The sequence below is a fragment of the Xenorhabdus khoisanae genome (genome assembly GCF_001037465.1).
Taxonomy (GTDB): domain Bacteria; phylum Pseudomonadota; class Gammaproteobacteria; order Enterobacterales; family Enterobacteriaceae; genus Xenorhabdus; species Xenorhabdus khoisanae.
On record NZ_LFCV01000101.1, the window covers coordinates 1 to 51,335 of the forward strand.

Annotated in this window: 50 protein-coding genes and 1 pseudogene; 29 read left to right on the forward strand and 22 right to left on the reverse strand. The window is 43.5% G+C overall.

The window, feature by feature from the left end; genetic code table 11:
- The first annotated feature begins 613 nt into the window (after positions 1-613).
- From blsG to AB204_RS14670, 10 genes are all read left to right on the forward strand, one after another.
- Entirely contained in the window at positions 614-1,792 is a 1,179-nt protein-coding gene (blsG, locus tag AB204_RS14625) for an arginine 2,3-aminomutase (protein WP_053067919.1), read from the forward strand.
- Between the two features lie 34 nt (positions 1,793-1,826).
- Positions 1,827-2,999 carry a pyridoxal phosphate-dependent aminotransferase gene (locus AB204_RS14630; protein ID WP_235428096.1) on the forward strand — a complete coding sequence of 391 codons (1,173 nt, stop codon included), beginning with the start codon at positions 1,827-1,829 and terminating at the stop codon, positions 2,997-2,999.
- A 25-nt stretch (positions 3,000-3,024) separates the two neighbouring features.
- Positions 3,025-3,987, forward strand: coding sequence for a TauD/TfdA family dioxygenase (locus tag AB204_RS14635; protein WP_047964111.1), 963 nt, complete (start codon positions 3,025-3,027; stop codon positions 3,985-3,987).
- A gap of 184 nt (positions 3,988-4,171) precedes the next feature.
- The gene (locus tag AB204_RS14640; RefSeq protein ID WP_047964155.1) at positions 4,172-9,076 is read left to right on the forward strand and encodes a type I polyketide synthase; all 4,905 of its coding nucleotides are present in this window, start codon (positions 4,172-4,174) and stop codon (positions 9,074-9,076) included.
- Positions 9,077-9,080: 4 nt separating this feature from the next.
- On the forward strand, positions 9,081-14,690 hold the full coding sequence (locus tag AB204_RS14645) for an aminotransferase class III-fold pyridoxal phosphate-dependent enzyme (protein ID WP_047964112.1): 5,610 nt from the start codon (positions 9,081-9,083) through the stop codon (positions 14,688-14,690).
- Entirely contained in the window at positions 14,687-15,937 is a 1,251-nt protein-coding gene (locus AB204_RS14650) for an MFS transporter (RefSeq protein ID WP_047964113.1), read from the forward strand. The genes AB204_RS14645 and AB204_RS14650 overlap by 4 nt, the downstream gene beginning before the upstream one ends.
- A 1-nt stretch (position 15,938) precedes the next feature.
- A complete protein-coding gene (locus AB204_RS14655) occupies positions 15,939-16,943 on the forward strand; it encodes a ketopantoate reductase family protein (protein WP_047964114.1) in 1,005 nt (334 codons plus the stop codon).
- Complete coding sequence (locus AB204_RS14660) at positions 16,943-18,148, forward strand: aromatic ring-hydroxylating oxygenase subunit alpha (protein ID WP_047964115.1); 1,206 nt, start codon at positions 16,943-16,945, stop codon at positions 18,146-18,148. Before AB204_RS14655 ends, AB204_RS14660 begins: the two co-directional genes overlap by 1 nt.
- Positions 18,145-21,450, forward strand: a complete 3,306-nt coding sequence (locus tag AB204_RS14665) for a non-ribosomal peptide synthetase (protein ID WP_047964116.1) — start codon at positions 18,145-18,147, stop codon at positions 21,448-21,450. Before AB204_RS14660 ends, AB204_RS14665 begins: the two co-directional genes overlap by 4 nt.
- A 23-nt stretch (positions 21,451-21,473) precedes the next feature.
- On the forward strand, positions 21,474-22,223 hold the full coding sequence (locus tag AB204_RS14670) for a thioesterase II family protein (RefSeq protein WP_053067920.1): 750 nt from the start codon (positions 21,474-21,476) through the stop codon (positions 22,221-22,223).
- 122 nt (positions 22,224-22,345) lie between these two features.
- Here AB204_RS14670 and znuB read toward each other — a convergent pair whose 3' ends face one another.
- Together znuB and znuC are read right to left on the reverse strand one after the other, a co-directional pair.
- On the reverse strand, positions 22,346-23,131 hold the full coding sequence (znuB, locus tag AB204_RS14675) for a zinc ABC transporter permease subunit ZnuB (protein WP_047964117.1): 786 nt from the start codon (positions 23,129-23,131) through the stop codon (positions 22,346-22,348).
- A complete protein-coding gene (gene znuC / locus AB204_RS14680; protein ID WP_411354721.1) occupies positions 23,128-23,877 on the reverse strand; it encodes a zinc ABC transporter ATP-binding protein ZnuC in 750 nt (249 codons plus the stop codon). The genes znuB and znuC overlap by 4 nt, the downstream gene beginning before the upstream one ends.
- A 98-nt stretch (positions 23,878-23,975) precedes the next feature.
- On the opposite strand from znuC, the gene znuA reads away from it, so the two are divergent.
- The 4 genes and pseudogenes from znuA (at position 23,976) to tnpA (ending at position 28,039) form a co-directional block, all read left to right on the forward strand.
- Positions 23,976-24,932, forward strand: coding sequence for a zinc ABC transporter substrate-binding protein ZnuA (gene znuA, locus AB204_RS14685; protein ID WP_047964119.1), 957 nt, complete (start codon positions 23,976-23,978; stop codon positions 24,930-24,932).
- Between the two features lie 20 nt (positions 24,933-24,952).
- The gene (gene mepM / locus AB204_RS14690) at positions 24,953-26,266 is read left to right on the forward strand and encodes a murein DD-endopeptidase MepM (protein WP_047964120.1); all 1,314 of its coding nucleotides are present in this window, start codon (positions 24,953-24,955) and stop codon (positions 26,264-26,266) included.
- A 124-nt stretch (positions 26,267-26,390) separates the two neighbouring features.
- Positions 26,391-27,359: a lauroyl-Kdo(2)-lipid IV(A) myristoyltransferase gene (gene lpxM / locus AB204_RS14695; protein WP_047964121.1), complete on the forward strand. Its 969-nt coding sequence runs from the start codon at positions 26,391-26,393 to the stop codon at positions 27,357-27,359.
- 219 nt (positions 27,360-27,578) lie between these two features.
- Positions 27,579-28,039 (forward strand): annotated as a pseudogene (gene tnpA / locus AB204_RS14705) (IS200/IS605 family transposase).
- A gap of 125 nt (positions 28,040-28,164) precedes the next feature.
- On the opposite strand, the gene pyk reads toward tnpA, so the two are convergent.
- Complete coding sequence (gene pyk / locus AB204_RS14710) at positions 28,165-29,607, reverse strand: pyruvate kinase (protein WP_047964122.1); 1,443 nt, start codon at positions 29,605-29,607, stop codon at positions 28,165-28,167.
- A gap of 172 nt (positions 29,608-29,779) precedes the next feature.
- Complete coding sequence (locus tag AB204_RS14715; protein ID WP_047964123.1) at positions 29,780-30,628, reverse strand: MurR/RpiR family transcriptional regulator; 849 nt, start codon at positions 30,626-30,628, stop codon at positions 29,780-29,782.
- Between the two features lie 466 nt (positions 30,629-31,094).
- Here AB204_RS14715 and zwf point away from each other — a divergent pair, with 466 nt between their 5' ends.
- From zwf to mdtI, 4 genes are all read left to right on the forward strand, one after another.
- Complete coding sequence (zwf, locus tag AB204_RS14720; protein WP_047964124.1) at positions 31,095-32,570, forward strand: glucose-6-phosphate dehydrogenase; 1,476 nt, start codon at positions 31,095-31,097, stop codon at positions 32,568-32,570.
- A 182-nt stretch (positions 32,571-32,752) separates the two neighbouring features.
- A complete protein-coding gene (locus tag AB204_RS14725; protein ID WP_047964125.1) occupies positions 32,753-33,559 on the forward strand; it encodes a hypothetical protein in 807 nt (268 codons plus the stop codon).
- 437 nt (positions 33,560-33,996) lie between these two features.
- On the forward strand, positions 33,997-34,383 hold the full coding sequence (mdtJ, locus tag AB204_RS14730; RefSeq protein WP_047964126.1) for a multidrug/spermidine efflux SMR transporter subunit MdtJ: 387 nt from the start codon (positions 33,997-33,999) through the stop codon (positions 34,381-34,383).
- A 1-nt stretch (position 34,384) separates the two neighbouring features.
- The gene (gene mdtI, locus AB204_RS14735; RefSeq protein WP_047964127.1) at positions 34,385-34,717 is read left to right on the forward strand and encodes a multidrug/spermidine efflux SMR transporter subunit MdtI; all 333 of its coding nucleotides are present in this window, start codon (positions 34,385-34,387) and stop codon (positions 34,715-34,717) included.
- 71 nt (positions 34,718-34,788) lie between these two features.
- Here the strand turns inward: mdtI and AB204_RS14740 are convergent, their stop codons facing one another.
- The gene (locus AB204_RS14740) at positions 34,789-35,133 is read right to left on the reverse strand and encodes a RidA family protein (protein ID WP_047964128.1); all 345 of its coding nucleotides are present in this window, start codon (positions 35,131-35,133) and stop codon (positions 34,789-34,791) included.
- A 301-nt stretch (positions 35,134-35,434) separates the two neighbouring features.
- Between AB204_RS14740 and AB204_RS14745 the strand changes: the two genes are divergently transcribed.
- The gene (locus tag AB204_RS14745; protein WP_047964129.1) at positions 35,435-36,697 is read left to right on the forward strand and encodes a tyrosine-type recombinase/integrase; all 1,263 of its coding nucleotides are present in this window, start codon (positions 35,435-35,437) and stop codon (positions 36,695-36,697) included.
- Between the two features lie 135 nt (positions 36,698-36,832).
- On the opposite strand, the gene AB204_RS14750 is transcribed toward AB204_RS14745, so the two are convergent.
- From AB204_RS14750 to csrA, 14 genes are all read right to left on the reverse strand, one after another.
- Positions 36,833-37,153 (reverse strand): hypothetical protein, encoded by a 321-nt coding sequence (locus AB204_RS14750; RefSeq protein ID WP_047964130.1) that lies wholly within the window; start codon positions 37,151-37,153, stop codon positions 36,833-36,835.
- A complete protein-coding gene (locus tag AB204_RS14755; RefSeq protein WP_047964131.1) occupies positions 37,143-37,415 on the reverse strand; it encodes a hypothetical protein in 273 nt (90 codons plus the stop codon). The genes AB204_RS14750 and AB204_RS14755 overlap by 11 nt, the downstream gene beginning before the upstream one ends.
- A gap of 2 nt (positions 37,416-37,417) precedes the next feature.
- Positions 37,418-38,005 (reverse strand): KilA-N domain-containing protein, encoded by a 588-nt coding sequence (locus tag AB204_RS14760; protein ID WP_047964132.1) that lies wholly within the window; start codon positions 38,003-38,005, stop codon positions 37,418-37,420.
- Between the two features lie 213 nt (positions 38,006-38,218).
- Positions 38,219-38,443, reverse strand: coding sequence for a hypothetical protein (locus AB204_RS14770; protein WP_047964134.1), 225 nt, complete (start codon positions 38,441-38,443; stop codon positions 38,219-38,221).
- A complete protein-coding gene (locus tag AB204_RS14775) occupies positions 38,440-38,784 on the reverse strand; it encodes a hypothetical protein (RefSeq protein ID WP_047964135.1) in 345 nt (114 codons plus the stop codon). Before AB204_RS14775 ends, AB204_RS14770 begins: the two co-directional genes overlap by 4 nt.
- 12 nt (positions 38,785-38,796) lie before the next feature.
- Entirely contained in the window at positions 38,797-39,396 is a 600-nt protein-coding gene (locus AB204_RS14780; protein WP_053067921.1) for a hypothetical protein, read from the reverse strand.
- Positions 39,396-40,256 (reverse strand): ORF6N domain-containing protein, encoded by an 861-nt coding sequence (locus AB204_RS14785; protein ID WP_047964136.1) that lies wholly within the window; start codon positions 40,254-40,256, stop codon positions 39,396-39,398. The genes AB204_RS14780 and AB204_RS14785 overlap by 1 nt, the downstream gene beginning before the upstream one ends.
- Positions 40,256-40,474, reverse strand: a complete 219-nt coding sequence (locus AB204_RS14790) for a hypothetical protein (RefSeq protein ID WP_047964137.1) — start codon at positions 40,472-40,474, stop codon at positions 40,256-40,258. Before AB204_RS14790 ends, AB204_RS14785 begins: the two co-directional genes overlap by 1 nt.
- The gene (locus tag AB204_RS14795; RefSeq protein ID WP_047964138.1) at positions 40,467-40,760 is read right to left on the reverse strand and encodes an ANR family transcriptional regulator; all 294 of its coding nucleotides are present in this window, start codon (positions 40,758-40,760) and stop codon (positions 40,467-40,469) included. Before AB204_RS14795 ends, AB204_RS14790 begins: the two co-directional genes overlap by 8 nt.
- Entirely contained in the window at positions 40,757-41,092 is a 336-nt protein-coding gene (locus AB204_RS14800; RefSeq protein WP_047964139.1) for a hypothetical protein, read from the reverse strand. The genes AB204_RS14795 and AB204_RS14800 overlap by 4 nt, the downstream gene beginning before the upstream one ends.
- A 74-nt stretch (positions 41,093-41,166) precedes the next feature.
- On the reverse strand, positions 41,167-41,577 hold the full coding sequence (locus AB204_RS14805) for a hypothetical protein (protein WP_047964140.1): 411 nt from the start codon (positions 41,575-41,577) through the stop codon (positions 41,167-41,169).
- Positions 41,578-41,579: 2 nt separating this feature from the next.
- A complete protein-coding gene (locus AB204_RS23080) occupies positions 41,580-42,008 on the reverse strand; it encodes a hypothetical protein (protein ID WP_167336748.1) in 429 nt (142 codons plus the stop codon).
- Entirely contained in the window at positions 41,986-42,189 is a 204-nt protein-coding gene (locus AB204_RS14815; protein ID WP_047964141.1) for a hypothetical protein, read from the reverse strand. The genes AB204_RS23080 and AB204_RS14815 overlap by 23 nt, the downstream gene beginning before the upstream one ends.
- The gene (gene csrA / locus AB204_RS14820; RefSeq protein WP_047964142.1) at positions 42,182-42,358 is read right to left on the reverse strand and encodes a carbon storage regulator CsrA; all 177 of its coding nucleotides are present in this window, start codon (positions 42,356-42,358) and stop codon (positions 42,182-42,184) included. The genes AB204_RS14815 and csrA overlap by 8 nt, the downstream gene beginning before the upstream one ends.
- A 99-nt stretch (positions 42,359-42,457) precedes the next feature.
- Here csrA and AB204_RS14825 point away from each other — a divergent pair, with 99 nt between their 5' ends.
- Positions 42,458-42,691, forward strand: a complete 234-nt coding sequence (locus AB204_RS14825; RefSeq protein ID WP_047964143.1) for a hypothetical protein — start codon at positions 42,458-42,460, stop codon at positions 42,689-42,691.
- Here the strand turns inward: AB204_RS14825 and AB204_RS23085 are convergent.
- The 3 genes from AB204_RS23085 to AB204_RS14840 all read right to left on the reverse strand — a co-directional run bounded on the left by AB204_RS23085 (position 42,669) and on the right by AB204_RS14840 (position 44,447).
- Entirely contained in the window at positions 42,669-42,926 is a 258-nt protein-coding gene (locus tag AB204_RS23085) for a hypothetical protein (protein WP_047964144.1), read from the reverse strand. The two genes, AB204_RS14825 and AB204_RS23085, sit on opposite strands and share 23 nt — an antisense overlap.
- Positions 42,927-43,026: 100 nt before the next feature.
- Complete coding sequence (locus AB204_RS14835) at positions 43,027-43,221, reverse strand: hypothetical protein (RefSeq protein ID WP_047964145.1); 195 nt, start codon at positions 43,219-43,221, stop codon at positions 43,027-43,029.
- Positions 43,222-43,472: 251 nt separating this feature from the next.
- Positions 43,473-44,447, reverse strand: coding sequence for a helix-turn-helix domain-containing protein (locus AB204_RS14840; RefSeq protein WP_161796573.1), 975 nt, complete (start codon positions 44,445-44,447; stop codon positions 43,473-43,475).
- Between the two features lie 100 nt (positions 44,448-44,547).
- On the opposite strand from AB204_RS14840, the gene AB204_RS14845 reads away from it, so the two are divergent.
- The 9 genes from AB204_RS14845 (at position 44,548) to AB204_RS14885 (ending at position 51,211) form a co-directional block, all read left to right on the forward strand.
- Entirely contained in the window at positions 44,548-44,787 is a 240-nt protein-coding gene (locus tag AB204_RS14845) for a helix-turn-helix domain-containing protein (protein WP_047964146.1), read from the forward strand.
- A gap of 81 nt (positions 44,788-44,868) precedes the next feature.
- Positions 44,869-45,165 carry a hypothetical protein gene (locus tag AB204_RS14850; RefSeq protein ID WP_411354720.1) on the forward strand — a complete coding sequence of 99 codons (297 nt, stop codon included), beginning with the start codon at positions 44,869-44,871 and terminating at the stop codon, positions 45,163-45,165.
- 422 nt (positions 45,166-45,587) lie between these two features.
- The gene (locus AB204_RS14855; protein ID WP_047964147.1) at positions 45,588-47,213 is read left to right on the forward strand and encodes a DEAD/DEAH box helicase; all 1,626 of its coding nucleotides are present in this window, start codon (positions 45,588-45,590) and stop codon (positions 47,211-47,213) included.
- A complete protein-coding gene (locus AB204_RS14860; protein ID WP_084728582.1) occupies positions 47,210-48,187 on the forward strand; it encodes a DUF7146 domain-containing protein in 978 nt (325 codons plus the stop codon). The genes AB204_RS14855 and AB204_RS14860 overlap by 4 nt, the downstream gene beginning before the upstream one ends.
- Before the next feature lie 2 nt (positions 48,188-48,189).
- Positions 48,190-48,972, forward strand: a complete 783-nt coding sequence (locus AB204_RS14865; RefSeq protein ID WP_047964148.1) for an antitermination protein Q — start codon at positions 48,190-48,192, stop codon at positions 48,970-48,972.
- A 231-nt stretch (positions 48,973-49,203) separates the two neighbouring features.
- Positions 49,204-49,380: a hypothetical protein gene (locus tag AB204_RS22830; protein WP_161796574.1), complete on the forward strand. Its 177-nt coding sequence runs from the start codon at positions 49,204-49,206 to the stop codon at positions 49,378-49,380.
- A 96-nt stretch (positions 49,381-49,476) separates the two neighbouring features.
- A complete protein-coding gene (locus AB204_RS14870) occupies positions 49,477-50,184 on the forward strand; it encodes a DNA adenine methylase (RefSeq protein WP_053067922.1) in 708 nt (235 codons plus the stop codon).
- A 90-nt stretch (positions 50,185-50,274) separates the two neighbouring features.
- A complete protein-coding gene (locus tag AB204_RS14875) occupies positions 50,275-50,577 on the forward strand; it encodes a phage holin family protein (protein WP_235428098.1) in 303 nt (100 codons plus the stop codon).
- A 232-nt stretch (positions 50,578-50,809) separates the two neighbouring features.
- Positions 50,810-51,211, forward strand: coding sequence for a structural protein (locus AB204_RS14885; RefSeq protein ID WP_047964152.1), 402 nt, complete (start codon positions 50,810-50,812; stop codon positions 51,209-51,211).
- The last annotated feature ends 124 nt before the right edge of the window (positions 51,212-51,335 follow it).

Below are 51,335 nucleotides of genomic sequence, written 5' to 3' on the forward strand. Positions count from 1 at the left end.
CCGTCGATGTCAACATGATTTTTGTCTTGCAAACGGGATGCGTTCATATAGTGACCATAGATTCTTATGTGCCAGCTCAAGTTATTCCCCAAGAGCTGGTGATACCCTGTAAATTGTGAGAGATTTAGGACCTAATAAAATAGGTTCTTAGTGTGTTTTTTTTAAAAAAAGAGTGCGATTTTTAATGGTTACGTTTTATATTTTAAAATAGCCCAATTTTTATTTTGGACACTTATTTTTTAGTTTGTTGATTGTTTTTAAAGAAAAATCTTTCCTTTAAAACCTCTGTTTATTTTTAATAGTGTTAATTATTTATTTTAAATGACACTCATTTTTAATGGGGGTATCTATTTTAAAATCCACAAAGCCAAAAAATTTATTTATATTTCATTGCTAATATAAATCTTATCAAGAAATTAATTAAGAGGTTACTAAAACACACAGTATCATGCCTTCCTGTAAATAAATGCGCATGTTTGTGATTCTAAACTCCTAAATATAACCCACTGGTTGTCGGTACGGTAGCCATATTATTATGCTTGCTGCAAATTTTTTGTGGCTTGACCATTGCCCACGCCTAAGAGAGTATTAAAAAGCTCATGAGGAAGATGATATGTTCTTAAGTAAAGAGTCTTTTAGTGATGAGGAATGGAATGATCCCAAGTTTCAATTACGTAACTTAATTAAAACGACTGAGGATCTGGAAAAGTGGGTTGCGTTAACTGATGGAGAGAAGAAAGCCATTGAAGCCGTTAAAGGAAAATATCTGTGGCAGAGCACTCCTTATTATGCATCGCTTATGGATAAGCATGATGAAAATTGTCCAATTCGATTGCAGACAATTCCACATTTAAAAGAAATGAAAGTTGAAACAAACTCTGACAATGATCCTGTGGGAGATGTTTCAAATCTTAAAACAGCCAGAGTGATTCATAAATATCCAAATCGGATTGTGTTACTTGTTTCTGATACTTGCCCGGTTTATTGCCGTCATTGTACACGTAAATTTCACACAACCGATGTTAATGGAACCTATTTTGGTTCAGATCTCGTTGCATCATATGAAGAAGACTTTGCTTATATTGAGAGTCATCCCGAAATTGACGATGTTCTCCTGACGGGGGGTGATCCCTTAATACATTATGATAAGTTTCTTGAGGCTATTATCAAAAGGCTGAGAAGTATCAAGCATATTAATATCATTCGTATTGGAACCCGTTATCCCGTATTTGCTCCTCAGCGAGTGACAGAAAAGTTTTGTCAGATGTTGGAAAAATACCATCCAATCTGGGTTAATACCCATTTCAATCATCCCAAAGAAGTGACTGAAGAAGCGGCTGCTGCCTGTGATCGGCTACTGCGGCACGGTATCCCAGTGCAAAATCAGTCTGTTTTGTTAAAGGGCGTCAATGATGATGTGGAAACGATGCGCGCATTGCTTAAGGCGCTTTTGAGAATCAGGGTTCGTCCTTATTATTTATATCATTGCGACAACGTATCTGGTGTTTCTCACTTCATGACAACACTGGAGAAAGGGCAAGAAATTATGGATGCGATGATAGGGTTCGAAACAGGTTTTAGTGTACCTCAATATGTTGTCACAACCACATTAGGTAAGTTAGCTATTAACCAGACATATATCAACACTCATGAAGATGGTCGCGTTATTGCTAAGAATTATAAGCAACAACATTTAGATATTACAGAATACATCAAGCCGCCAACTGTATTGAATTATGATGTTAATCAACACGTAAATAATGAAATTATTCCTTCTAAAACTGTCGATTAATTATTTAAATATACATAAATAGATAGAGATATTCATGATAATACAAGAAAGTGATCTATTATCTCGCATTGCAGGTAGATCAAAAAATATTAATGCCTCAGTAACATCCGGCTTGTCAGATATCGTTTCTCAATTGGAAAGTGAAGGCCATGACATCATTGGGTTAAATGAAGGGGAACTGGATTTCAATACCAGCCACATTATTATCAATGAAACTATCCGCGCATTGATAGATGGCAAAACCCGTTATAGTTGGCTTAATGGTGAACCTAAATTAAAAGAGAGGGTTTGCCAAAAAGTATTTGAAGACAATAAAATAAAAGCAACGTCTGAAAACATCCTTGTAGCAAATGGAGCTAAACAGATAATTTATGAAATACTACAAACAATAATTGAACCCGATGATGAGGTTATTATTCCTGTTCCTTGCTGGGAAACCTATGTTGAAGCAGTAAAATTAGCCGGAGGGAAAGCGGTTTTAATTGAAAACATTGGTGCAGATTTGGATGTTGAAAAAATCAAACAGGCTGTTACTGAAAACACCAAACTTATTATTATTAATACACCGAATAATCCGACAGGAGCTGTTTATTCAAAATCAGCATTACAGTCACTGTGTCAATTTATTAAAGGAAAACAGATTTTCGTATTGTCTGATGAAACCTATGAACAAATTGTATTTGATGCTGAACATCATAGCTTAGCCGCAATTGACGACAACGAATACATTATAACGGTACAAACATTTTCCAAAAGCTTCGCCATGACGGGATACCGTATTGGCTATATGATCGCCCATTCTGAATTAATCAATAGGATATCAAATCTGCACGGTCACATGACTGATAATGTTTGTACATTTGCACAATACGGTGCCATTGCAGCACTTGAAATGCCAAAAGATTTATATCAGGAAAGGCTGGAAATACTTAAACAACGACGAGATCTGTCATATCGATATGTCCGTGAACTTTTCGAGTGTGAGCTTCCTTCTGGTGCATTTTATTTGTTCCCAAATGTCGAAAAATACCTCAATGACCGTTGTCGCAATGCAACCCAATTATGCGAATACCTGCTTACGCATGCAGGCGTTGCCCTGATCCCGGCTGAAGCTTGTCTTTATCATGGACATGTACGTATTTCTTTTGCCACATCGATGGATGCTATCGAGCAAGGGTTAGAAAGGCTTGCAACCGCATTACGGTAATTTATGACAATAAGGGTTAATAACAATGAACCAATCTATATATTCAATTGAATTGTCAAATTCAGAAGTTGATGAGATTCAGGCTCTCATTGAACAATTACAAAAACGTTATCACTCTACCGATGATCAAGATTTTGTGAGTACGTTACCGGAATGGGTTGAGTCCTTACCAACCCGATTGCGTATTGAATTAAAAAAGTTCCGCAATCAAGGATATCCACTGGTTGTGATAAAGGGATTTCCTGATATGTCCGAGAAAATGGGACCAACTCCAAACCATTGGAAGGATGTCTACAATACGAACAGCGACTATGACTATTACTGTTGTCTGATGTCGAATTTATGTGGCGATGTGGTTGGCTTTTCTGATTTACAAGAAGGAAAGTTGGTTCAGGAAATATTTCCAATCAAAAAGGACGCGGGTAAGCAATTAGGTACAGGGGCTGTGGATCTATTACTGCATACTGAGGATACCTCACTGGATTACCGTGCGGATTACATCGGTTTTATGTGTATTCGTAACAATTACCGAGTCCCGACCAGCGTATCAGTACCGGATTTTTCAAAGCTCAGCGAAAAAGCAGTTTCTATCTTAAAGAAAAACAAATTCCGTATTTTCAACGATCGTCCTTGCTTGTCGAAAGAAGAACGTGATGAGAACTATACCATTTGTCCGCTTCTTACTGGCGGGGGAAATAATACTTATATGCGCTATGACCCTTTGTATTTGGACAAAGCGGCTTTGAATACCGAAGAGCATGAAGCTGTTGCCGAATTGGAGGCATTAACTGAGGCGGGGGTATTCGACTTGGTTTTAAGCCCAGGTGAAATTGCCTTTATTGATAATTATCGTTGTGCTCATGGCCGTAAAGCGTATCAACCCAGATATGACGGCACAGATCGCTGGTTGAAACGTACACAGATATCAACAAGATTACGTGACTTCAAGCACTTGATGTTATCCGAACGTATTAACATCTTACCTTAAATCTGAGATAGAAATTGGGCCTTTGCTTCTTTTATTCGTAGCTTGTGAATAAAAGTCAGGCAGCAAAGGCCTGTGCGGATTTAACGGCATATCTGATGTTATGTGTTTGAATCAGGTTACGTATCTGCGTTTAGCCTGAAACCGTGATGTATTTATGTCATTTTTATTTGGCTTAAGTAAGAATATGCGTATACAAAACAAAAATATGGGTAATGATCGTTTTGTCGAGCAATGGCAGGCCTGCCTTCAGGGGCTTGATACTGAAAATATACTTATTCTGGCATTGCTGAAAAATGCACTTATCGACGTAGACGCAATACGGTTTAACGATATGCAATTTGAGCGTCAGTTAAATTGGCGCCAATTACTGTGCAGCATTGCGCGCGTTTACCGTTATTTGTGTGAATTAAAGATTACTCGTGGTCAGCGGGTAGTGACAATTTCACATAATCGCTGGGAATTATTGGCCATTGAATTTGCATGCCAGATTAAAGGCGCTATTTATACTCCACTGTATGCAAATTATTCTGTGGAAATGATTGCTCACTGCCTGTCATTAGCAGAACCAGTATTAGTCATCACTGAAACGGCATCGCACGCGCAAGCTTTGCCACAAAATCCTTCATGGCATGTAATGACAGTAGAACCCTCCGGTGCTTTCACTGACTTTGCCAGCATTGATAACGATACTCTCTTACTTACTCCAGACGAAGCGATCAGCCATAAGGGAATGGGGGAAGAACTGCTCAGGTTACTGGCAACAGATTTGCAAACAACGCAGGCAGAACAAGCATTTTGTTTAATGTTCACTTCCGGTTCCAGTGGAAAGCCTAAGGGCGTATTACTTAGTCAAGCCAATATTCTTTCACAGCAACAAGCGCTGAAAACATTGTGGCATTTAGATGGGCAGCAGTCTTTTCTTAGTTACTTGCCGTGGCACCATAGTTTTGGGGGGTTGTTCGAAAAATATACGGCTATTTTCAGTCAGGCCATATTACATATTGATAACAGCCGGGGCATGGATATTGAACGGTTGTGCGCCAATTTGAGTCAATTAAAACCCACTCGTTTTTTCAGTGTGCCGAAAATATTGACTGTGGTTGCCAATAAAATGAAACAGTCAGCGGATTTTCATTGCGCGGTGGCTCCTTCATTACAAATGATCTTTTCTGCTGCTTCTAAACTTCCCGCTGAAATAGAGGATTATTTTCACCTCTGTGATATTCAGGTTGCTGAAGGGTGGGGGCTGACCGAGACAAGCCCATGTCTGACCCTTAAGGGATTAGACTGTAAAGAACATAACAGCGTCGGTCGGCCTATACCTAATGTGAATCTCCATATTGATGAAGATACGGGAGAGATATTGGCGAAAGGGCCGAATGTGATGCTGGGCTATTATGCTGATGAGGCCGCTAACCAGCGCTGTTTCAAACAGCAATGGTTCAGAACCGGTGATCTCGGCAAAATGGTCAATGGAGAGCTGATACTTTTAGGGAGGTTGGATGCGGTTAAAAAGTTATCCAATGGTGAAAAGGTATCCACTGATGTTATCGAACAGAGTTTGTTTGAGAAAACCGATATTATCAGCCATGCCATCATCGAGGTTGAACAAAGACCCTACGCTACAGCGTTATTGTTTATCAATCCCGATCTTTGCCGCCAAAGATTTGGTGAGGATTGTACACTCCGGCACTCATCACCCCTACGGGAACATATTTTACAGGTATTGCAACAGCATAATCGCCGGGTAACGGAAGATTCCCAGAAGTTGATTGCGGTTGCACTGACTGAAACATCGCTGTCCGTGGCTAAAGGTGAGGTCACGCCATCATTTAAAGTGTCACAGCGTACTGTGCGTGAAAATTATCATGCTGTGCTTAATGCATTATATGATGCAGATGAGTCTTTCAAATCAAATCCGGCATGTCATTCATTCCTGAAAATTGCGATAAATCATGTTGCTTCGCCGGTTTTCTCTCAGGCGGCTTCATCCGCAAGGGACATTAATTGGGAAACACTTGTTCACATCATCGGTCAAGTAAGGGGGCAAGCACTGTCAGATGATGATGCCCAACGTTCTTTGCTGGATCTTGGTTACAATTCATTAACGATTGTTCAATTGGCCGGAAGCCTAAGCCAAACTATCGGGCAACCTGTCACAGAAGTAGAATTGTTCTCCTGTTCGTCAATCCATCAGCTTTGGCAAAGATTGGTACAAGAGACGGATAATCGTTCTCACTATGCCAATAGCACAGCACTCTTGTCGCCAGAACAAAATCATGTGGATGTGGCTATTATCGGCTACGCCGGGCGTTTTCCCGGTGCAGAGGATTGCGAGCAACTCTGGGAAAACTTGCTTGTCGGCAAAAGTATGTTTAGCCGTTGTCCTGAAGATCGGCCCTTTATGGCTCCATTGTTGGCGGAGTTTGAGGCTGAGGGCATCCCATTGAGCGGGGCATTTTGTAACGATATCCGCCAATTCAATTACCGCTTCTTTCAAATTAACCCCAAAGATGCCCGTTTGATGGACCCCCAACACAGATTATTGCTAACGGTGACTTGGGAAGCTATCGAGCACGCTAATCTGAGTCTGAATGATTTGAAAGAAAGCCGGACAGGTGTATTTATCGGCATCAGCCAAAATGGCTATCGGCAATTGTTGCATGATTATCAGACTGAGACGGGAGAACCCGGTTATCCGACGAGTGCCATCAATAATCAAAACAGTGTATGTGCCAATCGCTTGTCGTATTTTCTGGATTTAAAAGGGCCTTCGTTAATTGTTGATACTTTGTGTTCATCATCGCTGGTGGCATTGCATCAAGCACGTTTAAGTATTGAAAGAGGCGAATGTGATACTGCTATTGTGGGGGGAGTGCACCTGCAATTGGATATGGCCCATTTCAGGGAAATGCGCCAATTGAACGTATTATCCCATGATGGAATCTGCCGTCCTTTTGATGCTGAGGCGAATGGAACTGTTCTGGGTGAGGGGGCAGGCGTCGTCATTCTTAAACGTCACGATCTTGCTGTTCGGGATAAAAATGATGTCAAGGCAAGTTTGCTGGCTTCCGAGGTTTATCATGGTGGCCGCAGCAATGGCATTACTGCACCCGATCCGATAGCACAGCAACAATTGCTGGAGCGGTGTTGGGCCAGTGCAGGCGTGAAAGCAAGGGATATTGCTTATTTTGAAACGCATGGCACTGGCACTCATCTGGGCGACCCTATTGAATTAGCCGGGATTAACGCCTGTTTTTGTGACCAGAAAACCCAAACTCCCTGTTATCTCGGTGCTATCAAAGCCAATATCGGGCATCTTGAAGCCGCGGCAGGTATTGCCGGGCTGATCAAATTACTGTTGATTGATAAGCACAGAATCGCACCACCAGTAGCGTCATTTAATCAATTGAATCCCCGTATCTCATTGGTCGAAGGCCAACTGGCGATACCGACTACGGTGCAACCGCTGGCTGTCGGGAAAAACTGTCTGGCTGTCAGTGCGTTTGGAATGGGAGGAACCGGTGCGCATGTCATTATCAAGGGCCAGGACAGAAAAGCCCTTCCCGATGCAAAACAAATAATTGAGGTATTACCTTGTGTGTTGAGTGGGTGCGATCAAGCTCACTTACAGGCTATTGCCACCGGTTTATTGGCTTATGTGCAACAACAAGTGATGCAACAGCAGTTTGTATTGATGAACTTTTGTCAGGCGTTGGCTCAACGCACTGTATTACCGGTTGTCTGCACATTAGCGGTAAATAGCACTGAACAACTGATCGAGCAACTTTCTGCTGTAGCCAGAGGAGAACCTGTTGGTTATCGCGCCAGTGAAAATAGTACGGCAATCGTGGCATTGGTTTTTGCCGGGCAAGGTACTCAATCGGTAGCAATGGCTGCACAGTTGTATCGCCACAATAGGCAATTTGCACAGTGGCTTGATCATATCGATCAACTCTGTTCTGAAATTGCGCATGAAAACGGGCAGCCAAAAGTAGAGGTAAAACGCCTTCTGATTGAACAGATGGATGAGCAAACCATCAATCGTACCGAATTTGCACAGGTGATCTTGTTTGCTTTTGAGTATGCCCTGTACCAATGTTTGCGTCCCGCTATTGGGCAGGTCGATATCTTACTTGGTCATAGCCTTGGTGAGTATGTTGCGGCTTGCATTGCCAATGTATTTTCACTGAAAGAGGGGTTGAAGATAATCATCAAACGCGCCCAACTGATGGAAGCGAGTGATCCCAATGGTGCCATGATGAGGGTGAACTGTTCGGCGCAGCAACTCGGAACATTAATTGAAACAGAGATGAGTACAGAGTGGCACGCTGATCTGACTATTGCTGTCGAAAATAGCGAGACAAATACCATCATCAGTGGATCACTCAGTGCCCTTGAATATTTTCAGCAGCAATTGGAACCACATGGTTTCCATGCTCGTGTTATCAATACCAGCCGGGCCTTCCATTCTCCGATGATGTCCGATGCGGCCAGAGAATTTGGCAAGTTTCTCGCTGACATACCTCTTAAGGCAGCAGATGTGCCTATTCTGTCTAATCTGACGGGTCAACCGGAAACAGACTGTTTCTCCACTGTGGAATATTGGCAACAGCATATGCTGGGTCGTGTTTTGTTCCGCAGTAATCTGGACAAATTAACCGCTATGACCGGGCTTAAGATCATCGAGATTGGCCCTAAAAGTATGCTTGGGACGTTGCTCAACGAATCCTCTCAGCAGCATCTTGCTTCAGCCTATTGTTGTTCTCAGCAAAGTCCACAGCTCAATTATTGCGATTTAGTGGCGGTATTAGCCAGTGAACGTCTGTCAGGTTCACCAAGAGATTGGCTGACGATGTATGCACCGTTCACATTCAAGCCCACCTTATTACCTGCCAGAAAATTACTGACAGAAGAGTGTTGGTTTACGGAATCAACTTCTATGCCACTGAATGGAATAAGGCCGCAGGCAAGTCCTGTTGAACATTTCAACCTGACTGATCGTGAACCCTTCGCCATCATGCAGCAACAAATTGATTGTATGAATGCGATCTTCCAAGCCCAATCAGAATTTATGAAGGGAATGTAACGTAATGACGCAATTGCCAAATGAAATTAAACACGCTCTGCAAAGCTGGTTACAGGCAGAATTAACGAGTGAACATGTACCTGCTGATACTGATTTTCTGGCGCTGGGTATAGAATCTCTCACATTGATTAAATTAAAAAATAATATTAAATCCCAATATGGCGTAGATATCGGTATTGGAAAGTTTTTTAAGGGGTTGTCGAATATTGATAAGGTCGCCAGTTTCATCAGTAAGCAGGCACAGTCTGTTGTTGATAAGGTTAACGAGCAACCACAAGCAGCAACAATCGTATCCGTATCGCCAACGATAGCGCCGGAGCCGAAGAAAACTGTTACTGTTCAGCCGGATCTAGCGCCTCCCTCCATCCCGTTATCTTCTTTTGTTGCCCCTACAGAGATGGCACTTAACGAGCCGATTGTCACCAACTTTGAAACCAGACAAAGCACTGAAACGGGACAGGGGATTGAAATCAAACAAAGTATTATGGCGGCTCAGTTAAACGCCATGCAGCAATTGTTCCAACAGCAGTTGACGGTGTTACAGCATCTTGGAGGAAGGGCTGTTAATAGTTCACTTCCAACAGCCAGCATTCCAACAAATCGCAGTCCAATAAACAGTACACCAATAAACAGTACTCAATCGGTAAAGCAGCCTGTTGAAGAATCATTTCAGCTTCCTGAAAAGAATCAGCCCGCTGTTACTGCGCCATTAACAGCGTCTGGTGAAAAAGCCAAGTTTACCTACAAACCGACTGAGCTTTCTCCGTCTGTAAAATGTGATGCTGAAACAACGGCATTTATTCAGCAGTACAATGCACGAACCAGTTCGTCAAAAGCGACCATTCAGAAATATCGTAAGGTTCTCTGCGATAACCGAAACGCGATTCAATTCAACAGCAAACTCAAAGAGTTGTGCTATCCGATTGTAGGCAAAACGGCGAAGGGAGCGCACTTTACCGATCTGGACGGTAATGTCTTTACTGATATTGCGATGGGTTTTGGTGTCAACTTATTTGGGCATAATCCTGATTTTATCCAACAAGCTATGCAAAAACGGCTGCAACGTGGTTTTCATCTTGGACCGGTTGATGAGTCTGGTATGGTTGTTGCGGACTTAATATCCGAAATGACGGGAGTTGAGCGGGTCGCTTTCACTAATTCAGGTACAGAGGCAATTATGCTCGCTTGCCGTGTGGCGAGGGCTGCCAGCGGAAAAAGCAAGATTGTTATCTTCAATAATGCTTATCATGGACACTATACGGAAATTCTCTTTATGGGAGGAGGAAAACAGGGAGAGAGATTTCCACTGTCCAGCGGTATTCCTGAAAACGTGGGTCAGGATATTGTGGTGCTCAATTATGGCGAACAACAAAGCCTGGACTACATTACTGCTCACGGGCATGAAATTGCCATGGTTATGGTTGAACCGGTTCAATCGCGTAATATCAATCTACGGCCTAAATCCTTTATTCAGTCGTTACGAAAAATCACCGCACAACAGAATGTTGTATTGCTATTTGATGAAATCATTACAGGTTTCCGTTATCACGCCCAAGGGGCCCAACATTACTATCAGGTCAAAGCTGATTTAGTGACATATGGCAAAGTTATCGGTGGAGGGATGCCCATTGGTGTTCTGGCCGGGGATGCGGCTGTAATGGATTATCTTGATGGGGGTTTCTGGCAATTTGGTGATACATCTTACCCGCCGAATGAAACGACCTTTTTTGCCGGCACGTTTTGTAAACACCCTCTGACGATGGCAGCAGCAGAAGCAACACTGTTGCATATGAAAGCAATCGGGCCAACGTTACAAACTGATTTGAATAACAGAACCACGGGCTTTATTGAACGGCTTAATGGTTTGTTCACAGCGGCCGATTGCGGTATAGAAGTTATAAATTTTGGCTCATTATTTAAATTCAGCTTAAAGAAAACCCATGAACTGTTCTTCCATAATTTATTGATGAACGGGGTTTATACCTGGGAAGGCCGTACCTGTTTTCTCTCCACAGCTCATGATGATAACGTGTTGAATGAGTGCTTCGATGCTTTTGAGAAAACTGTCGAGAGTATTTCTGCCAAGCCTCGTTTGCCGAAGGTGCCTACAGCACCAAAAGCGCAGGTGAATGTTGCTTTGGCTGAACCAACACTGCAAAAGAATCTGGCAATGTCCAGTTGGTACGATCCTGTTGCATCAAAATCCTACAATGAATTTGTCCAATGTGTCATTACAGACGGGTTGCAGCAGTACCGGTTGAATAGCACTATTGAATACCTGTTTAATCGTCACCAACAACTGCGACAGGTTTTTTGCCCTGAAACCTTTAAAACGTTAGCGGGCCAATTTGATTATCATGCAGCAATACATACTGAGCAGGCGATCATTGATTCACCAGAACAGTTTTTCCAATGGCGGCAGACTTGTCTGGATAAAGAGTTTGTACTCGATCGTGGGCCGATGTTCAGGGTGCATGTAGCCCAGATTGATTTATCACAGCCACTATGGAATGAGACACTTTTGGCGCAACACGCACTTAACCATACCTGCGTGGATGTGATTTTTCTGGTTGCTCACCATTCTATTGTTGATGGTGTCTCTCTGGATGTATTAGTTGATGAGTTGACGGCTGTTTATCATGGTGCCAGCAATTTACCTCCTGCTTTGCAATATCATGATTATCTGAGTCGTCTGGCGGCATTTAAAAAGACGTCAAGTTTTATTCATCAGAAATCATTCTGGCATAAATATCTGTCTGGCTGGCAGACAGATTTGGCAAATTTGCCAGAGTCGGCTCCTGCTGTATTGACAGAGGAAGGGGATATTATTCCCACGGGGGGCTTCCACCTTGAGAAATTGCCGATTGAATTGACATCCAAGATTTTGAATTATGCCACCGAGCGCCGTGTGACGCCTTACATGTTGATGTATACCGTCTATTCTATTTTTTTAGGTACGGTACTCAAACAATCTCAGTTTGTTATGGCTACCTCGGTATCCGGGCGTAACTTTGATAATTTCGACAATTTGGTGGGTTTGACAACGGCAATGTTGCCCGTTCGGGTGAATACGCAAAATGATAAGCAACGTTTCAGCGAATACCTTGATCTTATCTGTGAGCAATTGTTGGACATTTTTTCCCATCAGGATGTAACAATTGAAGATCTGACGGTACAGAATTGCAGTCTGGGACATCGTTCAGAAATATTCAACCGCTATCTCAATTACGATTTTAATTTCAGTCCCCGTAAACTTAAGCTTAATGACAGTGGCAGTTGGTCTATATCGCTGGATAATGCCAAGCGTTACATTGTTGGTCAATTGTCTTTGGATGTGTTTCAGAGCGAGCATGATCTGTATCTACATTGGGAATATGCATCACAAATTTACAGCAAAGAAAAAATCAAAACACTGTCAGGCAAGTTGAGTCAGTTATTGGACTATCTTATTAACTCTCCAGAGCGGGATACACTGACGTTGACTGATATTGTTTCTTATCTGAATGCACTGGATGCCCCCTCCATTGCTATCGGGCCATTGCGAAAAGAGTTGCTGTATAAAGCACCTATTCATGCTTTGTTCGAACTCAGTGCTGCCGCTCATCCACAAGCATGCGCATTAGTTGATGTCAGTCTGAAAGAAGGTATGCGTCAACTTTCATTTTCCGAATTGAACAGACAGGCAAATGCGTTAGCACATCACCTGCTGCATCAAGGATTACAGCCGGAAGAACCGATTTTTGTCAGTGTACGTCGTGGGCTCCCATTAGCAATTTCCGTGTTGGCTATATTTAAAGCGGGAGGCGTGTATGTTCCTATTGATAAGAAATTACCTTCCTCTCAGATTGAATTCTTACTTTCGGTGATCACTCCGCGATTCGCTCTTATTGATGGGGATTATGGGATCTTTAATGGCGGCAATGAGGTAAGAAACGGTATACATACTTCGTTGCTGAAAACGCTCTCTCATGCCCAACATTTCAATTTTTACGATGAAAAAACGCTGTTGCGCCAATGCGGAGTGACTGAGGAAAATTCTGCATTACTACATTCTGCATTACTACAAAACCCCGAAAAAGACATACCGGCAGGGCAAACCGCCTACATTACCTGCACGTCAGGCAGTACCCAAAAAGTCAATTGCGTGATGAATTCTCATGGCGCGATTGCCCATCACTGTTTAATGATGAAGGAATATCTGGAGATTCACCCGGAAGACCGGATGCTTCAATTTACCGATTTATGCTGGGATATCGTTCTTGAGGAGCTTTTCCCTGTTTGGGCGGCGGGAGGTCAGGTGGTGTTTTTAGGTGATTCACCGCCAAATACCTTTGATGACTTCAATAAGTTGTTGATTGAACAACAGATTACGCTGGCTGATTTGCCATCAACCTATTGGCAGGGATGGATAGAGAGTTTGGATGATCCCGCGATGAGCTATCCATCCCATCTTCGACGTATCTTGGTAGGGACTGAGAAAGTTGATCCACAGACACTTAAAAAGTGGCAACAACATGTTCCTGAAGGAGGCATTTTTTCCAATGCTTATGCTCAGACTGAAACCACCATTACTGCAACAGATTCAGTCATTACCTCTGATACACAGGTGGGAGAAACAGTACCGCTTGGCAAGCCACTGGCCAATACCGGATTTTATGTTCTGGATGAATCGGGGCAACCTGTGCCGCGTGGTGAACCGGGAGAGTTGTATATTGGTGGCCCGCTGGTATCTAAAGGGTATTACGGCAATGATGCTCTGACTGCCATCAAATATGTAGCTGATCCTTATATTCCGGCTGAGGCATGCAATCATGCTGCGCCACTTATGTATAAAACCGGTGATTTGGTCAGTATGGATGAACAGGGATGTTTGTCATTCCTTGGTCGTACAGATTTCCAGATCAAGGTACGTGGTTATCGAATTGAACCCACCCAGTTAGAAAGCGCGATTGGTCAATGGGAAGAGATCGAACAGGTTGTGTTTACTACAAACAGTGTGATTGATCCAAGCATTCCGGCAGCGGAAACAAAATTACTCTGTTATGTGAAAACGCAGGCGGGCAAGGCTGAACAAAAAGAGTTAAGTGAACGAATCCGTCAGTTTATCAGCCTCAACTTTGCCCATTATATGCAACCAAATGCCATTGTATATCTGCGAGAATTTCCTAAAACCGCCAACGGTAAGGTGTCGATAAAGCAGTTCCCTTTACAACAGAATCGACAGGAAAATGCGGAACAGCAGTTATCTCAGATAGACCTTAACGGCCCAGTGAGTCGTTTGTTGACCGCTCATCTTGGACAACGTGGCCTGAACGTGAACGAAAGTTTCGTGGCATTGGGAGGGGATTCGTTAATTGCGATCAAGATCTTGTCGGCCTTGCAAAAAGAATACGGAGTGACGCTCAGATTGCCGGAATTCATGGTTTATAAGACATTGGCTGAACTTATCGAGTGGATAGAATCAGCACTGCCTCTCAGCAAGGAACGCGTTGCGAACAAGGCGATCAGTGTGTCACAGGCAGTTGTACCAGATAGCCATACGCAGGTGACAGGACGAAAAGAAAAACCAGTACTACAGGCTCGCCATCGCAAAAAAAAGGGACTTGTTGAATGAAGGGCATACATGGATTTTACCCACTTTGGATTGGCATAGCTGTGTCGATTTTCGGCAGCGAATTAACGGAATTTGCTTTCGGGTTGTGGTTGCTTGAGAAACAAATGTCAGTCATGGCTTACACGAATATGTATTTAGTATTAGTGCTTCCGGCCTTTTTACTGATGCCGTTAGTAGGCTATGTAATTGATCATTATGATAAACGCAAGGTGCTATTGCTGACAGAAGGGATAGCCGGTCTGGCCTTGGCGGTTGTACTTTTGTTCAATCACTTTGGCTACATTAATGCGATGGTGGTCTATCTCTATATTGCGTTGACCAGCGTACTGACAGCGTTGCAGATTGATTGTTACAGCACACTGGTTTTCCGGCTCGTTCCGCAATCTTCACTAAATCGGGCGAACGCATTGGGTAGTCTCAGCGATTCATTGCCACAAATGCTGGCTCCCATCATTGGTGCGTTTTTGTTTTCTCATTATGGCTTAGGTGTGGTACTGACGGTCGATCTTCTGACCTTTATGGTGAGTGCATTCGCTGCCGCGTTATTGTTCAGGGTCAGTGCTGTGCAATTTCTTCCGCACGATGATGGCACATTATCTAAATTGAATTGGAAAGCCATTTTTCCTGATATGGGCTGCATCCGGTTGGTTAAGGCATCGCCGGAAATGACTTATATGATCGCGTACACTTTCTTCAAAGCAATTTTGGTCGGGGGAACACTAATCACTATTGTTCCTTATTTCACAACCTATTTTTCCATAGCAGATGCAGGCTACATGATGTCCATCGGTGGAGTATCCATGGTGATAGTCAGCATCATGTCTGCATGGAAACCCAATATACTGAAACACATACCGCTATTGTTGTTGGAATTCCTGTTTGCGACTGGTTTCGTGGTGTTAACGCAGATAAAAAATATTTATGTCTCTGGGATCTGTATTGCGATCAGCTTTATCACGATGCGGATAAGCATTATCAAAATGCAAACGTTGTGGCAGACCCTCGTGCCGAAAGTCTATCACGGCCGTGTTTTTGCTTTGCGTAATCTGGTTAAGACATTCAGCAGTTTCATTATTTATCTCATCACCGGGATTGTATTGGAAATGTTACTAGCTCAAGAGGGAGGATGGGCAATTTGGGGACAGGGTAACCCGATGGATCTTTACTTTATTGGTATTACTCTGCTGATACTACCTCCCTTGCTTATCTCGACACAAAGATTGTTATTCGCTATGGGGGGGAAATAGTATGCTCAGGATAGGCATTATCGGCACAGGTGCTGTTGCGTGTTATTTAGCGCATCAATGTAAGAAACAGGGGCACCAGGTTTTCTTACTCTCTTCGCGAGAAATAAGAAACCAGACATTACCTATCAGCCAAATACAGTTAAATGATGATACAAAACATAGACAAGCTGTAAGCGAGGATCTGGGCAGTATCATTATTGACGGACATTTCACTGATTATGCCGCTTTTCTGTCTAAAGATTTCGATCAATTGTATGTGTGCAGCAAAACGGTCTCCAATCAGTATATTTGCCGGCAATTGTCGCGCAATAAACATCGACTCCATAGTCCTGTTGTCATATTCCAAAATGGCTTTGCTACAGAACAGACTTTCATTGACGAGGAATTAGGTGTCACGATTATTCGTGGTGTTCTTAATTTTTCAGTGACTCAGCATGGTAAACAAAACCTGAGATTGATGTTCTTTAAAACCAGCTATCTTGGCGTCCTTGAACTCACTGAACAGGCCGAAGCGGATATTTTGGCGGTTTTGGATTTACTCAATCGAATCGGTATTCCTTTCGAAGGCTGTGAGGATATAACGCATAAAGCCTTTGCGAAAAATACGCTCAATGCGGCGGCCGCTGTTTGTGGGTTAGTCCGTACAGGCGTACAGACAGCGATGCGTAATAATGGTTCCCGATCAGTGATTCAATCAATTATTGATGAGTGCACTGCTATTGGTGAAAAAGCCGGATATGTCAAAGATGGGGAAGGTTTCCGACGCCAGTCTGTGGGGTATTTGATGTCAATTCCCGATTTTAATTCTTCTTTGGTGCTGGATATTCTTAATGGCAGGGAAACAGAGGCAGATACCTTGCTTGCTTCTTTTATCAAACTTGGTCAACGAGTCAATATTGCCACGCCGAATCTGAATTTTGTTTATCGCTATTTCGATTTTTACAACACGTATATAACCCAATCCCAGACGGTTACGAATACTATTCTGGTCGAAGGAGATGCTTAATGAGTGATACTACAGTCATGTTACCCGAAGGTGGTGAAGGTGTTCTGAATAACGTATTTTCACCTTATGCTGATTATTTCATCGACATGATCGGCCAGCGTAACACTCATATTGCGACTGAACCGGTTGGAATATATGAGAGCCAAGTCAAACACTATATCTGTCAGGATTATTTTGATCATGAACAGAAAGAACTGTGGAAAAAAATTCCTCAATTTATAGCGCCCATCCAAACACTGGAAAAAATCGGTGACTTTATCACGGTCGATTACCAAGGGCGTGTTCCCATGATTGTGAGCAAAGTCGATGATAATCATTGTGCCGTATTTGAAAACGTATGCCCACATCGGGGAGCCAGACTTGAACATAACAAAGAAGGGTGCAAAAAAGCTTTTGTTTGCCCTTATCACAGTTGGTCATTCAGCCATCAGGGCCATTTGATCGCAGCTCGTTGGCGAGAAGCTTTCCCTGAAATACCCGATCAATACCGTTCGCTTAATTCTATTAATGTCCAACAAAGGTTCAGTATGTTGTGGCAAATGCCGGGTGAACCTAATCCTGACTTTTCGTTGGAACATTGGTTTTCTGCCATTGATGAGCAAATTTCCGATATTGGTTTTGAACAGCATCAATTGCTGAATTCCCGTGAAAGGATGATTAATGCCAACTGGAAGTTACTGATTGAAAATTTCATTGAGTATTATCATGTTCAGTCTTTACACCGAAACAGTCTGGCACCCACATTGAATGGTCAGCTTTACTCACTGGATTCTTTTGCTCAGCACGGCCGAATCTTAACCCCACTAAAAAATCTGGCTCAGGTTCGTCAACAAACGCCACATAAGACGCGTCGGGAAATGGTTGCGACTTATTTATTGTTCCCGAACGTGATTATCGGAGTTCAGCCTTATCATGTTTTTGTCTCTTTTTATCATCCTGTATCGGTAAACCAAACCTGGTCAAAAACGTTCAACTTTATTCATAAAGCAGATGAAGGGATAAGCGAGGTTTGTCAGTTGGATGTGGAATACTTGGCTGAGGCGTTGGAAGAGGATTATGAAGCTATTGAGCAAGTCCAACGAAATTTGGAGACATGTACCGCACCGAGCCTGCTGTATGGTGAAGCGGAATCCCTGATTGGTCAGTTGCATCGCAATTTAGCGGCTATTCTGCATCAGAGTGGCAAGGAGGCGAACAGAGCATGAATGAGATAAACGATCAGAAGGGCATGTTTTTTGAGATTGATGAAGTATTGGCATCTGCCGGTCAGCAAGATCTGTGGCTGGCAGAGCAATTGACCGAAAAACAACTCTATATTGTGCCGGTAACTTACGAGCTGATCGGGCCGTTGGATCAAGCCAGATTGTTGGAGGCAATTGCACAAACGGTACAAAACAGTGAGGCTTTCCGTACAGCATTTGTTGAAGATGAACAGGGACTCGTCCAGCATATTTACCCTGAAACTGAAGTACCCGTTACTGTGCTGGATTTGTCTGATCAGGGCGTTGCATTAGATGAGCAAAAACGTCTGCAACTGGCCTTAACGCATTGCCAGCAGAATCTGGAAACACCGTTTACGTTGAGTCAACCCGGATTAGCACGTTTCTTACTGATCAAATTAGGTGAACAGAGCCATATTCTGCATTTTTGTCTTCACCATCTGATTTGCGATAATGATTCCGTGGCATTGATTCTCAATAATATTTCCGCCGCTTACACGGGAGAAAGCCTATCCAATGACGATGATGGAATTGAGGTTCTCGAATATGCTGAATTTGCGGCGTGGCAGGATGAATTACTTCGCGGTGGTTATTTAGCCGATGATGAAGCCTATTGGTTGAAAGAATTGGCAGAGATAGAGGGTCGCCTGGAACTGAATATCGGTAATCCCACCCCCACAAAAAGTGAACGGGGTGGTATGATTCAGCATCAACTGGATCCCGCTTTAGTGACCTCCTTTAATCATTGCGCGGCGACTTTGGGCGTTTCTCCGGCACTGGCTTATTTCACTGTATTTGCTTCGCTGTTGTACCGACTGACGGGCCAGCAAACAATTGTGTTTGGTGTCCCCACTTCATTACGAGATGATCAGCGTTTGGATAAAACGATAGGTTACTTTATTAATGTGTTGCCGATTAAAGTGATATTTCATCCGCAAATCAGTTTTGCCGACATTGCAAGCCAACTCAGCAGTCAGCTTTATAGTGGTATTGAACACCAGCAATTTCCCTATAGCCATATCGTGCGTAGCGTCAGAAATGCCCAACAGATGCCACAGGCTCCTCTATTCAATGTGATGTACAACTATTTTGTTGGTCAGGGAGATTGGGCATTATCTGGCACTCATTCACGTCAACATGAGCTTGATCCGGTTGGGGGGAAATTTCCTTTAACTCTGTTTGTGATTAATCATGTAGATACTGTAGAGATATGCTTTGAATACCAATACAACCATGTTGCAGAAGATTATGCCGGGGTCTTAAACGACAGTTATCAGCAATTGTGTACAGCGATGCTCCTTGATGTCACGCAGGCGGTTTTAGCCCAACCTTTGCTGGATGAGGCCGATTACCAACGTCAGGTTCTGGCATTTAACCAAACCGATACCGTCTTTCAAGAAGATTTTTGTCAGCGTTTTTTCCGTCAATTGCATGCTGAACCGGAATTGATGGCGGTTGAATATTTGGTTGAATCACATACTGAACAATTTAGCTATAAAAAACTGTTCGATCTCAGCCTGCGGGTAGCTGACGAATTGCATCGTCATATCATTACTGGCACGGCAAGACAGGCTAAGGTGGTGATTTTTTCCAGTGCCAGCCCCGCAGCTTTAGCCACTATCGTTGCCTGTTTGACTGAGGGCATTATATGGATACCCGTAGACGGCAATTTGCCGCTTAACCGTCTGTTGTTGATTGTCGAGGACGCTTGCCCTGATGCCGTTGTGGTAGAAAGTAAAAATGCATCGTTGATGGCAGCAATGTCTGGTTTTAACGTACCTATTATTGAGCTGAATGGCGAATGGGAAGCAGACAGTGGAGACAACCAGACGAATCTCAGTTCTTTGACCTCTGAATGGAAACCGTTCACAAACTATGAGGACCTTTGTTACATGATTTATACCTCTGGTACGACGGGGAAACCAAAAGGTGTTGAAGTTTATCGCAAGGGTCTGAACAATTATCTTAATTGGGCGTCACAAATCTATATGCCGACCGGTGAGCAGGATTTGGGAGGGCTGGGTGTACCCGTGACAACGTCCTTCGGATTTGATGCCACCATTACCAGCCTGCTCTTACCCTTGATGACACGGGGGCACGTCGTACTTTTCTCCAGACAGAACAGTCAGGATGAGGCATTGTTGCATTTACTGGAACTGGATAAGCCTTTGGGGTTCATGAAGACTACACCTTCACAATTGGAACATCTGGCGTTAAACATGGGGCAAAAACAGAAGCCGCTGGATATCAAAGTCATTGTGGTAGGAGGTGAGCAGATGAGCCGTGCCCATCTGGATTATCTCAAAATAATCGCCGCCGGAAGTGTGAGTTTTAATGAATACGGCCCGACAGAAACTGTAGTGGGTTGCTGTGTAGAACGATTGAATATCTCCATGGAAGGCACTCAAAATTGTCAGGGAGTATTACCGATCGGTTCCCCCATCGCCAATACACAGATGTATGTGCTCAATGAACGGGGCTGTCATCAACCCCCCGGTGTGATAGGTGAATTGTTCATTGGTGGTGAGGGGGTAGCCAAAGGATATTGGCAGCGTCCTGATTTAACAGCCTCTGCATTTATTGAAGATACGATTTCGAATGTGAACGGGAGACGGCTTTACAAAACGGGTGATTTGGCTTGCTTTACAATGGATAACAAACTCTTGTGTCTGGGACGGAAAGACAAACAAATCAAGCTCCGAGGCTATCGAATTGAACCAGAGGAAATTGAATCGTGGATTAAGCAGGTACCGGATGTTGATAAAGCGGTCGTCGTAATTGAAAAACAGGCGCATGAACGGCTCTGTGGCTATCTGGTTGCGGCGTCAATGTTCACAGGTACGACGCAACAACTTATTGATAAGGTAAAACAACATTTACAAGATCAACTACCAAGCTACATGATCCCGGCGCAATGGCGGGTAATTGAAGCAATTCCTTACACCATTAACAATAAGATTGATACCGCCGCATTACTGGCGTTAGGACAGAATCAATTCTCTCCTGTAACAGAGAAACATGTGGAATGTGAATTGAACTCCGATATTGCCAGACAAGTTTTGTCCCACTTTAGTGAGGCATTGAGTCGTCACGGTGTTTCGCCAGAAGATAATTTCTTTGAACTAGGTGGAGATTCTCTGATGGCAGTACGCTTATTGGCGAAGATTAATGCGCATTTTGCCATTGAAATTAAGCTAAAAACCTTTTACCAGCAGGCGGCTCTAACGAATTTAATTGCGTTGGTGGAAGAGCAACTTCGTTCTGGCAATACGAATATTGATAAGTGATTTTGGAAATACAGGAGGGTAGTTTGACAAATAACAAATTGTTCATGATTTCCAAATCGGTCAGTGACCAGAAACTGAGAGTATTTTGTTTTCCCTATGCAGGAGGATCTGCGAAGACTTATCTTAATTGGTCGGAATATTTTAATGATGACATTGAGATTGTTGCTGTCCAACCGCCGGGACGGGCCACCCGAATTGATGAAACGCCGTATGAAAATTTGTATTCGCTGGTGGATGAGTTAATGACTCATGCTGAGTTCATCACACAGCTCCCTTATGTTTTTATTGGACACAGCTTGGGATGTCGGATTGCATTTGAACTAGCCTGTAAATTGCAATCCCGTGGGTATCCTGTTCCTGAGCATTTCTTTGCCGCAGGGTGTCCAGCACCGCATTTGAAAGATGACAGACCCAACACCTACGATTTACCAGATGATGAATTTATCCGTGAGTTGCAGAAAATGAATGGTGCTACAGATGAGGTGCTCTTGAATAAAGAACTGATGGAGTTACTTCTGCCAGTTTTAAGAGCAGACTTTAAAATGGCTGAAACCTATCAGGCAAACCGCGTTCTTCTGAAAAGCCCGATAACGGTTTTATGGGGTGAATCTGATCCGGGGGTTAAACCCATTGAACTTTATGCATGGTCAGAATTATCCAGCGAAAATTTAACCATACAATATATTTCAGGGGATCATTTCTTTATTGATCAAAACAAAAATGGGGTGATAGAGGCTATGGCATCTTTATTGGCATCATTGGCATCAAAGTGAAAGCCAATAAACGAGTTGGCGCATTTAAGTAGCGGATTAAACTGAAAGCAGAGTTTAAGGATGGATTATAACAATGCTTTCAGTTGGTATTAAGAAAAGTCAAAGAAAGGCGGAGGTAAATATCAACTTCTCGCCTTAGACGTTAAGCTCAACGCAAATAACATCGCGGCACAAAGTACAACCGAAGGCCCTGCGGGTGTGTTATAAAATGCTGACAGAGTTAATCCTCCTGTGACAGCAAGCATGCCGACGATAATTGCAAAAACAGCCATTTGCTCTGGTGTGCGGGAGAAGCGACGGGCAGTCGCGGCAGGAATAATCAGCAGAGAAGTGATAATTAACGCCCCGACAAATTTCATCGCCAATCCGATGGTCAATGCTGTTACTAACATCAACAGAACACGCAGACGCTGAATTTTAATGCCGTCAACAAAGGCCAGATCCTGGCTGACTGTCATTGATAGCAGGGCACGCCATTGCCATGCCAGTAATCCGGCAACAATCACGACACCAGTCGCAATCAACCAGAGATCTTCATAAGTCACAGACAGAAGATCGCCAAATAAATAGGCCATCATATCGACTCGCACACTGGTCATAAAACTGACGACGACTAAACCTAGCGAGAGCGAACTGTGAGCCAGAATGCCCAGTAATGTATCAACTGCCAATTGAGGCCGTTTTTCCAACCAAACTAAAATAATGGCTAATAGGAGTGTAACCGCAATAACGGCATAAAACGGGTTTACATTCAGTAAGAAGCCAAATGCGACACCAAGCAGTGATGCGTGGGCCAGTGTGTCACCAAAATAGGACATTCTGCGCCAAACGACAAAAGAGCCGAGAGGGCCTGCGGCAATTGCCAATAACATTCCGGCCAGCCAGCCAGGAAGTAATAATTCAATCATCGACGTGATTCTCCACCATTTTTAACAATCGCTTTTCCTTTCAAGTCATGATGATGATTATGGTGATGACGGTAAACCGCCAGTTGTTCCGCACCATGGCGACCAAACATTGCGATAAATTCTGGATGCATTGATACAACTTCCGGTGTGCCAGAACAGCAAATATGTTGATTAAGGCATAAAACTTCGTCTGTTTTCGCCATTACCAAATGCAGGTCATGGGATACCATAAGTACAGCGCAATTCAGTTCAGTTCTGATTTGATTGATTAAATCGTAAAGTGCCAATTGACCATTGACATCAACGCCCTGTGTCGGTTCATCAAGAACCAAAAGTTGGGGGTGATTGAGTAAGGCTCTGGCAAGTAATACTCGCTGGGTTTCTCCACCTGACAACTTTTGCATGGGTTGCTCCAATAAATGGGCAGCGTTGACCCGATTTAATATTGGCATGATATCTGCTGATTTCACGTTGGGCCTTAGCATCATGAAGCGCTTAACAGTCAGAGGCAATGTAGGGTCAAGGTTAAGCTTCTGTGGAACATAACCAATTTTTAACGCTGGACTCTGTTCAATCGTGCCTGAAGAGGGTTGAACTAAACCAAGGACAACACGAACCAGAGTTGATTTTCCCGCACCGTTCGGGCCAATGAGCGTCAGAATTTTTCCTTGTTTGAGATTGAAGGAAATATTATTCAGCACCTTGCGGTGACCAAATTCAACCGTAATATTTTTTAGGGTGATCATATTCAGAGTGATCATAGTTGGCATGTTAAAAGTCTTGCAGAATCATTGAAATGTTATAATATAACATTATTCAATTTGCTGCATGGAATATTCATATTATGTTACACAAATCACAGAAATACGCGCATAAATATTTTCGTAAAATTGCGTTAGCCACTGCGTTAGTGGCTGGGGTGAATTGCTCTGCGCAGGCAGATGTTGTCACTTCCATTCGTCCATTGGCTTTTATCGCTGCGTCTATTGCTGATGGTGTAACAAATACTCAGGTGCTTTTGCCTGACGGCGCTTCTCCACATGATTATGCTTTACGGCCTTTGGATGTTCGAAAAATCAATCAAGCTGATTTGGTTGTCTGGATTGGCCCGGATATGGAAACATTTTTGGCGAAGCCGATAGCTAGAATTGATCAGAACAAACAACTCGAATTGTCTGATTTATCTACAATCAAGCCACTGTTGCTGAAAAATAGTGAAGATGATAATCACTCAATTGAATCGAATCAGCATAAACATGAAACTGATCACGAACATCACCATCACGGTGAATATAATATGCATATTTGGCTTTCTCCAAAGATTGCAGAGAAAGCAGCTCAGGCAATATATGATCGGCTTGTTGAACAGTACCCTCAGCAAAAGCAGCAATTACAAGTAAACCTACGTAAATTCAATGGACAGCTCATACAAACTGATAAGAATATTGCTAATATTTTAAATCCTGTAAGAAAACAAGGGTATTTCGTTTTTCATGATGCGTATGGCTATTTTGAAAAACATTACCAATTAGCTCCAATAGGTGTTTTCACGGTTAATCCTGAAATACAGCCAGGAGCACAAAAATTACACTATATACGAACACAATTGGTTGAGCAGAAAGCGAAGTGTATTTTTGCTGAACCTCAATTCAGGCCGGCCGTCATTCATGCCGTAGCAAAAGGTACTGGTGTACGTATCGGGGTGCTTGACCCTTTGGGAAGCGGCATCGCATTGGATAGCGACAGCTATATGAAATTTATAACTCAGTTGTCGGAACAATACGCGAGCTGCCTGAATTAGTACAATAAGGAATTTTATTAGTGCAGCAAATAGCTAAAACTATTGTTTTGGTATACAACAACCTGCCCAAACCACATAAGATCATGCTTGGTTCTTTGACGCTGGTCACCTTAGCTGTCGCAGTGTGGAGGCCGGTTATTTACCATGAACGAGAAGAACGTGCAGGTAACATTATTATCAGCACTCCCAGTAGTCTCCCTGATGCGACAGATGATGTAGCAGGAGATGTTAATGAGCAGTTCCCCGATGAAGGAATTGGAGATGAAGAAGGGAGTTCGGATACAGCAGCAAATGTTCCCCATCAATATGTTGTTTCCCAAGGTGATACCTTAAGTTCTATTTTAACTCAGTTTGGTATTGATTCCTCGGATGTGGCTTTATTGGCGAACCAATATAGGGTATTACGTAATTTAGGCATTGGTCAGTCATTGTCATGGTCGATTGATGAAAATGGCAATTTAAAAACACTGACGTGGGATTTATCACGTCGTGAAACCCGCACTTATACCCGCGAAGGGGATACCTTTAAAGAAACGCAGGAATTTCAAAAAGGGGAATGGAAAAACAGTGTTATCACAGGAACAGTCGATGGCAGCTTTAATGGTAGTGCGCTGACTGCCGGGCTGACGGGTAGTGAAGCCAGAGAAGTAACAAAAGCGCTGCAATGGCAAATAGATTTCCGTAAATTGCGTAAAGGTGATCGTTTTTCTGTGTTGATGTCCCGTGAAATGCTTGATGGAAAAAGTGAACAGAGCCAATTATTGGGGGTTCGTTTACAAAGTGGCGGGAATGATTATTACGCTTTCCGTGCCAATGACGGGCGTTTTTATGATAGTAATGCGTCTGGTTTAGAACGTGGCTTCCTGCGTTTTCCGACAACTAAACAATTCAGGGTTTCATCTCCTTTTAATCCACACCGTTTGAATCCGGTAACCGGGCGGATCACCGCACACAAAGGGGTTGATTTTGCCATGCCAGTAGGAACCCCCGTTTTGGCAGTTGGTGATGGAGAAGTGATCGTGTCTAAGTTTGATGGGGCTGCTGGTAATTTCATTGCCATCAGGCATGGTCGCCAATATACGACCCGATACATGCACCTGAGAAAATTGTTAGTAAAACCGGGTCAGAAGGTAAAACGGGGTGAGCGTATTGCATTATCAGGAAATACAGGCCGTTCGACTGGCCCGCATTTACATTTTGAATTCTGGGATAACCAACAGCCGGTTAATCCACTCACTGCAAAATTACCGCGTTCCGGTGGCTTAAGTGGTAAAGAACGTACCGAATATATAGCAATGGTTAAGGACGTTAAACCTCAATTGTTACTAGACTGAATGTATAGGTTTTTCGATAATTAACAGACATAAAAGCGGATGATTGATATCATCCGCTTTTATATTATTTTTTGTTAGAAACTTGCGTTTTGAAAGCGAGTGTTGGAATCATCAGAGTTAGCCCATGAATAAAGAGAAAAATACAGATAGTAAGTTGGGATATGTCCCGAAGTTTCATCGATCTTATTTGCATCCCCGTTATTGGGGGGTTTGGGCTGGCGTAGGAGTATTGGCGGGATTGGCTTATGTTCCTGTGAAATGGCGTGATCCCTTGTTGGCCAGGATTGGTGTTTGGGCAGGCAGAAAAGCGAAAAGTGCCCGCCGCAGGGCAAAAATCAATTTAATTTACTGTTTTCCTGAATTAACAGAACAGCAGCGAGAAGACTTGATTGATCGCATGTTTGCTACCGCACCTCAATCATTTGTTATGTTGGCGGAGCTTTGCCTGAGAGGGGAAAAATCGACACTTGAGCGTACTCAATGGCATGGCGAAGAGATTATTCAAACCTTAAGAGAGCAGGGTAAGAATGTCATTGTTATGGTTCCACATGGTTGGGCCATTGATATTCCCGCCATGTTATTGGCAGCACGCGGTCAAAAAGTATCAGGCATGTTTCACCATCAATCCAATCCTGTGGCTGATTATTTGTGGAATAAGGCTCGTCAACACTTTGGTGGTCAGTTACATTCCCGCGACGCAGGAATTAAACCCTTTATTGCATCGATACGTGAAGGATTTTGGGGATATTATTTGCCCGATCAGGATCATGGTGAAGAACACAGTGAATTTGTTGATTTCTTTGCTACTTACAAAGCAACACTGCCTGCGGTCGGGCGATTAATGAAAGTTTGCCGTGCGGCTGTTGTCCCACTATTTCCGGTTTATAACTGTCAGACTCATCAACTGGATATTTATATCCGTCCACCAATGGATGATATTGCGGGGCAGGATGATGCTTATATTGCCCGCCGTATGAATGAGGAATTAGAGGAATTGGTTAAGCCAAATCCTGAGCAATATACCTGGATCTTAAAATTGCTTAAAACGCGGAAAAAAGGGGATGTAGAGCCTTATAAAAGGAAGGATCTTTAATTGCTGAATAATATTTTCAGAGGCCCGTCACTCTCTTATAATAAGGGGCATTACGCTGCCCCTTATTATTTGTTGTATATAGAAAACCCCCAGCTTGGCTGGGGGTTCCGTAGAGCTTACAGCTATAAGTCTGCTATAAAAACCCCTTTTGATTTGTTAAAACACCTTGCGGTCTGGCAACTGCAAAAGTGAATCAAAAAATCGAAAGGGGGTCCCACAATGAGGGATGAGAAGAGCTTAGCGCATACCCGATGGAACTGTAAATATCACATAGTCTTTGCGCCAAAATACCGAAGGCAGGTGTTCTACGGAGAAAAACGGAGAGCGATAGGCCGCATATTAAGAAAACTCTGTGAATGGAAAAACGTGAACATATTGGAGGCAGAATGTTTTGTGCGGACCACATACATATGCTTCTGGAAATCCCGCCCAAGATGAGTGTGTCGAGTTTTATGGGGTATCTGAAGGGGAAAAGTAGCCTGATGCTTTATGAGCAATTTGGTGATCTCAAATTCAAATATCGTAATCGAGAGTTTTGGTGTCGGGGGTATTACGTTGATACAGTGGGAAAAAATACAGTTAAGATCCAGGAATACATAAAGCACCAACTGGATGCGGATAAATTGGGAGAACAGTTATCAATCCCGTATCCTGGTAGCCCGTTTACGGGCCGTAAGTAATCCATAGAATGCAAATGTCAGATTGCGATGCGCCTGTTAGGGCGCGGCTGGTAAGAAAGCCTTATAGGCGCATATGAAAAACCCCCGGCTATGCCGGGGGATACTTATTTTTGATTAATAACCCACTATTCTACTTCAAGTATACGGCAGGTATTGGTGCTGCCAATGGTTCTCATCTGATCGCCCTGAGTCACCAGCACTAAGTCTCCGGAGGAGAGGTAGCCTTTATCACGCAGGCGGGCAATAGCTTCGCTTACCGCAGCGATCCCATCAGTGTGCGAACTGCAATAAACGGGAGTTACACCACGATAAAGGGCAGTGCGGTTTAGGGTCGATTCATGGCGTGACATGGAGAAAATAGGCAAGCCAGAGCTAATGCGAGACATCATGCGAGCTGTGCGCCCTGATTCCGTCATGGCAATGATTGCTTTGACACCTTTCAGATGATTGGCGGCATACATCGTAGACATTGAAATAGCCTCTTCAATGCTGTCGAATGTAATATCTAAGCGATGTTTGGAAACGTTGATGCTTGGCATCTTTTCAGCGCCCAAACAGACTTGCGCCATCGCTGCAACGGTTTCCGCCGGATACTGACCTGCTGCCGTTTCAGCAGAGAGCATAACCGCATCAGTGCCATCCAATACTGCATTGGCAACATCCATGACCTCAGCACGAGTCGGCATTGGGTTGGTGATCATGGATTCCATCATTTGCGTAGCAGTAATTACGACACGATTCAGTTGACGAGCACGGCGAATCAGCTTTTTCTGCACACCGACCAGCTCAGGATCTCCGATTTCAACACCGAGATCACCACGGGCAACCATGACAACATCAGCCGCCAGAATGATTTCATCAATAATTTCATCACTGCTGACCGCTTCCGCACGCTCAACTTTAGCGACGATTTGGGTATCACAACCCGCATCACGTGCAAGGCGGCGAGCATAATTCAGATCTTCACCTGAACGTGGGAAAGAAACAGCAAGGTAATCAACACCAATTTTGGCGGCAGTAATAATATCTTCTTTATCTTTTGCTGTCAGTGCTTCGGCTGATAAGCCTCCACCCAATTTATTGATGCCTTTATTGTTGGAGAGCGGGCCTCCTACTGTCACTTCCGTGAATACTTTCATGCCCTCAACATTCAGGACTCTCAATTGAACCCGACCATCATCCAATAGCAGGATATCACTGGTCATAACATCAGACGGTAGGCCTTTATAATCTATACCGACTTTCTCTTTATCTCCTTCGCCCTTACCCAGATTGGCATCCAGCAGGAATTTATCCCCAACATTGAGGAAGATTTTCCCTTCTTTAAAAGTGGATACGCGTATTTTGGGTCCTTGAAGATCACCGAGAATGGCGACATGACAACCCAAACGGGCAGCAATTTCGCGCACTTTATTAGCACGTTGGATATGATCTTCCGCAGTGCCATGAGAAAAATTAAGGCGGACGACATTGGCTCCCGCGTTGATAACTTTTTCTAGATTGTTGTCACGATCTGTAGCCGGGCCAAGTGTAGTGACGATCTTTGTTCTTCTGAGCCGTCTGGACATGTATTACTCCGTTGACCTGTGAAGTATGAATCTTCGATTACCGTAAGATAACCATTTTTATTTACTGACGATTAACCCCATACTGCGAATATGCAGACGGGGAAAAGTCTACATATGCTATCAGTCTGGTGAGTTGATAAATAGTGAACAAAAACACAGTCTATTTTCTGGTTTATTCATGCTTATCAAACCGCGAATTACGCAATGCTTCCTTGACCCTCTTCAAGTTATCCCTGAATTTTGAGCCTCGGCGCAGTGTAAAACCGGTTGCCAGCACATCAATGATGGTAAGTTGAGCAATTCTTGAGACCATTGGCATATAAATATCCGTATCTTCGGGAACGTCCAACAGAATGGAGAGCGTTGCTTCATGTGCTAAGGGAGAACCTGTCGAGGTAATGGCGATGACCGTTGCATCATTTTCACGAGCCAGTTTGGCAATTTCGACGAGGCTTTTTGTGCGTCCTGTATGGGAAATCAGGACGACAACGTCTCCTTCGGTACTGTTAATGCAACTCATTCTTTGCATCACAATATCGTCAAAATAGGTAACCGGGATATTGAAGCGAAAAAATTTATTCATGGCATCATGGGCTACCGCGGCTGATGCCCCTAAACCAAAAAAAGAGAGTTTTCTGGCCTGCGTCAGTAGATCAACCGCACGGTTAATGGCCGCAATATCCAGATTATTTTTGACTGTTTCCAGATTTGCCATCACCGATTCGAAAATTTTATTGGTATAAGAGGTGACGCTGTCACTTTCTTCTACATTCCTATTCACATAAGGCGTACCATTAGCGAGGCTTTGTGCCAGATGCAATTTAAAATCGGGGAATCCTTTGGTATCCAGACGACGACAGAAACGATTAACCGTAGGTTCACTCACATTCGCCATTTTAGCCAGAGTGGCGATACTTGAATGGATGGCAGTCTGTGGTGAAGCAAGGATGACCTGCGCAACCTTTTTCTCTGACTTACTCAAAACATCAAGACTATTTTGGAGCCGTTCCAGTGTGTTCATAAAACGCAGTTCAACCTCGGTTTTAACGATTTCATTAACAGGAGAAATCTATGTCATTTTCATGAAAATATACTACTTGTTATTGAAAGCTGGCAGTGGCAACAACCGGATAACTTGAGATTTTTCATGAAAATATGACAAGTGTCTAACTTTCAACTTGGTAAGATTACTTCTTAAACGTTGTAAATTTTCAGTTACCTGTCGCTATTTGGTATGAATTCCAGCCAATTTTCAATATCAACATAAAATCAGCATGAATGTAAAAAAACAGTATACAGAAAATGAGATGTGAAGGTTATTTGAGCAGTTTTTTCCAATGAATTCTATATTGCAATTAACCAGACGACAATATGAAAATTGGAGGGCATACATGAATAATCAATGTTTACTGCTTATAACCAAAAGGGTACATTACTCGCAGATTCTGTAAAAAAATTACAATATCCCGTAATTGAGGAGATGCAACATGGCGGTGACGTCTACAGCTCAGGCTTGTGATTTGGTAATTTTTGGGGCGAAAGGAGACTTAGCACGCCGGAAATTAATGCCTTCCCTTTACCAGTTAGAAAAAGCGGGTTATATCCATCCAGATACCCGAATTATCGGCGTCGGTCGTGCTGACTGGGATAAAAAAGCCTATACCAAAGTCGTTGAAGAAGCGTTGGCTACATTTATGTCCGAGAAATTGGACCCTGAATTGTGGAAAAAGCTGAGTTCACGTCTGGAATTCTGTAATTTGGACGTTAATGAAACGAAACATTTCACCGAATTGGCAAAAATACTTAGTAAGGATAACTTACCAGCTATTCACTATTTTGCCATGCCGCCAAGTACGTTTGGCTCAGTGTGTCATGGGTTAGGGGCTGCGGGATTGAATAAAGAACCCAATCGCGTTGTGATGGAAAAGCCGTTGGGAACGGATCTTGCCTCTTCCAGAGCCATCAATGATGAAGTTGCAAAATACTTCAATGAAAGTCAAATCTATCGCATTGACCACTATTTGGGTAAAGAAACCGTATTGAACCTGTTGGCGTTGCGTTTTGCCAACTCACTTTTTGTCAATAACTGGGATCATCGCACGATTGATCATGTGCAAATCACCGTTGCTGAAGAAGTCGGAATCGAGGGGCGTTGGGGGTATTTTGATCAGGCCGGACAGATGCGTGACATGATCCAGAATCATCTCCTGCAAATTCTGACGATGATTGCCATGTCTCCCCCAGCAGACCTGTCAGCCGATCGCATTCGTGATGAGAAAGTAAAAGTTTTGCGTTCATTGCGTCGGATTGATCAGACCAACGTACGGGAAAAAACGGTTCGCGGGCAATATACCGCAGGTTTTGTGCATGGTAAAAAAGTGCCCGGCTATCTGGAAGAAGAGGGCGCAAATAAAGCCAGTAAAACGGAGACTTTTGTATCAGTTCGTGTCGATATTGATGATTGGCGTTGGTCTGGCGTGCCTTTCTACCTGAGAACAGGAAAGCGCTTACCAGCTAAATGTTCAGAAGTTGTTGTTTATTTCAAAGAGCCTTCTCTTAATCTGTTTGCTGAATCCTACCAGCAATTACCACAGAATAAATTGACCATCCGCTTGCAGCCAGATGAAGGTATTGATATCGAAGTGCTGAATAAAGCACCGGGATTAGAACATAAGCACCGTTTACAAACGACCAAACTGGATTTGAGTTTCTCTGAAACATTCAATCAGACACACCTTGCCGACGCTTATGAAAGGTTACTGTTAGAAGCTATGCGCGGTATTCAGGCCTTGTTTGTCCGTCGTGATGAAGTAGAAGAAGCATGGAAATGGGTAGATTCCATCATGGAAGCATGGGCTGCGGACAATGAGCCACCGAAGCCTTATCAGGCAGGTACTTGGGGACCTGTAGCTTCTATCGCCATGATTACCCGCGATGGGCGTTCATGGAACGAGTTTGAATAACGAGTTCTATTTTTCTATTATTTATCTGACCGTATTCTGCGGTCAGATCTCTTCCACACTGATTCTTTTTTCAATTCCTTGAAATTCGTCACGTTTAAAAAAGTTACCATAGGTTATTAATTGGTTGATTTTAATGCAGTAAGAATGAAATGCAGTAAGAGTGAATAGGAAGAGAGGAAATTATGCGTGCTGATGATCCAAAAACTTGGCATGCCCAATGGGCGCTAAGACGTGAGCAGATAAACCGCGTGAGAGGCAGGCAGGGAGAAGATGTTGGTGATGAGTGGGTTTCTGAACGCATAAAAAGGTATGATAACAGTGCATCAGAAAACGCGCTATCAAGGTTGGATGTAGTTTATAAAAACAAAGCCAAAATAATTCACCATAACTGTCTGGATATATTTAATGTTAACGATATACCGGGAGACAGAAGACACAAACCTCATCCTCAACAACCACACGAAAGTTTAGAGAATATATATATTCTTGAACGGTCTTGGCCTGAATCCAATAGGCATATACGGCAGCGGCCTAGATTTAATGTGTTTAAACAGTGTTGTTGGCCTAACCCGAGACGTGATGACGACGACTGTTATTATTATGTGATGAAAAGAATAGATTCAATGGAGGCGCCAGTACACGTTCCGAATGGACATTACATATACGTTATATATTCTGATATACCCCAGATTGTTGTATGTAATTTTTGTGATTTCTCTAAGCCTCTGGTTACTGGTCACACTTCGTTAATCAAAGGCAGGATTTTATGGTATCGCCATGATGCCAGCCAGCCGCTCCCAAATGATGATGAGATCAATTATGCAGCATACCCTGTACTATTAGCTGGTGAGCTTTTTTTTACTGGTGGCAAATTAATCCGATGGAATAATCGGAGTGGGCATTATCGCCCCAGAAGTTCTCCTGTGTTAGAATTTGGCGCAACAGATCATATATTGCCCCGCAAACTGTTTCACCGAGTTGACTTGTAAAGTTAACTGCTTACCTGAAAAATTTGCTTGTCAGTTGTATTTATTGTTTAAATATGCTAGAAATACAAATTAATCAATTACATCACTAATATGAGGGTTCGTAGTATATCACGCAGTGAACATCGTGTGATGAAAGAATAAAATATCATGAATAGCGCCAAAAGCGTCAACATTCAACACAGTAACAAAATTCAACGTTGTACCCACGTTTTTTTCCTCTCAGCTATCTTATCCAGTGAGCACTACTGGTGCGGCGCTCTTTAGGGCCTTTCTCCTGTTAACCGGTTTTTCACCGGCAATTCTTATTTGTCAAAATATTTGGCTAAAACGTCAGTTTGATTTCTGATATCGCGTAATTGCATTCGCGGCTGCTCTTGTTGGCATTTATAGCTTAAATATCTTGGCATGCTTTTAGCAGTATGTTCAGGAGAAAAATAATGATTTATTGGATGTTTCTTATACTGGCGATTGTGGCAGAAGTGATTGGTACTCTGTCAATGAAGCAAGCCAGCGTTTCGGGTGATTTTACAGGCATGATCGTGATGTACACCATGATCACAACTTCTTACATTTTGTTGGCCATTGCCGTGAAAAAAGTAGCATTAGGCGTGGCTTATGCCTTATGGGAAGGTATTGGTATCCTGTTTATTACTACTTTTAGTGTACTGTGGTTCAACGAATCTTTGTCATTGATGAAGATTGGGGGATTGATATTGCTGATGGCCGGAATTGCCTTGATCAAAATAGGATCAAAAAAAGCCCCCGGCAATTCGTCAAATGGTTCCTTAAACAATACTTCAAGCAAGCAGATGAAGGATGCATAACATGTTGACCCAATTTGAATGGTGGCATGCTGCGTTTCTGGTTCTGGCGGTTTTTTTAGAAATCATTGCGAATATTTTTCTGAAATTATCTAACGGTTTTCAACGCTTTTGGATAGGTATTTTATCTTTAGTTGCGGTATTGGGGGCTTTTAGTTCGTTGGCTCAGGCAGTTAAAGGCATTGAACTTTCTATCGCTTATGCTTTATGGGGAGCATTCGGTATTATCGCGACTGTGGCAGCGGGTTGGATTATGTTCAATCAGCGGCTGAATTTTAAGGGATGGGGTGGCATTGTGCTGCTGCTAGTCGGCATGATTATGATCAAAATGGCTTAAGCCTCATCGACAAAATGGCATTGAGTGAGTGGCATGGTTCTCAATGCCATATGAGTTTTGATGAGTTCAGATTATAAAGCAGCGATAATTTTGATTTCTACTTTATATTTTGGATTCATCAATTCAGCCTGAACGGTACAGCGGACAGGTGCACTTCCGGCAACAACCCAAGCATCCCAAGCCGCATTCATACCCGCAAAATCAGCTTTGTCCGCCAGAAAAATCGTTGCATCCAAAATCTTACTCTTATCGGATCCAAGGCGATGTAACAGGGTATCAATGGCTGCCAGTGTATCGGCGGTTTGTTCTGTAATATCGCCATCCAGCTTTTCTGGTACGCTAGTATAATAGATAGTGTCATTGTGAACGACCGCTTCTGACCAACGGGTATCTGGATCAATGCGTTTAATAGTCATTAAATCTCCTGTTAATTCATACAGTTTTTTGCTGAATTGGGTGGTTATTGCAACTCAGTATTGGCATAATTCTGCCACATTTTATTAAAAAATGCTTCCATATAGTCAAATTGTATCATCAACAGTCAAGCATGCTCATTGATTTTGGTTTAATTAATTGATTTTTTAGTAAAATATTTTTATTTTTTATTTTTCATAATCATCAATAGTCATAAACATTAATTTGGTATCATGAGAAATATGTACATAAGTGCGTACATAAACTACATTAAAAGCTGTATTGTTTTTTGAGGAAAGTGATATGGCTATTACTGATTCATGGCTCCGTTCTACCAACGGCAAGCCCCAAGAGAAAATGACCACTAAGACAGATAGGGATGGCTTATCTATCCGTGTCACTCCTAAGGGGAAGATTATATTCCAATTTAGATATCGCTGGAATGGCAAAGGGGATCGCATTGATATAGGAACCTATCCGGCGACTGGCTTAAAAGATGCGCGTGACGCTGTAACTTTCTACCGTGGAGAATTAGAGCAACATCGCAACCCTAAGATAGTCAAGCGTGTTCGTAAAGAGTCTGCATTAAGCGCCGTGACTGTAGAGGGGCTTATAGGGGATTGGTGGAAAACAACAATGCAAGGTTTAAAGGTTAACGCAGATGACATATTACGTTCTTTCGAAATTCATGTTTTCCCCAAAATTGGTGAATTACCCCATGATGAGGTAACTCTGCATGTCTGGCTCTCTTTAATTGAAAGTGTTACTAAAAAAACGCCATCAATTGGTACTCGAATATTGACATATTCTAAGAGTGCTCATAGATGGGCTGTCCGACGAGGAATGACTAATTTCACTCCCTTATCTGATGTGGTAACAAGTGATCTAGGAGGAAAAATCACCGATTCTGATATTGACGATTTCGACTCTGAGGTGGGTGAAAGGACACTAAGTGAAGAAGAATTGGTAGTGCTTTTCCAGCTAATTAATGCCCCCAAATATAATCCACGTAATGCACTGATAATAAAATTTTGCTTGTTATTTGGATGCCGTATCGGTGAGCTATTTAAAGCTAAAGTAAGTGATTTTGACTATGAAAAGAATGTTTGGATTATCCCTCCTAAAAACCATAAGACAGGCAGAAGATCTAAGAAGCCTCTCATTAGGCCCATTATTCCAGCAGCTAAGGAATTAATTGAGCAAGCGAAAAGATTGAACCATGGAAGTTCATATTTGTTCACAATATCCAGCGGAGAGCCTTTTGCTCGTGGATCACATGTTACAATAACTAAAATCCTTAATAAAAGAATGTCTATTTACTTGCCTGATTATGAGAACTGGTCAATCCACGACTTACGCAGAACCATGCGTACAGGGGTATCTGAATTAACGCCGCCTCATGTGGCCGAAATCATGGTAGGACACAAATTACCGGGTGTATGGCAGGTGTACGATAAGCACACCTACCTAAACGAGCAGAGAGAGGCATACGAGCGCTGGTGGGATAAGCTGACTAGAATTGTTTCCCGTCCTCCCAGTCAAAAATGTCCTGTCGCAGAAAGTTGAGCTGGTCAGATTTAAATCTGGGTTTTGGGAAGCCTTCTCGTTTTTGCTTCCCATTGCCACACCACAATCTTATCGTGTGTGGTTTTACACCATATCGATCTGCCAGTTCCTTTGTTTTGATGTAGGGTGATCCTGTCATTGCCCAGCTCCTTTCTGATACCCGCTCATCAAAATCATTTTTGCCACCATTGCAGGTGTTGCCTTATCACTCCAAGTCGCATCAAAAATAATGGTGTTCAGTTCCTCACTGAGAATATCGTCCAAGTTTTTTGGCCTTGCAGAGTAGGGCGCCTCATCGGGCACCCCGTTCATGACGTCGATAGTCAGTACAGCGATTTCCTTTTCTCCCCGTTCTGGCTTGCGATATCCTGCCTGCCATACTGCATCGGTGATATCAGTCGGATCGCCCCAGACTGAGGCGATAATTTGTGCGAGGTGGAATGCGTTATTGATCATTTCTAGCTCTCCATCCCGCCGAAAAAAGTTGAAAATATTTTTTAGTGTAACTGCTGAAATATTCACCACCTTGATATTTAACTAATAAATTGGTATTAAATTGAGGGCTGTTAGTGATAAATTTCTCAAACTCTGCCTGACATAAAGCTGATTTTTTTCTTTGTTCATTCGCCTTCTTCAACAACCAATCCGTCCACTCGCGCCCATCATCAATGTGACCGGGTAAATCAATGTCGTTCTGTGCGTTATCGATACTGATCATTGTTATTCTCCACTGTTCTCATCAAAGCCTATGGATATTTGACCCGCTTCCCGCAAGGCGCTAATCATTTTCTGCCGCTTTCCCTTGGTCTTTTTACGAGCGTTCATGATTTGGCTGCACACAGAAAGCAGTTCAGTTTCTTTCTTTTCATCCCGTGCTAGCTGGTGGCGTAATTCATCAAAGTGCCCAACCATGTGATCAAGTGATGGCAGGGCATTGATGCTGATGCCTGAATTTCCCGATTTGAAATCGATAAATGCCTGATTCACGTCAAGCTGAAAATCCGGCCGAATCCATCCGGCATAAGAAACTGCTATCAGTTCATGAGCATAAGTGCCGGGTGATGTGCCGCCATTGTTCACATCGACTACTTTTCGAGCAGACGCCAAATCTGGCGTCTGGATATTTTTCAATAGCTTAGATTCAAGTTCAGCAATGAGTTCTTTGGCGTGCTTGGTTCTCAGCCATCTGTTTGGTGCTTTTTCTTCACCCTCACTACTGGCCTTATGTAATGTGTTCAGGTTGTAGCGCCCGAATTCATCAAGAGGAATTTCAACGCCGACAACCACGGGTAACAATTTGCCTTTCATTATTTTCTCTTCCCCTTTTTGCCGTTCTTCAATGGGGTTATCTTCACGCTTGCCACTTTTGGTGCTGGTGGCGGAGGAGGGCAAACGCCCTCGTTAATGTGTTGATTATGTCTCATGCGGTGGATATGCCGCTGTGTGTGATCCCTGCCGTCGTCGATGCGGACTACCGTTCTGACCAGTTCGTCGTTGATGTCCACCCTCTGGCGGTGTTCCTTAGTCACGGCCTGCCTCCCTGCAAATGATTTTGTAGGCACGCATCATGTGGTTCGCTTTACCTGTGATTGTGGTCTTTCTGAAAAGCACACCGACGGAAGAAGCACGAACAGGCGTAGCTAACAGGGCGGCATCAACACAACGATGGTGCTTGCGGCGTTCGGTAATGAAACTGGCAATGATGATTTGCGCCGTGCTGCCTTTGTCCTGATAGTCGATTTTCATTGAAACATCCCCTTGGCTGCCAGCGCGTCACCCATGTCGTTGATCATGCTTTGCCATATCTCACGCCCGTAGCCCGTCAGGTAGCCATTGACTACGCATTTTTCCATTAGATTAATGGCTATTACTTCCCATGCCGGGTAATTCTGCTGTAGGGCTTCCAGTGCGTAACTGTCCACCAGCTCGCGAATACCTTTTACCCCATCGACAATAGCGACATTGATTTCTGTTTTGCCGACCTGCATCGTGAAGTGATCACCGCCGTTACGGGTCGTTACATCGTGATAGATAGCGGCTGCGTAGGTGTTCGCCAGTGCGTTGAGGCGAAAATTTTTCGTTATCATCTGGGCCTCCTGTCAATGAATAGCCGGCATAGTGTCAAGCTCACCAGCCTCTACCGCTTTGATTAATTCATCGTGCAGGATGGAAAGCCCCTCGCGTCCTTTCTCAGATAACCGGTTGCCGATCTCTGGCGGCATATTGATAAAATCCATGTACATTCTGACCGCCATATCCGCGCCTTCTTCGCTACCGAACTGCTCAAAGGCGATCCCCTCAACATGGGTTGCTAACATCATGCGCTCTGCTAATGGGTATACTGTGATTGCCGATGTTCCATTAACGTAGATGGCTGCGGTATCAGTGCCTCCCTGACCGTTATCAACCTCACGAGTGCCATTTCTGTCTATTTGCTCTTGCACAAATGAGGCTGATACAACCCATCGCCATAACACCAAACTCTGTTCACTGGTTGGTTCATAAAAGCCCGCTTTCCAGCCATGAGAGATAGCCAGTACCAAATCAAAACCTAACAATAAGTCACGGTCATACTGACCCGCGTCCAACGTCTTTAACGCTTCCGCATAACTGATGATTTCGCTGTTCGCGGCCTCAGTGATAACAATCACGCCATACTTGCCGTAATCAAATGCTGTTTCAGTGTGATGCTTGCTCATTATTTACCCTCCAGTGTATAAATGGCTTTGTCGTGGTGGTATTCACCGTTCCATGATTTCTTCATGGGAAGTTCGCCTTTCATGTACAGGGCGTACAGGCGGTGACAACCTTTTTCCAGTAACACGGCGGTGCGGGTGATAAAGGCGTCCTTTCCGCGAGGGGTTATCTCGTTTTCATCTTCGGTGAGATAGCGATCACGGGCATACGAAGCGACACGCCAGCGCGGCTTTTTCTCAGGATCTTTCTGCTCGTTGTAAAGCCAGTTGCGCTCCATTGCCCACCACATGATTTTGGCGGTATTCACCCCGTTCAGACCCTTACAGAAAGCGGGAATGGTCATTCCTTTGGTGAAGTATTTCTCCAAGCTATCTACGGTGGCATTCAGGGTTTTGTTTTCCCCCTCAAGGCGCTCAACGTTCTCGGCATACACGGACAGCATTGAACGTAACTTCGCGGGATTGCTGAGTAACTCAGCTTCCGTTGTGATATTGTCGCGACGAGTGAAATAGAATTCGGTCAGGTCGTCGAAGTAATTCCATGCTTGATCAGTCTCCAGCATCTTGGAATGGTTGGCTGCACCGCGTTCTGTCCAGAGGGTGAGATTTCTCGTATGTTTGTTAACTGACCCACAATTAGTGGGGCAGTTCTTAAACTGCTTTAATTCCTCGCCTTCCAGTTTGAAATAGTGTTTGCCTTCAATAAAGCGATCCTGATTACGACTGAAATTCATCTGGATGCTCTTGGCGTCAGTTCCATAACCTGCGGCTAATCGCTCAGTGTCCACAACACGCTGACCGCGATATTCAACGATCTGTAATTCTCTGGCGGATACTGGAACTAATTCGTCTTTCTTGGTCATTATTTAACTTCCTTCATTTCAATTTTCATTCTTTTTGCTAAACGACGCATAGCTCTATTAAGCGGCACTCTCATCTCTTCACCTTCTATCGGAAAATTAGAGAGGTATTTTTTTGAATTTAAATAATCCTGCTTTTTGTCTATTTCTAATCGCATACCTTGAGATAAGGTCATTCCCATATAACCTTGTTGTGTTTTACTTCTTTTTCGTTTAGCCATTAGCTATCACCTGTTTATTTATATGTTCTTTCAGTGCTTCTGCAATTCGCCTGGTATCTTCTATTGCGGCGGCTTCTTTTGGGGTTCTTAACACCTTGCTGTAACTGTTATGTAATGAGTGTCTTTTTTCATTATGTAATTGGCGATATTCAGCCCATAGTTGAGTATTAAGCGTGGTTGCTAAGTTTTTAGCTTTTCCCCAATATTCGGCGGCAAGGTCGTATTTTTCTTCTTTCTCTTTCTGGATGGCTGTATTAGCAAAATCTAAATAGGTTTTATTTGTCATGTTATTGGCTCCGTTTTCTTAGCAATAAGTTTCAATATCTCATTCATAAACTCATTACCCTCTTCGGTTAAGTTTCCGAACTTGGTATAAAAACTGTTATATGTCCTTACAATAAGTTCCTCTGCTTCCTGTTTGCTCTTAAGTGCAAATACATCTAATTCAAAGAAGCGGATTAAAGCGATGTTTAATATTTCTTCGTCTAAATCCAGTTGGTAATTAAATCCCCCTGTCTTTACAATGACAGAATGACAACCATGTTTTTTTTGTAATGCATTCAATTTAACGTTAATAAATGCCTTTCTCTTTCTTTTAAGCAAAGCTGATTGTGTCATTTTCTATTCTCCGTTTTTGGATAAAGCGATCCCCCAGCGATGGCGCTGTAATTAAATTTGTTTTATTGTTTTTATTATTCTAATTCTGCTATTTGTATTTCTAATATAGCTATCTCTGCATCCAATAAATCCATTTCATGCATTGCTTTTGAATACTTTTTACGTAAGGCTATTTTTTCTCTCTCTCGCCTGAGATCCGCTTTCAGTTCTTCCAGTACCTGAGCATGGCGCTTTATGAATTCGGGGCGCATCTTGCCAAGTTCCAGTGCAGTGGTTCCATCTTCCTGTTTAACTTTTTTAGCGGGGAAGTTACTTTCCTTGTTTTCATCATTAAACTGCTTTTGCGCCCGAACGTAGGCTAGTTTATTCAGTGCGCCGCTCTCACTCAGATAAGCCTTGTTAGCACCACGAATGATATAGACTTCGCGTAGTTCAATCCGGATATCTTCGTTGGTGGCTATTTCAATAGGTTTAAATGTTTTCATGGTTATTCCACTCCTCGAACTCGTGCTATTTCTTGTCCTGCTGCAATAATATATTCTGATATTATGACCAGTGCAGTAGTGGTATCGTTATCTTCTCCGGCATCAATAAGATTACTTATTAATACTCTTGATCTTTCAATTGCATTTCTGGCTGGTTCTAATTCTATTTTTAAATCAGAACCTGTTTTTTTTGTTTCGATAACTGAATCAAGAATACTGTCTAATTCATTAATATCCTGATACTGATCAGTTGATAATCTACGTACGGCACGTAATGTTGCGTGAGTATCAGCATCGGCTTCATTTTCAACTGCGGTTAATAATGGTACTAATATAGCCTGCATTTCTTCATTAATTTCCAATATGCTCTGCAAATAAGATTTTCCACCAATTAATATGTTCATGTTATTAATCCCTGTTTTGCTCTTCACGGTTATATTCCTCAGCAACTCCCCTTAATTTTTCAGCCAGCACCTTAGATTGACGATGAATACCACGGCACATTAAATATGCATCGACTGGAGTCCCTCCATCAATCTCACACATCAATGGGACTAATTGCACTTCAATTTCTTCTGCAATATCGATGGCTGTTTGTAGTTTATTATTCATGTTTAATTCCTTGTTGGATTCGTTGATAAATTTCCTCACGATGCACAGGAATATCTTTCGGTGCTTCAATTCTGATTTTTACTTTACTACTTTGAGTTCTTAATACTGTTATTACGATATCGTCACCTATCATAATTTTTTCTTGTGGGCGGCGAGTTAGGGTTAACATTTTTGTCTCCTTGATCATATTATGCTGATTTACCTTTTTATTTTACCTTTTGGTTAGTGATACGCTTAACCGTTCTCATAACAAATAAGGTAATCAAGTATGCTTAAATCTACACTTATTGCTAAATGCTTATTGCAATGCCGTATGATTCCAGACCTCAATACCGGAGAAAATGCAGTAGTAAGCATTTTTAAGGAGTATTTCCCACAACATTCATTCAATAAATGGAATACTCACCTACCCGATAACGTGATTCATTTTTATTTAAAAGCCTCTAAAGGCAGTGCCACAATTCGTGTTGATTCATTCATTAAAGATTTGTGGGATCTTTGATTGCTGCAAATGCTTTATGTTTATGAGTTATGGTTTTCCCAGCCAAATTAGCTTCATGTTCCAATGAGGTGCTATCAACTGATAGTGCCTCCAGCACCGCTTTAAGGAAAAATAAATAATCAGCCGATATTGCAGATTTTGTATTCAAGCAACACAAAGGAGCACCATTGATCCGTAATTCAATTATTTTCCCATTGTTACTATTTGCAATAATTTCTGGTTCATACTTTTTCATTTTCATACCCTCAGAATTAATATTGTTTATTTCAGTTACGATTAACTATTTGACCCATCCAGCCAAGGATTACATATGTGGGAAATAATTAACTCGATTTTTATTTTGCTCTAGAATGGTTTTTAAGTTCTTCTTCAATAAACCAACTAGATATATCGGCACTGAGTTCACTGGCCAGATCTATTAAAACAGCAATATCCGTAGGTTCCATTGTTGGATTATATTTAGATAGCATTGCCAATATTGTGCTGGACTGAGTTACTTTTTTTTCAATTTGACTAATTTTGGTAGACATAAGACGCCCTTTAAAGTGGTGATGTTATATATTCTTTGTGTGTATAAATAATACGAGTTGTATTTTATCAAATCAACATTTATTTGTATTAAAAATACAAGAAAATATTTAATATATTGATTTTTAAGAAAAAATATTTTTAAGGTAATTCTGTAAGTGTGTTTTACGTCACAAAATCAATAGATAGGCATAAAAAAACCCTCATAATGAGGGTTGGGTTGAGGCGGGGGGAACAAAAAAGGGAGTTTGGGTTAGTCGAGTACTACAGCGTACCAAAATAGTTTCCCAATGACATTCACACTATCCTGATCGGTCATTTCATCCTCATATTCATCGCGGTTGTAACTACGGATAAGCAACTTGCCTCCGGGCTTACGGTACAGACATTTGATTCTTTTTAGCCCATCCTGTTCAATCGCATAGACTTTTCCATCAATAATGTTTTTGTTTGCCGTATCTATAGCTACAGTTGCTCCATCTGGTATAACTGGCCCCATGCTATCTCCCTTTGCAGGGAAGCAGAGGATTGTTGAACCATCAACTGAGACCCCCATTCTTCTTAACGCTGACTTCGCAAATTTTAATTTAAATCCGTTGCGATCAATGTTAGCCAGACTGCCATCACTATATACAAATTCAATATCTGGCAAGAACGGAACTTCCACTTCATTATCATCTAATGGAGCACTATCCCAAGCAGATACAGTTCCCCATTCATTTTCAGGGGGAGTTTCTGACTGAGTCCAAGGTTTGGAAATATCGTTTCGTTTTGTTTCACCAACACCATTTAGGAGCCAATCTAAAGAATAGCCGTATATGTCACTGATTTTCTGGGCTGCTTCTCGGCTAATGGCATTTCTGTTTAACCAGTTATTAACCGTTTGAGCACTAACAGTTAATCGTTCAGCCAGTTCCTTTTGCTTTATATCCTCATTGGTAAGTATGGTCTTTAAGCGATTTCTAAGAGAGTTATCTTCATGATGGGTGTTCAGTATGGGGCTACTTTTTTCTGCGTGGGTTACTAACCCTTCATAGTCAAAGCTAATATTATCAAGTCCGATAGTTTTCATTAGCTCCATGATTGTGCTGATTGAAGGAACCCTTCTTCCATTTAACCAATGCCCAACAGCCCCTTGAGTAACCTCTAGGGATTCGGCTAATTTTTCTTGGGATATTCCCAGTTCTCTCATTCTGGACTTAGCCAGCTCATACCATGTCTCTTTCATATGTTGATTCTCTTTCTGAATTGTGAATATTTCAATGTACATTTTGTATTGATTATACACATGATGTTATATATGATCTCCTTTACTTGGAGGAATCAACATGAATTCGATAAAAAAATACAGAAAGATGGCAAACCTGAAACAGAAAGACTTAGCTTCATTAGCTGGCTTAACTCCTTCAGCTATTAGTCACTATGAAACAGGTATTAGAACCCCTGACATAGCGACGTCTAAAAGACTGGTGGGTGCATTAATGGCTAAAGGCATTAAGTGTAGCTTAGATCAACTTTTTGCAAATAGCGCTCAAAGCCTTCCACCGCCCGAGGTGAGCCATGAATAACTTCCAATCAATGGTGGTTTATGTACTGGCGTTCTGGGTGATCCCTGTCTGGGGTGTGTGGTCTGTGGTGGGGTTTTCGTGATGTCGGCTTTTCCTGATTACACCAAAGTCACCATGCCATCGCATTTCTACCCTGACGATGGCACATGGATTCAGGAAGTGCTGGCAAAACTGCGGGCAAGTACCCGAGCGAAGATCACCGCTCAGTATTCAGAAGTGTATCAGTCAGCATGGGATAACGAGCCAGTGTCATACCGGAAAGACAATGCAGCCAGACGGGCGGCCAATATCCGGCTCAGGGAGTTCGTCGTGAAGTATGAGAGAGCGGCACAGGGGTATACAGCGGAGCCGATGGGAGTAACAACATGTCCAGTTTAATTCTAAGTGCGTACTCGTTGATAAGTACATTCATGTATCAGTTAGGTAGTACATCGGGGAAGAGGGGAAAACTTTCTAGGGGGGGGGAAGGGGGGGGTGATCTTTGAAAGGGGGTGTTAGGGAAGGCACAGCCAAAGGAAGAACTCAGATCTTATATATAGATCACTATAGGGATATCAAAATCGCACAGACGCTTAGACGTCCAAATGGGAAAAATAAAAAGGCTTTTCTCTGGCAGTGGAAATTATTCAAGTGAGGGTATCAATGTTAAGTGAGAATGGAAGTGTAAGAGGGTGCAAGAAACTGAACAGCCAAACTTTGCAGGGTGCAACTGCTCAGGCTCTTGCAATAGGTAATACAGATGCGGTTACCTGCGCGAATTATCACACGGCAGCACAGAAAAATAAACAGGGAGTAACATCATGCTAGAAATTACCCCTAAGTTTGCTCAGGAACGCGCTTTGAACATGTTGCGTCAGGACTGGAAAAACTTTAATTCCTTCATGGTGTACGCCCCGACAGGTGCAGGCAAGACAGCCCTGTCCGCCTTTATCACGTACGGTTTTGTGTCAAAGGGAAAGAGAGTGCTCTTTGTGGCACCGTTTACCGTATTGATAAATCAGACTGCGCAGCGCTTTATCGAGTATGGATTACCGGAGGATGAAATCGCTTTTATCTGGCGTGATCACCCCAATCAAAACCCGAAAAAACTGATTCAGATTGCGTCGGCTGACACGCTGATCCGTCGTGACTTCCCCGAAGACATTAATCTGCTGGTGATTGATGAAGCGCACCTGAAACGTAAAAAGATACTGGAAGAAATCACCCGGCTGACCACCGAAACGGATTGTAAGGTCGTCGGACTATCGGGAACCCCTTTCTCGCCGTTCTTGGGTCACTACTACCAGAGGCTGATAAAGCCAACCACGATAAAAGAGTTAATCCAGCGCGGTGATCTGAGTGCTTATGAGTTTTATGCCCCCACTAAACCCGATTTAACCGGGGTGAAATCATCTCAAAGCGCTGAGTACGGCAGCGACTACAAAGAAGACGAAATCGCCGAGATCATGTGCGGGGCTGATTTGGTCGGCGATGTGGTCAGCAGTTGGCTGAAATTGGGTGAAAACCTGCCCACTATCTGCTTCTGCGTGAATGTCAGTCACGCCAATTTCGTCACGATGGAGTTTAACCGTGCTGGTGTGAATGCGAAGGTAATGACCGCCAATACCCCGCATGATGAGCGTGACCTGATTATTCATCGCTTTGAGCAGGGCGCAACGAAAATCATCGTCAATGTGGGCGTACTCGTGGCGGGTTTTGACAGTGACGTGCGGTGCATCATTTACGCCCGTCCTACTAAGTCAGAAATCCGCTGGCTCCAGTCAATCGGCAGAGGCTTGCGTACCGCCAAAGGTAAGGCCCGATGCGTCATTCTGGATCACTCCGGTACTGTCCATCGCCTCGGCTATCCCGACGATATCGAATATGACGAGCTGCCCCGCAAAAACGACGGTATGAAGTCCAGCTCCAGTCACCGGGAGCAGGAAAAACGCGAGAAGCTGCCGAAAGAGTGCTCATCCTGTCATTACATGAAGCCCGCTGGCGTTTATGTCTGTCCGAAGTGTGGGTTTAAGCCACTGTCAGGCGAGGATGTTGAGGTGGATACCAGCCGCACCATTCAGAAGCTCAGCAAGAAAGAGCGTATCTATACACAGGCTGAAAAGCAGAGTTTCTATTCACAGTTGAAATATTACCAGAACCAGCGGGCTTCACAGGGTAAGGCGGTCAGTGACGGTTGGGTATCCAACACGTTTAAAGACAAGTTCGGCATCTGGCCGCGTGGATTCCATGATACCCCGCAGGAACTGACGCCCGAAGTGAATAACTTCATCAAACACAAACAGATTGCGTGGGCGAAAAGCCGCAAGAAAGCCAAACAGCCGTCCAGCCACGAACAGCAGGGGCTAAACCTTGAAGTGGCCCGCCATAAGGTACGTGAAATACGTGAAAAATTAGGTGCCCCATCATATCAGGGAGACACACAGTGAACAGAATAAAAACCGCTGATGCCGTTATCGGTCACTGGCCTGAAATCTTCGCTTACTACAAATTGCCCCCCGTGACAGGGAAAAAGCACTTTAAAGGGAAGTGCCCGATATGCGGGCGGAAAGGGAAGTTTCGCATTGATGATCGTGATGGCAGGGGGACGTTTATTTGCACCGGTCATGCTGGGGATGGCTGGGCGTTGCTCCGACTGACTCAAGGCAAGGACTACAAGACTCTGGCCGATGAGATTGATCAGCTATTGGGTATCCAGTCAGATAAACGCAGTGTGGTTAAAAAAGAAACTAATATCACCACGTTCAGAAACAAAGTCACTGCCTGCTATGCCAATTTACCCGGCCTGAAAGGGACATCGGGCGAAGACTACTTACGTAACCGGGGCATTCATACTTTACCCGCTGACAACGTGAAGTATTGCCCCGATCAGCCGGTCCGCAACGGGAAGCTGCAAGCGATATGGGCGCTGGTGACGGATGCCAAGGGCACGCTGTGTTATCTGCACCGCACTTACCTTGATGGGGACAGGAAGGCGAATATTACCCCGCAGAAAAAACTGGATTCCACGCAGGAAGAGAGTTATCGCGATCATGCTCAATCACCGGCGATACGCCTGTTCCCGGTCGATTCAACGCTGGGCATTGCAGAAGGCATTGAAACCGCACTGTCCTGTAAACAGATTTACGGCGTCAACACATGGTCAGTGGTGAACACGGGCTTTATGGAACGCTTCCGTGTGCCCGGCGGGGTTAAGCATCTCATCATCTTCACGGATATGGACTGGAACGCCGCAGGTCATGCCGCCGCAATGTCATGTGCTCATGGAAACTTATTGGCGAATAACGAATTAGAAAAGGTCAGCGTTCGCTGGCCTGACCACGGCGACTTCAACGATATGCTCCAGAACGGGGATGAAGCCAGAGAATTAGTATTTATGAAAAAAGCACGGGAGATGGCATAACTATGAAGCTGGAGTCAGCATTAAAACACTTTCATCCGAAGTCACCGACTTTTAGTGATGTGTCAACCAGTACCGCCCCGGACAGAATGAAAGGCATGGATACCGCTGCGGCTTTAGGGATGGCTGAATCACAGGCGAAGTTTGGCATGACGGCCTTTTTTGCCAAGAACAACGTCAGTGAAGAAGACAAATTCAACACCGTGGAAGAACTGACCCGATACGCAAGGCGAACTGTACCGAAACTGATCTCGAAGGCCGCCGGGAATAAACTGGGGCAATGTCTGGTGATCTTGTCCAAGATGGCGTTTGAGAATTACGCCCGTTCAGCCGCGTCAACCTGTCAGTGCTCGGAATGTGGGGGTAAGGGGTTAATCAAAAATCAGCAGTTATCGGGTGCAAAATTCTATCGGGCGAAAGTTTTAGGTAACTACGGTTATTGTGAGTCAGATCCTCAATATGAAGCGGTCGAAGCACTGTGCCAAAAATGCAACGGGAAAGGCGTTCTGTCAAATCGTTGTCGTTGCAAAGGGCGAGGCTTAGTACTCGATGAGAAAGAGACAGCATTACAGGGTATACCCGTTCATAAAATCTGCCCGCGATGTTCGGGGCGAGGTTACAGCAAAGTGCCGTCGTCGGTGGCTTACACAGCAATCAAGGCTTACTTACCGGAACTGAACGAAAGAACATGGCGGCGGAACTGGAAGCCCTTTTATCAGAAGCTGGTGGAGAAGTGCTATACGGAAGAAAAGCGAGCAGAAGTTGCATTCAATGCGGTGACAAAATAAACCGTTGCATTTTGTCCGGCCTTGGTCTAACATCTTCAAATAGTGGGAACTTGTAACTATACTCACTACGAATTTTCAGACCTCGCTTCGGCGGGGCTTTTTCGTATCTACCCGTAGTCAACTCAGCGTTCACAACTCAACCACCAAAAGATTTTTGGTAGTTCAAAATCCCGATGCCGTAAATCCGGTAACGGAACTAATTCAAGTAGTTATTCCAAGGCTGCGCATGGCGTGGCTTTTTTGTTTTTGGTCGCCAACTACCGTGTAAGTGTTGGGTGCGTTGCGGATTTACCTATTCCAGCCGACCGCAAACGCTCATATTGGCAGGATCACAATTTAACATCTGAAATTATGCAGGGTTATACCTGCTATCAGTACGCACTGCGTATCTACCGCCCTCAATTCTGAGGGCACCCTATTCATAATCAGGTCGCTACGGCGGCCTTTTTTGTTTTCTGGCGAATAAATGTTTGTACCAACAGAGGGGCAGGAACGGTGAAATACATGGGCAGTAAAGCGCGGATAGCTAAATATATTGCGCCCTTCATTCTGGATCATTTAACGACAGAGACTGTTTATGTTGAACCCTTTGCGGGCGGCATGAATATGGTGAGTCACATCAATACCAAACATGCTGGCCCTGTTATCGCTGCCGATAGCCACGAATACCTGATACAAATGTGGGACGCATTACTCTCTGGCTGGCAGCCACCGGGGCAAATCTCACGAGAACAGTACTACGCGATAAAGAATAACCAGAATGAAATCCCGCATCTAACAGGATGGGTGGGTTTTGTCTGTAGTTACGCGGGTAAATGGTTCAATAGCTACGTGGGAACTGGGCAGGTCAAATCCGGGCGCGTTCGTGATTATCAATCGGAGGCCATCAACAATATTCAGCGGCAGTTGTCTGAGTTAGATGGCGTCATATTGCAGTGTTGCGATTACCGTGTATTGGATATACCCGATGGGGCTGTAGTTTATTGCGACCCGCCTTATGTGAATACTCGGCAATACCGCGATGCCTTTAATACGGCTGAGTTCTGGAATTGGGTTCGTGAGTTATCGAATCGCTGTACTGTCTTTGTTAGCGAATACACCGCGCCAGATGATTTTAATTGCATTTGGTCACGTGAAGTTACTAGCGGTATCTCTGGAACAAAAACGACATCAATTGAATCGCTATTTATGCTGAAATCCAGCTTACCTTAACTATTAACCCATTACTTTTAACCGACTCACAGGGGTAACCATCGTTCACCCCCACGGACGCCCATTGTTCAAATGGGGTGGAATATGCGTATGCCAAATAAAGACCCAAGCGGCTTTGAACTGTATCAATGGCTGATACTGCTGCTGCTTTCAGCATGGGGCGGGATAGTCCGCTACATCATCGATATAAAAACCAGCAATGCCCGCTGGAGTTGGTTCGGGGCAGTGGCTCAGGTAGTCGTTTCGGGCTTCACCGGACTGATAGGGGGCTTTATCAGTTTAGAAGCGGGACTGAGCTTATACATGACATTCGCCAGTGCGGGGATGTGCGGCGCGATGGGAAGTATTGCCCTCACGTATTTCTGGAACAGACTGACAGGTGATCACAGATGATTAAGGAAATATGCGGTGTGAGGATATTTCCCCTGATTGTAATGTTATATCAGGTTCGGCGCTGGTGGACGCTACGCAAACTGCGGAACTGGTGGCGTGATGATATGCATTTTTTGAAATTAGTCCGTCAATACAGGCAATACAAACAGATAAATAACCATTTCAGTTTTGACCGACGCTACCGATTTCTTAGGCGATTGACAGGGTATGAACAACAACGGGGAATAATCTGATGAGCAGAGGCATTCGTAATAACAACCCGGGCAATATTGATCACAACCCCGCTAATAAGTGGCAGGGTCAATTGCCACACGACCCGAAGATTGAAAAACGCTTCTGTCGTTTCGAGACGGCGGAGCACGGTATCCGGGCACTCATGAAGCTGCTGACCAATTACCACAAGAACGGTTATCAGAGTGTGGCCAAGATGATAGACCGCTGGGCGCCCGATATAGAAAACAACACCTCAGCCTATATCAAGGGTGTTGCTAAGGCACTGAATGTCGATTCGAATCAGATTCTGGACATCAATAAACCCACGCTGATTGCGCTGGCTAAATCCATTATCCGGCACGAGAACGGCAAGCAGCCTTATTCCGATGACATCTTCACACGGGCATTTGAGATGCTATGAAATTCAACAGCCAATACTTCACCCTCGGTGCTTTTGCTGTCGTCGCTGGCCTGCTTTGGTTCTATTACAGTGAGTATCAGGGCAAGGCCGAAGAATACCGTAGTTTAAAACGACAGTATGACGA

What these genes read in the sequence shown, in the direction of transcription:
- blsG (WP_053067919.1), top strand. Translation starts at nt 614, where the DNA reads ATGTTCTTAAGTAAAGAGTCTTTTAGTGATGAGGAATGGAATGATCCC.
- AB204_RS14630 (WP_235428096.1), top strand. Translation starts at nt 1,827, where the DNA reads ATGATAATACAAGAAAGTGATCTATTATCTCGCATTGCAGGTAGATCA.
- AB204_RS14635 (WP_047964111.1), top strand. Translation starts at nt 3,025, where the DNA reads ATGAACCAATCTATATATTCAATTGAATTGTCAAATTCAGAAGTTGAT.
- AB204_RS14640 (WP_047964155.1), top strand. Translation starts at nt 4,172, where the DNA reads ATGCGTATACAAAACAAAAATATGGGTAATGATCGTTTTGTCGAGCAA.
- AB204_RS14645 (WP_047964112.1), top strand. Translation starts at nt 9,081, where the DNA reads ATGACGCAATTGCCAAATGAAATTAAACACGCTCTGCAAAGCTGGTTA.
- AB204_RS14650 (WP_047964113.1), top strand. Translation starts at nt 14,687, where the DNA reads ATGAAGGGCATACATGGATTTTACCCACTTTGGATTGGCATAGCTGTG.
- AB204_RS14655 (WP_047964114.1), top strand. Translation starts at nt 15,939, where the DNA reads ATGCTCAGGATAGGCATTATCGGCACAGGTGCTGTTGCGTGTTATTTA.
- AB204_RS14660 (WP_047964115.1), top strand. Translation starts at nt 16,943, where the DNA reads ATGAGTGATACTACAGTCATGTTACCCGAAGGTGGTGAAGGTGTTCTG.
- AB204_RS14665 (WP_047964116.1), top strand. Translation starts at nt 18,145, where the DNA reads ATGAATGAGATAAACGATCAGAAGGGCATGTTTTTTGAGATTGATGAA.
- znuB (WP_047964117.1), bottom strand. Translation starts at nt 23,131, where the DNA reads ATGATTGAATTATTACTTCCTGGCTGGCTGGCCGGAATGTTATTGGCA.
- znuC (WP_411354721.1), bottom strand. Translation starts at nt 23,877, where the DNA reads ATGATCACCCTAAAAAATATTACGGTTGAATTTGGTCACCGCAAGGTG.
- znuA (WP_047964119.1), top strand. Translation starts at nt 23,976, where the DNA reads ATGTTACACAAATCACAGAAATACGCGCATAAATATTTTCGTAAAATT.
- lpxM (WP_047964121.1), top strand. Translation starts at nt 26,391, where the DNA reads ATGAATAAAGAGAAAAATACAGATAGTAAGTTGGGATATGTCCCGAAG.
- pyk (WP_047964122.1), bottom strand. Translation starts at nt 29,607, where the DNA reads ATGTCCAGACGGCTCAGAAGAACAAAGATCGTCACTACACTTGGCCCG.
- AB204_RS14715 (WP_047964123.1), bottom strand. Translation starts at nt 30,628, where the DNA reads ATGAACACACTGGAACGGCTCCAAAATAGTCTTGATGTTTTGAGTAAG.
- zwf (WP_047964124.1), top strand. Translation starts at nt 31,095, where the DNA reads ATGGCGGTGACGTCTACAGCTCAGGCTTGTGATTTGGTAATTTTTGGG.
- AB204_RS14725 (WP_047964125.1), top strand. Translation starts at nt 32,753, where the DNA reads ATGCGTGCTGATGATCCAAAAACTTGGCATGCCCAATGGGCGCTAAGA.
- mdtJ (WP_047964126.1), top strand. Translation starts at nt 33,997, where the DNA reads ATGATTTATTGGATGTTTCTTATACTGGCGATTGTGGCAGAAGTGATT.
- mdtI (WP_047964127.1), top strand. Translation starts at nt 34,385, where the DNA reads ATGTTGACCCAATTTGAATGGTGGCATGCTGCGTTTCTGGTTCTGGCG.
- AB204_RS14740 (WP_047964128.1), bottom strand. Translation starts at nt 35,133, where the DNA reads ATGACTATTAAACGCATTGATCCAGATACCCGTTGGTCAGAAGCGGTC.
- AB204_RS14745 (WP_047964129.1), top strand. Translation starts at nt 35,435, where the DNA reads ATGGCTATTACTGATTCATGGCTCCGTTCTACCAACGGCAAGCCCCAA.
- AB204_RS14750 (WP_047964130.1), bottom strand. Translation starts at nt 37,153, where the DNA reads ATGATCAATAACGCATTCCACCTCGCACAAATTATCGCCTCAGTCTGG.
- AB204_RS14755 (WP_047964131.1), bottom strand. Translation starts at nt 37,415, where the DNA reads ATGATCAGTATCGATAACGCACAGAACGACATTGATTTACCCGGTCAC.
- AB204_RS14760 (WP_047964132.1), bottom strand. Translation starts at nt 38,005, where the DNA reads ATGAAAGGCAAATTGTTACCCGTGGTTGTCGGCGTTGAAATTCCTCTT.
- AB204_RS14770 (WP_047964134.1), bottom strand. Translation starts at nt 38,443, where the DNA reads ATGAAAATCGACTATCAGGACAAAGGCAGCACGGCGCAAATCATCATT.
- AB204_RS14775 (WP_047964135.1), bottom strand. Translation starts at nt 38,784, where the DNA reads ATGATAACGAAAAATTTTCGCCTCAACGCACTGGCGAACACCTACGCA.
- AB204_RS14780 (WP_053067921.1), bottom strand. Translation starts at nt 39,396, where the DNA reads ATGAGCAAGCATCACACTGAAACAGCATTTGATTACGGCAAGTATGGC.
- AB204_RS14785 (WP_047964136.1), bottom strand. Translation starts at nt 40,256, where the DNA reads ATGACCAAGAAAGACGAATTAGTTCCAGTATCCGCCAGAGAATTACAG.
- AB204_RS14790 (WP_047964137.1), bottom strand. Translation starts at nt 40,474, where the DNA reads ATGGCTAAACGAAAAAGAAGTAAAACACAACAAGGTTATATGGGAATG.
- AB204_RS14795 (WP_047964138.1), bottom strand. Translation starts at nt 40,760, where the DNA reads ATGACAAATAAAACCTATTTAGATTTTGCTAATACAGCCATCCAGAAA.
- AB204_RS14800 (WP_047964139.1), bottom strand. Translation starts at nt 41,092, where the DNA reads ATGACACAATCAGCTTTGCTTAAAAGAAAGAGAAAGGCATTTATTAAC.
- AB204_RS14805 (WP_047964140.1), bottom strand. Translation starts at nt 41,577, where the DNA reads ATGAAAACATTTAAACCTATTGAAATAGCCACCAACGAAGATATCCGG.
- AB204_RS14815 (WP_047964141.1), bottom strand. Translation starts at nt 42,189, where the DNA reads ATGAATAATAAACTACAAACAGCCATCGATATTGCAGAAGAAATTGAA.
- csrA (WP_047964142.1), bottom strand. Translation starts at nt 42,358, where the DNA reads ATGTTAACCCTAACTCGCCGCCCACAAGAAAAAATTATGATAGGTGAC.
- AB204_RS14825 (WP_047964143.1), top strand. Translation starts at nt 42,458, where the DNA reads ATGCTTAAATCTACACTTATTGCTAAATGCTTATTGCAATGCCGTATG.
- AB204_RS23085 (WP_047964144.1), bottom strand. Translation starts at nt 42,926, where the DNA reads ATGAAAAAGTATGAACCAGAAATTATTGCAAATAGTAACAATGGGAAA.
- AB204_RS14835 (WP_047964145.1), bottom strand. Translation starts at nt 43,221, where the DNA reads ATGTCTACCAAAATTAGTCAAATTGAAAAAAAAGTAACTCAGTCCAGC.
- AB204_RS14840 (WP_161796573.1), bottom strand. Translation starts at nt 44,447, where the DNA reads ATGAAAGAGACATGGTATGAGCTGGCTAAGTCCAGAATGAGAGAACTG.
- AB204_RS14845 (WP_047964146.1), top strand. Translation starts at nt 44,548, where the DNA reads ATGAATTCGATAAAAAAATACAGAAAGATGGCAAACCTGAAACAGAAA.
- AB204_RS14850 (WP_411354720.1), top strand. Translation starts at nt 44,869, where the DNA reads ATGTCGGCTTTTCCTGATTACACCAAAGTCACCATGCCATCGCATTTC.
- AB204_RS14855 (WP_047964147.1), top strand. Translation starts at nt 45,588, where the DNA reads ATGCTAGAAATTACCCCTAAGTTTGCTCAGGAACGCGCTTTGAACATG.
- AB204_RS14865 (WP_047964148.1), top strand. Translation starts at nt 48,190, where the DNA reads ATGAAGCTGGAGTCAGCATTAAAACACTTTCATCCGAAGTCACCGACT.
- AB204_RS14870 (WP_053067922.1), top strand. Translation starts at nt 49,477, where the DNA reads ATGGGCAGTAAAGCGCGGATAGCTAAATATATTGCGCCCTTCATTCTG.
- AB204_RS14875 (WP_235428098.1), top strand. Translation starts at nt 50,275, where the DNA reads ATGCCAAATAAAGACCCAAGCGGCTTTGAACTGTATCAATGGCTGATA.
- AB204_RS14885 (WP_047964152.1), top strand. Translation starts at nt 50,810, where the DNA reads ATGAGCAGAGGCATTCGTAATAACAACCCGGGCAATATTGATCACAAC.